The sequence below is a fragment of the Peptostreptococcus sp. genome, from assembly GCF_036639115.1.
In the GTDB taxonomy this organism is placed as follows: domain Bacteria; phylum Bacillota; class Clostridia; order Peptostreptococcales; family Peptostreptococcaceae; genus Peptostreptococcus.
Genome location: NZ_JAVWJH010000006.1, coordinates 30,433 through 88,103 on the forward strand (window position 1 = coordinate 30,433; position 57,671 = coordinate 88,103).

Consider the following 57,671-nt stretch of genomic DNA (forward strand, 5'->3'; position numbering starts at 1 on the left):
ATACTCTATATACTCTATATACTCTATATACTCTATATACTCTATATACTCTATACTTATTATATCATATCATCCAGCAAAAAAGAACACCCGTTCTTATATTTATTTTTATTTTTTTATACTATTTTTCAATAAAAATAATGAGAAATCTCTCTTTTGAGACTCCTCATTATTTATTAAAGAATATTATTTTTTTCAATTAATTAATAAGTTATAACTTACTTGAAAACATTATTAAATTACTTATAGAGTTTGTTTTATATGCGTTATTGTTTTTATATTATACTGCGGACTTACTATTAATTTCTTAAATATCTAATATATTCAATAGTTTTTTATCAGTGATTATCAATTTTTTATTTTTATTAATAATTATATATTTATTTCCCACTAACTTATAAAGTGAGTGTTTTTACTTAATTGCTAGTGCCATATCATAAGCTTCTTTCATAGCAGGCGTATCTTTTATAGCACCTGCATCCAATACACCTGCTCCGTAGATTATACCCATCTCATGAGAGTTTGGTAAGCAATACTCACTAAATCCTCTAAAGGTTTCTATTGCACGTGACATTCTTTCCTTACTTGTATCTTCTGCTGAAAGTATAAAGTAAAATTCTTTATTCTTTAAGTTTTTAAATACAGGATATGTTCTATCTATCAATGTTTTCATTTGTGCACTAACTGAATAGAAGTATACTGGAGTTGCCATCACTATGACATCTGCATTAGACATCTTTCCTAGAATTTCTTCCATATCATCCTTAATTACACACTTATGAGTTTTTAGACATGCTCCACATCCATTACAGTATTCAATCCTTTTATCACGTAAAAATATCTTCTCTACATCATTACCAGAATCTTTCGCTCCCCTAATAAATTCATCTGACAGACTGTCAGAGTTACCATGTCTTCTTGGACTTGCAGACAATACTAAAATCTTTTTTCCCATATCTATCACCCCTCTTGTTTTATTTATAAATCTATTATTGCTCTATTTTTTTTCTTAGTCAAGTAAGCATCAGATTATAATTTAAAGGTTTTTTATTAAACTGTATCATTTAAAGTTACAGTTTGAGCTTGGAAAGTAACTTAATTTTAGATAATAAAAATTCGTGGGCATTTTACTTTTTTTATGAAAAAGTTGTGTTTTTTTGTTTTTATCTTTTAAAATAAATTTGATAGACAATTTGTTTTTTATTTTTTACTTTATGAATTTCTGTATTATATAATATTGTTAAAAATAAAAGAGACTGTTTGACGAGCAAACAATCTCTTTTTTTCATAATATTTTTGTATTTTTTATCTGTTTTAATTTTTGCCTAAACTTGTTGAATTTGTATATCTCTTAGATATTTCTACTGCTGTATTATATCTGTTACTTCCTGCTACTCTTTCCTTATTTTTAGCTCCTAAATTATCTTCTATAGACTTAGAAACTGAATTATATCCTCCACCTATTAGTATATTTTCTATCGTCCAGTCATTTATTGCCTTTGCTGTTGTTGGATGAAGAGTATCTGGTGTAGTTAAAAGTATAGGAGCCTTGAACTTAGCTGCTAATGAACTGATTGTGATTCCGTCTGGGAAGTTTGTTCCATCTACCAAAATCATGTCATTTTTATTATTAGTCTTAGATCTTACTTCATCAGCAACTTTGTAGGCTGTTTCATATCTATCATGCCCACCAATTCTATCAACTGTTTTAACATTTGATTTTACTGAGTTTTCAACATTTTGAGATACTGAAGTTTTTTCTCCACCTATAGTTACATTTTCAATATTCCAATCCTTTAATGTTTTTTCTGTTGTATTATTAAGTGCTTTTGGCTCTGTTAGAAGTATCGGAACTCTCTTTTCATTTGCTAGAGCAGACATTGTAATTACGTCTGGGAAGTTTGTTCCATCTACCAAGACTGCTTCGTTCATATTTTTAGTAGTTAGCCTTACTTCATTACCAATTTTTTTCGCTGTTTCATATCTATTTTGTCCTGCTATTCTTCTTACATCATAGCCTTCTTTTTTAAGTTGATTTACTACATTATCTGATACAGATTCTGGTCCACCAGAAATTATTACTGTATCAGTATCTAACCTTTTCATTTCATTTAAAGTATTGTCTGATACTTTATTTTTTTCTGATAAAAGTATTGGACACTTTTTCTCATTCCCTAGGACAGTTGCTGTCAATACATCAGTATATTTGTCTCCACTAGCCAGTATTACATTATTCTTTGAAGTAGTATCTCCACCTCCACCAGAACCTCCGTTAGAACCATTTTCTTCACCCTCTTCTTTATCAAAGCTTAAATAAAGCGGTTCATTATACTCTCTTTCCTTTAAATTCTTATAAGCTACAGTTTTACCTGAAGAATTATCCATGTTTGAAGTTAAAAGGAAGGGTGTTAGCACAAGCTTTCCATCCTGTAAATATTCAGGTTTAATTTCATCAGGTAATTTTATTTCTGTATGTTTTGTTATTTTTTGTCCTGGTCCTACCTCTTCTTTAATAACTGGATTATCAGTTCCATATTCTAACTCTATATCAGTTTTATCTCCCTCTTTAGGGTAAGAACCTTCTTTCTTACCAAAATCTATACCTGATATCAATCTAGAATTAGGTAAATTTTTACTAGTATTTTCTATTTCGACCTTAAGCTTGATTGTGTCACCAGCCTTGAATTCTCTCATTGGTTCATCCAAAGAAAGTTTTATATCTGATGTTTCATAATAAAGCCAATTTATTGGGTAAGGTACTTCATACCTTTTATTTACGTTTTCATTTTTGAACCAACTTGAAACACCTTGCAATGTAGCGTACTTTTGTTTTGTCTCATTATCTTCAATTTTATAAGTTACTTTAATTGGTCCATCAGTACTTATTCTGTTACTAACAAGATGCTTACCGGGTGTAAAAGGCTTTCCATCATCGTCTAAACTATTAATAAATACAGTATATTGCTTTAATGAGCCTAAATAGCTATCGCTATCTTTTATTGTTTTTAAAACATCTTCTCTATAAATAGTATGTTCTTTCTTTTCATTTGGAGCACTTGTATAATGTCCTACACTAGCACTTTGATCCCTCAAAAATAAAGATAAGTTTAAATCTGTTCCACTATCGATCCATTTATCAGTTTTTTCTTCATATCTTTCTACTTTTACACTAGGTAGAGCCATCTTTTGAAATACTTGTGCATTATTATTGTATGTAAAACTTGGCTTATATTTATCTACTTCCTCATAATTATAGAAAAGTACGCCATAATCGGTACCTATTTTATCCTCTGTATTTTCATAACCAAAGTTATCTATGCTAAAAGTAATTTCATCACCTATTCTAGGCACGAATTTATCTACTGTTACTGTCGTTTCTGTCGGTTCCTTTGGTAATACTTTGTCGTCATTTTTTTCGACTGCATATGATGCCACAGATAGGCACGATACTGTTAATGCTAATGCTGAACCCAAAGATACTACTCTCTTGATTTTTTCTTTCATTTCAAATTCCCCTTTCACAATCCATTAGATATCTAATTGATTTATTATTATATTTTTTTATGTCATTATTTTTTTAATAAATAATAATTTTCTTTCACTATCTCTATTTTATTTTTTATATTTTTATGGAGTTTTTTGAGTTAAAACATTTTAATTTTCAAATTAATTCTAAAGATATTATTAATACACAACTTAAGTATTCTTGTTTAATTCCTATTGTATAGCTTTCCATACTATCCAATCATCTGTATTTTCTAAATATACCTTTTTTAGTAAGTATTTTCGAAGTTTCCTAATAAAATATTGTATTGTTTTATTTTAAAGTTATCTTTAACATTAGAAAGTTTTAACGAATTATTAGTTTTTGTATTAACAATTTAAATTATATTATAGTATAATTCGTATAAATAATCAATATTATTTTATACTTGACCTCTTTAGTTTTATATCACCATTATATAAAACTATTTTTTATATTTCTTTTAAATTGAATTTCACATTATTTGCTTTTAAAAATATCTCTTTATATTGTTTTTACTATATAAAATAAATATATGAATCTTCATAAAATTTTCAAATATTTTATTTTTAAAAAACAACTCCAATGATTCACTGGAGTTGTTTTTTTAATATTAATTTAGTAAGTTTATATTGATTTTTTATTATCCCTAAAGGCTGCTTTAATAAATCCTCCAAATACATCATGGCTATACTTAAATCCTTCATGAATATAAAAATCATAAGCTGCTTGATTCCCATTTGAAATAAATACAGAAATAACTTTGACATCATCCATTTTACTTAACCAATCCATCGACATTTTATATAATTTATCTCCCAGACCCAATCCACGATATTCTTTTTCTATATACAAATTATTTAAACATCCCACGAGTTGTGGTTTATTAAAAAATTTAGGATAAAAATTTTCCATACCTTCAATACGTGGTGCCCAATCTGGTATTGACTGAGAGTTTTCTTCAGTCACCTCATCCACTGTCGTAAATATATATCCTATAGGAATAGCACCATCCTTAACCATTACAAGATGGCTTCTAAGAGCATTTTTATAACTAGCCTTCATTCTGCTGTCAAAATTCATTGAGTTAAAGTTTTCAGGATAAAGTACTGCCTTTGACTTTTGGTATGCCATAAGCTTATTGCATAAATCTTTACATTCAGTAATTCTATCTGCGCCAATAACTTCTATTGAAATATTATTATTCATAAATTACTCCTCTCAAAATATATAGTTAAATAATATTTTTTATATTATAATAATAGTATTACTATTCAGATATTTTAACAAGTAGATACTTAAAAGTAAGTTGACTTACCATTTAGTAAGTATCATCTAATTTCAGTAGGGAGGTAAACATGAAAAAAAAATGTCCAATCGAATACACTTTGTCAATAATTAGTGGAAAATGGAAAATTTTAATTCTAAAGGAACTTTCCTCGGGTCCATTAAGGTATGGAGAGTTGATAAAATCTCTTACAGCCATTAGTTCAAAAGTTTTAGTTGATCAACTTCGCGAGCTAGAAAAAGATGGAATCATTAATAGAGAGATCTTCCCAGAAGTTCCACCTAGAGTAGAATATTCATTAACAGAAAGGGGTTCTAGTATATTTATAATTTTTGTAGAGATGAGAAAGTGGGGACTGGACAACAGTTCTTCTGATGAAGTTGAATGCAACTTTTGTAAAAAATGCATACCTTATATAAACACTCTAAAATAAAGACTAAATACAAAAATTAAAATCAAAGCATTCAATATATATTCTCTATTCAAATGAATTGTTTATTTTGTTTAATCATCTTAAAGTCAACTATTAATTTATTAAAAGCAAAAACACTCATGAAATAAAAACCACTCCAGTGAAACACCGGAGTGGTTTAGTTTAATTAACCGACAAACAACACTATTATCTTTTATAACTAGTGTAGTCTCATTTTCTTACTTTCAACTAATTACTCTTCATTTTTTATTGAATTTCTTTATCCTCTGCTTATTAATAGACTCACCCAATTTATCATTTCTATGCTGCTTTAGATGAGTTTGTATTGTTATATACGGTAATGTTATCACCTAGCCACAATATTAATAAGTCGTTTAATCATTTATACATTAAAAGTTGTTTATTTATATTTTTACTAAAAACACTATCTTTTGTTTTATTTATTTAGTAGTTACTTTCAATTTCTTATTTACCCATAAAAAATTTATAAATAGATATATTATACATTACTAAACTAGTTCAGTATTATTTTTTGTCTGAACTGTTAATCTCTGCTAATTCATCAGAGAAACTTATAGTTGTACTTTATCTATTCTTTAAAACTCTTTCTTTTTGATATCTAGACTATCCTCTAGATATCAAGTTATTTTCTATGTTCCCTTAATTTATTGCCTTTTTGTTGTTTTATGAAGTATTGATATAGTTAAAAATATTTGAGACTTAAAGTTGACAGTCAATGAACTCATTATTATTCTACTTGGCAATTTTTTGTATTTATTTTTACCCGTAGATCTATTATATTTGCAATCATCTTCTATGTCTTTTGATAATATTTACAAAAATATTTCTGTGAATATTATATTGTATTAATCGATACGATTTTACTCTGCTCCAAAAGTTTTTTCACTCTTGCAGTTTTAATCTTAACAATTTAAATTATAATATAATATAAAAAAATAAGCAATCTTATTTCATACTAAACTTATTTGGTTTTATATATTTCATACAGCTTATTTTCTTTTTTTCATTATTTTAATAAATAAATAAGTTCTTTTATTTCTAAAAACATATTTTTATAATTTTTTTCTACGTAAAATACAATTATAATTTTATAAAATATTTTTTATAAAATTATAATTTAAAGAAAATTCATACTCATCTTATTAAAAAGATAACCCCAGCAAGATCACTGGAGTTATCCTTTATATTTTTATATCACTAGTTTAATAAAACTTATATTTTTTATTAGTTTACTAAACTTGTAGTGTCTGTATATCTCTTTGATATTTCTACCGCTGTATTATATCTGTTACTTCCTGCTACTCTTTCCTTATTTTTGACTCTTAAGTTATCTTCTATAGACTTAGATACTGAATTATATCCACCACCTATTAAGATATTTTCTATTGTCCAATCATTTATAGCCTTCGCTGTTGTTGGATGAAGAGTCTTTGGTGTAGTCAATAGTATTGGAGCCTTGAACTTAGCAGATAAAGAACTGATTGTGATTCCATCTGGGAAATTTGTTCCATCTACCAGAATCATATTCTTCTTATTATTAGTATTAGATCTTACTTCATCAGCTACCTTGTAGGCTGTTTCATATCTATCTTGTCCACCGATTCTAACAACTGTTTTAGCAGTTGATTTCACTGAGTTTTCAACATTTTGAGATACTGAAGTTTTCTCTCCACCTATAATTACATTTTCAATATTCCAATCCTTTAATGCTTTTTCTGTTATATTATTAAGTGTTTTTGGCTCTGTTAAAAGTATTGGCACTCTCTTTTGATTTGCTAGAGCAGACATTGTGATTACGTCTGGGAAATTTGTTCCATCTACCAAGATTGCTTCGTCCATATTCTTGGTAGTTAATCTCACTTCACTTCCTATTTTTCTAGCTGTTTCGTATCTATTTTGACCTGCTATTCTTCTTATATCATATCCTTCTTTTTTAAGTTGATTTACTACATTATCTGACACAGATTCTGGTCCACCAGAGATTATCACTGTATCAGGGTCTAATCTTTTTATTTCACTTAGAGTGTTGTCTGATACTTTATTTTTTTCTGACAGAAGTATTGGACTCTTTTTCTCATTTCCTAGAACAGTTGCTGTCAATACATCAGTGTACTTGTCTCCACTGGCTAGTATTACATTATTCTTTGAAGTAGTATCTCCACCTCCACCAGAACCTCCGTTAGAACCATTTTCTTCACCCTCTTCTTTATCAAAGCTTAAATAAAGCGGTTCATTATACTCTCTTTCCTTTAAATTCTTATAAGCTACAGTTTTACCTGAAGAATTATCCATGTTTGAAGTTAAAAGGAAAGGTGTTAGTACAAGCTTGCCATCCTGTAAATATTCAGGCTTAATTTCATCAGGTAATTTTATTTCTGCGTGTTTTGTTATTTTTTGTCCTGGCCCTACTTTTTCTTTAATAACTGTACTATCTGTTCCATAATCAAGTTCTATATCTGTTTTATCTCCTTCTTTTGGATAAGAACCTTCTTTTTTGCCAAAATCTATACCTGATATCAATCTACTGTTAGGTAGGTTTTTGCTTGTGTTTTCTATTTCGACCTTCAGTTTAATTGTGTCACCAGCCTTGAATTCTCTCATTGGTTCATCCAAAGAAAGTTTTATATCTGATGTTTCATAATAAAGCCAATTTATTGGATAGGCTACTTCATACCTTCCATTTACATCTTCATTTTTGAACCAACTTGAAACACCTTGTAGCGTAGCATTGTTTTGTCTTGTTTCCTTATCTTCAATTCTATATGTTACTTTAACTGGTCCATCAGTACTTATTCTGTTATTAATAGGGTGTCTACCAGGTTCAAATGGCTTTCCATTTTCATCCAAACCATTAATAACTATTTTATATTGCTTTAATGACCCTAAATAACTATTGCTATCTTTTATTGTATTTAAAATATCTTCCCTATCAATGATATATTCTTTCTTTTCATCTGGAGCACTTGTATAATGACCTACAGTCGCACTTTTAGACCTCAAAAATAAGGATAACTTCAAATCTGTTCCACTATTAATCCATTTATCAGATTTTTCTTCATACCTTTCTACTTTTACACTAGGTAGGGTCATTTTTTGAAATACTAATGCATCATTATTGTATGTGAAGGTGGGATCAAATTTATCAACTTCCTCATAATTATAAAAAAGTACTCCATAATCACTACCTATTTTGTCTTTTATATTTTCAAATCCAAAATTATCAATACTAAAAGTAATTTCATCACCTATTCTAGGTACGAACTTGTCTACTGTTACCGTTGTTTCTGTAGGTTCCTTTGGTAACACTTTATCTGTACTTGTTTCGATTGCATATGATGATACAGATAGACACGATACTGTTAATGCCAACACTGCACCTAAAGATACTGCTCTCTTAATCTTTTCTTTCATTTCAAACACCCCTTTCATAAATTATTCAACACAAATATATTAGTGTTTTAACATTTTTAACTTATCATACTTTTTAAAAATAACAACTTAATCCTATAGAATTTATTCTTTTATAATTCATCTTTAGTTAAAAATTATTAAATACTTGAGCTTAACAATCAAAAGACCAAAGATTTTCTACCCTTCTTTTTTCTTTTATAACGGCATACCATTAAATTTTTATCACTTATAAATTTTTTCTATACAACTCAAATTATAATATATTTTTTAAAAATAATCAAAATTGCCTCAAAGTAACTTAATTATTTTTTATACTTTTTTCGGTATAAAGTTTCTTTTTTAATATTTAAACTCAAAAATACCATTTTTTACCCGATAAAATAAATCTTTTTCTTTTTTATTTTTTTCAGAATTTTTAGTATTTTCTTATTTGAAAGCTTTTTGTTAATTTTTATGATTTTTATTTATATATATCTATTAAAAAAATAACTCCAGTAAGATCACTGGAGTTATCCTTTATATTTTTATATCGTTAATTTACTAAAACTTATATCTTTTTTATTAATTTACTAAACTTGTAGTGTCTGTATATCTCTTTGATATTTCTACTGCTGTATCATATCTATTCCCTCCAGCCACTCTAGCCTTGTTGCTAACATTTAAATTATCTTCTATAGACTTAGATACTGAATTATATCCACCACCTATTAAGATATTTTCTATTGTCCAATCATTTATAGCCTTCGCTGTTGTTGGATGAAGAGTCTTTGGTGTAGTCAATAGTATTGGAGCCTTGAACTTAGCAGATAAAGAACTGATTGTGATTCCGTCTGGGAAGTCTGTTCCGTCTACCAAAATCATATCCTTCTTATTATTAGTCAAAGTTCTCACTTCATCAGCTACCTTATATGCTGTTTCATATCTATTTTGTCCACCGATTCTGTTAACGCTACTTACTGTAGTCTTAACCTTATCCTCTACATTCTGAGATACTGATAACTTTTGTCCACCGATTGTCACTTTATCAATATTCCAATCATCTAGAGCCTTTTCTGTAGTAGTGTTTAACTTATTTGGCTCTGTTAAAAGTATTGGAGCTCTCTTTTGATTTGCTAGAGAAGAAAGTGTAATTACGTCTGGGAAGTTTGTTCCATCTACTAGGATACTTTCCTTCATATTATTACTAGTAAGTCTAACTTCCTGACCAATCTTTTTCGCTGTTTCATATCTATTTTGACCATATATTCTTCTTACATCATAGCCTTCTTTTTCTAATTGAGTGACTACCTTATTTGATACAGATAAAGGACCTCCAGAGATTATTACTTCATCTACCTTCAATCTCTTTATTTCCTTTAAAGTATTGTCTGATACCTGATCAAGCTCAGATAAAAGAATAGGAGACTTCTTTTCATTAGCCAAAACTGTCGCTGTCAAAACGTCTGTATACTGATGTCCACTAGCTAGTATCACAGAATCTTTATCTGTATCTGTTCCACCATTTCCACCATTTCCATCAAGTTTGAGCTCTATTTCACCAGTTTCATTTGTCTTTTTAACACCTGTAACCTCTAAATACTTTAGGCCTTTTTGACCCTGTTCAACTATCTGATTATATTCATTTACTTCATTTTCTTCATTCTTTATTGCTGATCTTTCCTCAGGACCTCTTATTGGTTCAATTTTGTACTCATTTAATTTAAAATCATACTCATCAGATCCACCATTTGCTATAAGCTTTACACTTTTTTCATTTGTTGACTTTGGTATTAATAGTTCTAGCTTATCACCTTGCTTAATATCTACCTTAGCATCTTTTGAAATATCTACTGCAGGCTGTGGAGTACCATATTTCCACTGGTCTTCTTCATATAGCATAGGCGTAACTATTAGCTTTGCCCCAGCAATGTTTTTGTCCAATGATGCCTTTGCTTCTGCAAACACCCTGTGTTCACCAAGAGTCTTTGCCTTTATATCCCATATTTCTGTATCCTTGTCAAATGGAACTGTCAGCTTGGCATTTACTCTATAGTAATCATTATCCTTTGTCATACTTCCTTCTTGCTTTAGCTTCATTGTTAGATCTTCATCCTTCATTAGCCCTAGATTCTTGATACTAGCTTCTAGATACTCTGCTGTTCTCCACCCATCTTCCTCTCTTAATCTAGATATAGATGGTTTATCGTTTGATTTGTTAAGCAGTGAGTATATATTTATCTGAGTTGATAACATAGAGTCAAGATTTGACATCATGTACGTTGCTGTACCATTTTTACGAACATCATTGTCCTTTAATTCTACATACCCTAATCTTAAAAGATTCTGAATCTGATTTTTAGTTTTTGCATCTAACTGACTAGTTATATCTTCCTTGTTAGTTGCTTTAAACCTATTACTTCCATACATACCATTTTCTGTTAATAAGCCTTCATATCTCCCATATGCGTCATTCAGATACTTCAACGTTGAAGTATAGTAACCATAAACACTCCCCTTTTGATAGAAAATTGGATAGGCTATATTCTTGTCAGTGTTTTCAAACTTATAAGTTACTGCCACATCTCTACCTGGTAGTAAGTTTGAATTTGAGTATTTCATTATGGCATTTGGATCTGTAAAATAATCGTCTAAATAGTGAGCAAAGTCATATATTGCACCACTATTGTGGCTGCCAGTTTCATCCCAACTATAATTAATTTCATCGCTCATTATCGGAAGTGTGGACGATGCCTGAGTTTCTACACCATCAGTCCAAGATTTATATTGTGATCCGTTTTCTGCTGTTTTTATTTCCAAAGGAATTCCCGTTGGAAACGTTTGCTCTGCATTAACTATTCCTGCACTCGAGACAAGCAGTACCCCCGAGAGCAAACCTGCTAGTAATTTTTTCATAATTTCTCCTCCTATAACATAACTAATAATAAATTCTTCCTAAATTATATACAACCGATCTTGTTATGTATAGATATACCCTAACTATAAAAAATAAAACATAAACTTGTTTTTTTTAATTAAAAAAACTTTTTAGTTTATTTACTTATTTTTTTAACGCAAATCATTTAGTATTTAAAATGAATATTTGCATATAAAAAATAAAAAAGAGGCTTAATACCTGTTGATTAAATGAATAATCTTTAGGTTAAACCCCTTTATATTTTTATATTATTTTTATAAATCTACTTGCTATAGTAAAGGCTAAAAATACTAAAACAATAAAATCAGCTATATAATCTTTCTTTTCAAGAATACTTTGCTTCATTTTTGTTCTGTTGTCTCCACCTCTATAGCACCTAGCCTCCATTGCCATTGCTAGCTCGTCAGCACGTCTAAATGCACTTACAAACAAAGGTATTAGTAAAGGTACCATATTCTTTGCCCTACTGATTATATTGCTGCTCTCAAAGTCTGCACCTCTAGACATTTGAGCCTTCATTATCTTATCTGTTTCATCCAAAAGTGTAGGTATAAATCTTAGTGCGATTGTCATCATCATAGCCAACTCATGAGCTGGAAATCCTATCTTCTTTAGAGGAGAACAGGCATTTTCAATACCGTCTGTCAACTCTATTGGAGAAGTTGTAAGGGTAAGTATCGAAGTTCCTAGAACAAGTAAAATCAGTCTAATAGCCATGAAAAATGCCGTTCTAACACCTTGTTCATATATTTTAAGAAATCCTAGCTGCCACAAAATATCTCCACCTCTGATGAAAAATATATTGATTACAAATGTAAATAATATAATCCACCTCAAAGGTCTCACACCTTTTAGCACATAATTCACGGGTATGTTTGATGCCTTAGTTACAAGCAGCATCAAAAGTATTATCACTGCATATGGCCAAAATTGATTGACTACAAATATAGAAATCATAAATATAATTGTTGCAAATAATTTTGTTCTAGCATCCAAAGAATGGACTACTGACTTGGTCGGATAAAACTGTCCCAAAGTAATATCTTTAAGCATCTTCTCCCACCTCGCCTTCTGAACTTTTAACATCATCTAAGAAATCTTTTTCTCTTAGACATCTTTCAATTTCTTCTTTTATTTCATTAATATTTATAACATCTGTCCTGACATTATATCCAGCTTTTTCTCTAAGCTTTAGAGCGAGCTCTAATACCTGAGGAATATCTAGTCCCATGTCTTTAAGCTTGTCTGCATTATCTCTAAAAATCTCTCTAGGAGATCCTATCATTGCCATTTTACTTTGATTCATTACCATAAGAGTATTCACTAGCTTAGCCATGTCGTCCATACTGTGAGATGACAATATCACTGTCATATCGTTATTTTTGTGAAGAGCTTTTATCAAATTGAATATTTCATCTCTACCACCTGGATCCAATCCTGCTGTGGGTTCATCTAGAATTAATACTTCAGGATGCATTGCTATTACACCCGCTATTGCCACTCTTCTTTTTTGTCCACCAGAAAGATCAAATGGAGATTTCTCTGCAAATTCATCATAATCTAGACCGACATCTTTCATTGCAATTTCAACTCTTTCTTGAATCTCTTTTTCATCAAGCCCAAGATTAGATGGACCAAATGCAATATCTTTTGCAACTGTTTCTTCAAATAGTTGGTACTCAGGATACTGAAATACTATCCCCACTCTTTTTCTTATCTCTGTAAGATTTTGATCTTTTCTTGTTATGTCAAAATCATTGATATAAATTTTACCTGAATGAGGTTTCATAATACCATTTAAATGTTGTATGAGAGTTGATTTTCCTGAACCAGTATGACCTATTAATCCAACAAAGTCTCCATCTTTAATTTCAAAGCTAACATCGTCCAATGCCTTTTGTGCAAATGGCAAACCTTCATTGTAAATATATGTTAAGTTCTCTACCTTAATTGACATAATTCACCCACCATTTCATCCACAGTCAAAACATCCTGCTTGATTTTTATTCCATCTTCTGCCAAAAGGTGAGATAGCTCTGTCATGTATGGAACGTCTAAGCCTATTCTCTTTAGTTCCGATACATGTGAAAATACCTCTTTTGGTGTTCCTTCAAGTGCTTTTCTACCTTTTTCCATTACTATCACTCTATCCGCCTCGACTGCCTCTTCCATAAAGTGTGTAATATGAAGCACAGTGATGTTGTGCTCATGATTAAGCCTCTTGATAGTGTTCATAACTTCAGCTCTTCCTGATGGGTCTAGCATAGCTGTAGCCTCATCAAAAATAACGCAGTCTGGTCTCATAGCAATTATTCCTGCTATTGCTACCCTCTGCTTTTGTCCACCTGAAAGTAGGTGTGGCTGTCTGTCTCTCATATCATACATATCCACACTTTTAAGAGCAGCATCTACTCTTTCTCTAATTTCTTTAGGATCTATACCTAAGTTTTCGCATCCAAAAGCTACATCTTCTTCTACAATTGTTGCTACTATCTGGTTATCTGGATTTTGGAAGACCATACCAGCACTTTGTCTGATATTCCAAATATTTTCTTCATCCTTAGTATTCATACCATTGACCACTATATTACCGCTTGTAGGAACCAAAATAGCATTGAGATTTTTAGATAGAGTAGACTTTCCAGAACCGTTATGTCCTATAATCGCCACAAACTCTCCTCTTTTAATCTCCATGCTAAAGTCATCTATTGCACGGTGAGTAGCTTCGTCACTTACGTATTCAAATACCAAATCATCTACTTTAATAATATTTTCCATTGTTTCAAATCATTCCTCCGCTTACTTAGACTTGCCATATACATACAAAATAATTATTTACAAGATAAATCCAGCGTATATAAAAATTAACACAGCTGTGTTAATTTTTAAAACAAATATATACACCTATTCATATATCATCTTAATTCGGATAGGCTATCCTACACATCTAGTAACACTCGTATATTATTGCTTCAAAGTACTATTACAAGTAGTAAAAAACACTAAAGCTACAATCTACACAATATAAATTCGCCTCATATCATCTTAGTCGAGATACAATGGTATTTAGCAATTTCTACATTCTAAATTCGGATAATAAATATATCCTACACATCTATGAAAAGTAATTTTGTATATGGCTATAACTTTCTACAGTCATGACTTTATTATACCACAACTTGCATATATATAATAATAAATTTACGCTTATAACATTTGAAATAATAGGCTTTATCGATACTATTAGCTATTTAATTTAATAATTATTTTCCTATACAAAAATAATATATTTTCACTTTTATTCTTACGTACAAAATCTATATTAATAGAATTTTTAATCCTTTTTCTTTAAAAATTTTAAAACTCCAACATATTTTTTCATATATTACCTAGATCTTCAGGTGTCAAATCATTTCCTTGTTTTAGAATATGCAACTTAGTTATTTTTAAGAATTTTTCATCTTTTTAAGTCAAAAAGTGCCAAGCTAATTAGCTTGACACTTTCAGATTTAAATTATTTTTATATTATATTTAATCTTGTTATTTAAGGTTTATCTTAAACATTTTGTCTATTAGTTCAAATAATAATCTAAAGCCATAGAAATTCTTATTTGTAACCCGACAACTTATATTCTATTACTAAATATATTTTATTGCAAGTAATTTTTATTTTTTTATTTAATAACCTCTTTTTATATCTTTGATGTAATTATTAGGCACCCTCTTTTCTGCATAAGATTTGAAATTCTCATACAAACCATCATATAATCTGTACTTATTATTTTCAGATACCCATGTATTGTGTGAAGTTATAATTACATTTTCTCTATCCCAAAGATAGCTACTCTGATCAAGTGGCTCCTCCTCTACAACATCTAGAGCCACACCCTTAAACTTATCTATGTAATATTTTAAGGCCTGTAAATCTATTAAATTGCCTCTTCCCACATTTATTAAAATAGAGTTTTCTTTCATTATATTCATTTTTTTTGAATTGACTATATGTTCCGTTCCCGAAGTATTTGGCATAGCTCCAACTATTATATCACATTCTTTGAAAAATTCATCACTACTATCCAAAGCAAAGCATCTATCAAATCCTTCTATCTCTCTTCCGTTTGTATTCACGCCCCAAATCTCTACATCAAATCCTTTTAATCTTTTAGTTATTGATTTGGCTATAGTACCTGTTCCAAGTATACCAACTCTCTTGCCAGATAATTCCATCCAAGACATATCCATATTCCAAATTTTATTTTCTTGTTTTTTGAAAGCTTGCTGACTTTTTTTGTAGATCTCTAGTATAAACATAATTACACTTTCAGATATTGGTATATTATATCCTGCCTTATTATTAGATAAAAAAATATTATTATCAACAAGATAATCTTTTGGTACATGGTTTATTCCCGTGCTAGTAAGTGCCATATACTTTAAATTCTTGAATTTTTCTATATCCACATAATCAAATCCTGAATATGTGCACCATACTTCTGCATCATATATATCATCTCTTTTACCCATATCTTCTTCCTTGACATATATTATCTCATATCCCAAGTCCTCTATTTTTTTCATATTATCTTCGCCAAAGCGATAATTAAAAACTGCTTTCATATCAATAATAGAGCACATCCCTATATTACAAGCGCTCTTCCTCCTTTTCTGAATATTCTATACTTATATATATACCCAAAAACTTATAATTATTCAAATAAATTATTTTTAAGATTTAATTGAATTAAAAAAAGCACTGGCTGGCCAGTGCAGATATCAATTACATATTAGTTCTATTTATTTTACTGACTTCATCAATTTCGCTTTCTTCTTGATTTTATTTGCTTCATCAATTTCACTTTCTTCTTGATTTTATTTGCCTATTTTTTAGTCTTTTGTGATATATCTTCTAATCAAAATAATTTAATAATTAATGTAAATATATTTACCTATAAATAGGATTTCATTGATTGTATTTATAGGTAAGTATATTTTAATAATAAAATCAATTTTTACAAAAAATAAAAGTGGTGTTGAAAGGGAAACCCTAACAACACCAGTAAATAACCAATTATATAAGCTCGATTATTGCCATTTCAGCGCAATCGCCTCTTCTTGGTCCCATCTTCATTATTCTTGTGTATCCACCATTTCTTTCAGCATACTTTGGTGCGATGTTTTCAAATAAATCAGTTACAACTGTTTCATCTAAAACGTAAGCAAGAACTTGTCTTCTAGCGTGAAGATCACCCTTCTTAGCAAGAGTTATCATCTTTTCAGCCATTCTTTTAGTTTCTTTAGCTCTAGTAACTGTAGTTTCTATTCTTCCTTCTCTTAGCAAACTAGTCACTAGATTTCTTAGCATTAAGTTTCTGTGAGCAGTTTCACGTCCTAATTTACGGTAAGTTGTCATCTATTTCCCTCCTTTACATGATTTTTCGGTCATATAGTTTCAAATAAATTTGATTCTATTCTTCGTTAGGTCTCAACCTAAGGTCTAGTTCCTCTAATTTCTGGATAACTTCCTCAAGAGATTTCTTACCTAAGTTTCTAACCTTCATCATATCTTCTTCAGACTTATTAGCTAGTTCTTCAACAGTGTTGATTCCTGCTCTCTTCAAGCAGTTATATGATCTAACTGATAAATCTAATTCTTCTATTGTCATTTCAAGAACTTTTTCTTTCTTGTCCTCTTCTTTTTCTACCATTATTTCAACATTGCCTACATGTTCTGTTAAGTCAATGAATAATTTTAAATGTTCTTCAAGAACTTTTGCTGCTAGAGATATTCCTTCTTGAGGATTGATACTTCCGTTTGTCATTACTTCAAGCGTAAGTTTATCAAAATCAGATCTCTGACCAACTCTTGTATTTTCAACATGGTAGCTTACCTTTTCAATCGGTGTATAGATTGAATCTACAGGTAATACTCCTATTGGCATACTGTCATTCTTGTTTTCTTCAGCAGAGATATAACCTCTACCTTTATTCACATATAGTTCCATATTTAACTTTGAATTTTCATCCAATGTTGCAATATGTAGATCCTTGCTTATTATATCCACCTCAGGAGGGCATATAATATCAGATCCCTTTACTTCACAAGGGCCTTCTGCCTGAATCTTTAAAATTTTAGTTTCTTCATCATCTATAGTAGCTGATAATTCCTTTAGAGATAGTATAATCTCAGTAACATCTTCTTTCACTCCCGGAATAGTAGAGAATTCATGAAGAACTCCATCAATTCTTACAGCATATACTGCAACTCCAGGAAGAGAAGATAAAAGTATTCTTCTAAGCGCATTACCTATTGTAATACCGAAGCCTCTCTCTAATGGTTCAACAACAAATTTACCATATCTATAATCTTCGCTTAACTCGACAATATCAACTTTTGGCTTTTCTATTTCTATCATGGATAAACCCTCCTATACAAATATATGGTCCTCTGAGGGTGAAATACCTCAAATACTACACTCTTCTTCTCTTTGGCGGTCTACAACCATTGTGTGGTATTGGAGTGACATCCTTTATCATTGTAACTTCTAGTCCTGTTGCCTGAAGAGCTCTTATTGCTGCCTCTCTACCTGAACCTGGTCCCTTTACGAATACTTCAACAGTCTTAAGACCATGTTCCATAGCTGCCTTTGCTGCAGTTTCAGCTGCCATCTGAGAAGCATATGGAGTAGCCTTTCTAGATCCCTTGAATCCTAATTGACCTGAAGATGCCCATGATAATGCATTACCGTGTACATCTGTTAATGTTACTATTGTATTATTGAAAGTAGACTGTATATGTGCATGTCCACGTTCTATATTCTTACGTTCTCTTCTTCTTACACGTTGAACAACTTTCTTCTTACCTTTTGCCATTTTTATTTCCCTCCTTAACTACTGTATTCTATTACTTACTCTTCTTACGAGATACAGTTTTTCTAGGACCTTTTCTTGTTCTTGCATTAGTCTTAGTTTTCTGTCCTCTTAGAGGTAGTCCCTTACCGTGTCTTATACCTCTATAGCACTTTATATCTCTTAATCTCTTTATGTTAAGAGCGATTTCTCTTCTTAAGTCACCTTCAACAAGATGATCTTCATCTATAATCTTTCTAAGTTCATTTACTTCTTCTTCAGAAAGATCTTTTATTCTAGCATCTGGGCTTATACCAGCCTTAGCTAATATTTCGTTTGAAGTAGCTCTACCTATACCATATATATATGTTAAGCCTATTTCAGCTCTTTTTTCTCTAGGTAAGTCTACACCAGCTATTCTTGCCATATTTTCGCACCTCCTACGTTACATTTCGTGAGTTCTATCTATCTTCAGTATTGCCTAACCCTGTGTTTGCTTATGCTTAGGGTTTTCGCAAATAACCATTACTTTTCCTTTTCTCTTAATAACCTTACACTTTTCGCATATCGGCTTTACAGATGGTCTAACCTTCATTATTAATCCCTCCTCAGACTATAAATAGTCTACTTCTTACGCCAAGTAATTCTTCCTCTCGTAAGATCATAAGGGGAAAGCTCTATATTCACCTTATCGCCTTCGAGAATCCTTATGAAGTTCATTCTTAGCTTTCCTGATATATGGCATAAAACTTCATGTCCATTATCTAGTTTTACTTTAAACATTGCATTTGGTAAAGTTTCAGAAACGATACCTTCTAATTCTATTACATCTTTTTTGGCCATTAACTAACCAAACCTCCATTTCGCAAGTTAAGACTTACTTTAACTTATCTATCTTAGCTCTTATGAAAGAATCTGTTATATTTTCTCCGTTTAGCAACAATTCTTTTACTTCTTCGATCACAAAGTTATGTATATTTAAATGTTTTATTTTCTTCAACTTTGGTTTGTCCAGCTTCCTGCTCTTTCCATCAACGATCATTACATAATCTTCGTCTACAATTGAGACAATGACAAACAACTTTCCCTGATCTCTTCCACAGGAAGCTTTGACTAATTGACCAACACTTAAATTTTCTGATAGCATACAACGCCCCTCCTCTATGTGGTTAGTGAAGCTATCTTTTTAATTGCTCTTTCTAAACATCTTTTGCTATAAAAGCTTTCAAAGTTACTTTCATAGCAACCCTTATCGACTTCAAACAGGGCCAACCTGCGTTTCCCATGTCCTTTTGCGACGGGTGTTCATCAGTTCAACAATCTAAGAGCTCATTGGTTTTAACTAAGCTAATGCAGCTTTAATATCTTCAAAAACCTTATTAATATCTTGATTACCATTTATGTTAGCTATTACATCTTTTTTAGTGTAGTAGTCAACAAGTGGTTTTGTTTCAGATAAATAAACTTGTATTCTCTGAGAAACTGTTTCTTCATTGTCATCTGGTCTCTGTGTAAGAGTTGATTGACAAACATCACAGATTCCATCTTTCTTACTTGGATTGAATTTGATATGGTAAGTTGCACCACAGTTCTTACAAATTCTTCTTCCGCAAGCTCTTTCAATTAATAACGCAGAATCAACTTCTATGTTAATAACCTTGTCAAGAGTTACGTTATTTTCAGTTAGATACTTATTTAAGTATTCTGCCTGAAAAATATTTCTTGGGAATCCGTCTAGCATGAAACCATCTTTACAGTCATCTTCAGATAATCTTGACGCTACAAGTCCGCATGTCAATTCATCTGGAACAAGCTTGCCCTGATTGATATATTCCTGAGCCTTCTTGCCAAGCTCAGTGCCTTCCTTGATATTCTTTCTAAATATGTCCCCTGTTGAGATGTGTGGCACTCCATAAGTCTCTACTATATTAGCAGCTTGAGTACCTTTCCCTGCACCAGGAGGTCCAAGTAATATTATTTTCATATTTATCATCTCCAAAATTATTTTAGGAAACCTTGATAATTTTTCATTACAAGATTTGATTCCAATTGTCTCTTAAGTTCTAATGCAACACCGACTACGATAAGAAGTGATGTACCACCAAAGTTCACCGGTATGTGCATATAGTGTGTGATTAGCGCTGGTATTAATGCCATAATACCTAAAAACGCTGCACCTACTATAGTTAACTTAGATAGTATTCCATTTAAATACTTTTCAGTTGGATTTCCTGGTCTAATACCTGGTATAAATCCTCCACTGTTTTTCATATTCTTAGTTATATCTTCAGTATTAAAAGAAATTGTGTTATAGAAGTAAGAGAATAATACGATCAATACTATTTCTACAATTCTGTAAGTCCAAAATCCCTTATCTGTAGCTAAATTAAAAAATGAATTTACTGCTGCTTGAACTTTTGGTCCTCCAAGCAGAGCTATCGTCTGTGGAAGTGCCAATATTGAACTGGCAAAGATGATTGGCATTACACCAGATTGGTTAACCTTCATAGGTATATGAGAGCTCTCTCCACCGTACATCTTTCTTCCTACAACACGTTTTGCATATTGCACTGGTATTTTTCTAGTAGATTCATTAATAAATGTAACTCCTGTTATAGTTATTAAAACAACTACTATTACAGTTACTATAGCTGGCCATTTCAAAGCTCCAATTGAAGCTTTTTCCTGTATTGCTATAATATCTACCGGCAATCTAGATATGATACCGACAAAGATCAACATTGAACTTCCGTTACCAATTCCTTTTTCAGTAATTCTATCACCTAACCACATTACCATCATACTGCCTGCAACCAATGTTATGATAACAGTGAATATGAAAAATGAGCTATTTACTTTCAGGGCACTTCTTACTATACCAAGTGTAATTCCTACAGCCTGTATAATAGCAAGTGCTAAAGCAGTAAGTCTAGTATATTTACTAATCTTTTTCTTGCCTTCTTCTCCTGATTTCTGAAGCTCTTTCAAACTTTCAAATCCTGCAGTTAACAACTGAATTATAATAGAAGCAGTGATGTATGGTCCTATTCCTAGAGCAAATATAGTAAAGTTACTAAATGCTCCTCCTGAGAACATATTGTATAGTCCAAGTAAAGAGTTACTTTCAACCATATTTTTTATAATTGAAGTGTCTATACCTGGTACTGGAATTGTTGTTCCCATTCTGAATACTACTACCATTAAAAATGTAAATATCAGTTTCTTTCTAATTTCTTTTACTTGAAAAGCTTGCTTTAACTTATTTATCAATATTATCACCCCTTCAAAATATTAGGGATTATACTTCCTCTACTTGTCCGCCAGCGTTTACAATCTTATCCTTTGCAGATCCTGTAAACTTAGCTGCCTTTACTGTTAAAGCCTTATCTAAGCTACCATTACCTAAAATCTTAAGTCCGTCCTTTTCGATTTTAGAGATAACCTTAGTGTTCTTTAATAGTTCAGCATCAATTACTGTTCCAGCTTCAAACTTATTAAGAGTTTCTACATTCACTGTTGAATATTCTTTCTTGAATATGTTAGTGAATCCTCTCTTAGGTAGTCTTCTAGCAAGTGGCATCTGACCACCTTCGAAACCTATTCTAACTCCGCCGCCAGATCTTGACCACTGACCCTTCTGACCACGACCAGATGTCTTACCCTGGCCAGTAGCTGTACCTCTACCTAGTCTTCTCTTTGCTTTTACAGCACCCTTGGCAGGTTTTAACTCATGTAACTTCATTATGTCGCACCTCCTTCTTACTTAAATCTATTATTCAGCTATTTCTGTTACTTCAACAAGGTGGCTTACCTTATTAATCATTCCTCTTATTTGAGCGTTATCTTCTTTTACTACTACTGATTCTCTCTTCTTAAGACCAAGAGCTTCGACATTCTTTCTCTGCTTAGGAGTAGTCCCTATAACGCTTCTAACTAACTTTATCTGTATTTTAGACATTTTGAACCTCCTATTTATTATCCTAGTAGATCTTCTACTTTTTTACCTCTTAATCTAGCAATAGATTCTGCTGTCTTAAGATCGTTTAGGCCAGCTATTGTAGCATTAACCATATTTCTTGGATTATTTGAACCAGTTGACTTAGCTCTAACGTCCATTACTCCAGCTAATTCTAGTACGGCTCTGACTGGTCCACCAGCAAGAACTCCTGTACCCTTCTTAGCAGGCATTATTAGTATGTTACCAGCACCAAAGTGTCCAACTACCTTATGAGGTACAGTTGTTCCAACTCTTGGTACTTCTATTAAATTCTTCTTAGCATCTTCTACTGCCTTCTTTATAGAGTCTGGAACTTCCATTGCCTTACCAGATCCTATACCAACGTGTCCGTTGCCATCTCCAACAACTACTAGTGCAGCAAATCTAAAGTTTCTACCGCCCTTTACAACCTTAGCAACACGTCTAATTTCAATAACTCTCTCTTCTAATTCGAATTGAGATGCATCTATAGGCTTTCTATGTAGCATATTTTTCCTCCTTCTTTGACTAGAACTTAAGGCCAGCTTCTCTTGCGCCTTCAGCTAGTTCTAATATTCTTCCATGGTAAATATATCCGCCTCTATCAAATACAACTTCTGTTATACCCTTTTCAGCGGCTTTCTTTGCTACTAATTCTCCAACTTTTCTAGCAGCGTCTTTGTTTCCTGTGCTTGATGCAGAACCCTTTATAGCATCTTCAAGTGATGAAGCAGCTACAATAGTTACTCTGTTTACATCGTCTATAATCTGAGCGTATATATTATTAGAACTTCTGAAAACACTTAGTCTTGGTCTTTCAGCTGTTCCTGTAACTTTTCTTCTAACTCTCTTATGTCTAGCAATTCTGTTTGCATTCTTATCTATCTTCTTGAACATAAGTATTCACTCCTTTCGTCAATTTTTACTTCTTACCAGTCTTACCTTCCTTACGTACAATGTGTTCTCCACTGTACTTGATTCCCTTGCCCTTATATGGCTCAGGCTTTCTCCAAGCTCTTATCTTAGCGGCATAGTTACCAACGGCCTGCTTATCAGCACCCTTTATAACTATTTCTAACTGGTTTGGAACTTCAGTAGTGATACCTTCTGGATCTTCCATAACAACTTCATGAGAGAATCCTAAGTGCATAACTAGTTTATTACCCTGCTTAGCGCACTTATAACCAACACCCTTAACTTCAAGCTTCTTTTCAAATCCTTCAGATACACCTACTACCATATTGTCGATAAGTGTTCTTGTAAGACCGTGAAGACTCTTGTGCTTCTTGTTATCTGTAGGTCTTTCAACTACTATAATATTATCTTCTTTCTTTATTATCATTTCATTGCTTAATTCTTCTATTAATGTTCCCTTAGGTCCCTTTACTGTTACTACGTTATCTTCAGATATAGCAACTTCAACACCTGCTGGAACTTCAATTGGCTTTAAACCTATTCTTGACATTATTACACCTCCTTGCGTATAAGAAATTTTACCAAACGTAGCAGATTACTTCTCCACCAACATTTTTTTGTCTTGCTTGCTTATCAGTTAAGATACCGTGTGATGTAGATATTACTGCAATACCTAGTCCGTTTAACACTTTTGGTAATTCTTCTGAGTTTGCATATATTCTCATTCCTGGCTTAGAAATTCTCTTTAATCCTGAGATAACTCTTTCGCCCTCTTGTCCGTACTTAAGCTGTATTCTTATTATTCCTTGCTTTCCGTCTTCTATTACGTCATAACCTCTTACGAATCCTTCTTCAAGAAGTATTCTAGCTAGTTCTTTCTTTATACTAGAAGCAGGTACATCAACAGTGTCATGCTTAACAGAGTTAGCATTTCTTATTCTTGTAAGCATATCTGCGATTGGATCTGTCATTGTCATAATAAAATCCTCCTTCCGACTTATATCTGTCTATATTTTACCAACTTGATTTTCTAACGCCAGGTATCTGACCCTTGTATGCTAATTCTCTAAAGCATATACGGCAAATACCGAAATCTTTTAATACTGAATGTGGTCTTCCACATATTGAACATCTTGTATATTCTCTAGTCTTATACTTCTGTGCTCTTTGCTGCTTTACTTTCATTGCTTTTCTAGCCACGTGAATCCCTCCTTTACCTACTTAGAAAATGGCATGCCTAATAATTTTATTAGTTCACGAGCTTCTTCATCTGTCTTTGCAGTTGTTACGAAGATTATGTCCATTCCTCTTACCTTGTCAATCTTATCATATTCTATTTCTGGGAATATAAGTTGTTCCTTTATTCCTAGTGCATAGTTACCTCTTCCGTCAAATGAATTAGGGTTTACACCTCTAAAGTCTCTAACTCTTGGTAGAGAAACTGAAACTAGCTTATCCATGAAATAGTACATCTTGTCACTTCTTAAAGTAACCTTAGTTCCTATTGGCATATCTTCTCTTAACTTGAAGTTCGCTACTGACTTTCTAGCTCTAGTAGTGATAGGTCTCTGTCCTGAAATTATTTCTAATTCTTCTACAGCCTTTTCTAAAGACTTTGAGTTTTCCTTAGCTTCACCAACACCGATGTTGATCACTATCTTTTCAAGCTTTGGTATTTCCATAATATTTTTATATCCGAATTTCTCCATTAAAGCTGGAGCAACTTCTTTATTATATTTTTCTTGTAATCTTGAAGTCATTATACTACCTCCTTTCGATTGTTATTTATAATTCTTTTCCGCTCTTAGCTGATACTCTTACCTTTTTTCCATCTTTAACTTCGTATCTAACTCTTACACCCTTAGATGTTTCTGGGTCAAATGGCATTACATTTGATATATGTATAGGAGCTTCTTTAGTTGTTATACCACCCTGTGGGTTAGTAGCAGATGGCTTGTTATGCTTAGTTACTACGTTTATTCCTTCAACTAATACTCTTTCCTTCTTAGTGTCTACGTTTTGTACTAAGCCCTTCTTTCCCTTATCCTTACCTGCTATAACTACTACAGTGTCGCCTTTCTTTACGCGCATCATCGATCTATTGCACCTCCTCTATCAATCAATTATAGTACTTCTGGAGCAAGAGATACTATCTTCATATAGTCATTGTCTCTTAACTCTCTCGCAACAGGTCCAAATATACGAGTACCTACTGGTGTCTTATCATCCTTTATTATAACTGCAGCATTTTCATCAAATGAAATATAGCTACCATCATCACGTCTCATTCCCTGCTTTGTTCTAACTACAACAGCTTTTACTATCTTACCTTTTTTTACAACTCCGCCTGGTGTTGCACTCTTTACTGTCGCAACTATTACGTCACCTATGTTGGCGTACTTTCTTCTAGTACCACCAAGAACACGTATGCATAAAAGTTCTCTAGCACCTGAATTATCAGCTACTTTTAAACGTGTTTCCTGCTGTATCATAGCAATTCCTCCTTTTTGTAAAAACTATTTTACCTTCTCTATTATTTCAACGACTCTGAATCTCTTGTCCTTAGACAAAGGTCTAGTTTCCATTATTTTTACTCTATCACCTGTATTACACATATTCATTTCATCATGTGCCTTATACTTCTTTGTTCTCTTAACACGCTTGTTGTAAAGTGGATGTTTTACGAAATTTTCGCAAGCAACAACAACAGTCTTATCCATCTTATCACTTACAACACGGCCTATTCTAACTTTTCTACTATTTCTTTCCATGCCTATAAAGCCTCCTTCTTCCAATATTAAGCTCTAGCTTCGTTTAACTTTCTCTCTGTAAGAACAGTCTTAACTTTCGCTATGTCCTTCTTAACAGTTTTTATTCTAGCTGTATTCTGTAACTGACCAGTAGCTAATTGGAATCTTAAGCTAAATAATTCACTCTTAAATTCGTCTAGTTTTGATAAAAGTTCTTCTGTTGATAGATTTCTTAACTCTTTAGCTTTCATCCTATTCACCTACCTTCTCTAAATCTTCTTTCTTAACAAACTTACACTTGATTGGTAGTTTGTGTGCAGCAAGTCTCATTGCTTCTCTTGCTCTACTTTCTGGTACACCAGCTAGCTCAAACATTACTCTACCTGGCTTAACTATTGCTACCCAATATTCTGGAGCACCCTTACCAGCACCCATACGAGTTTCTGCAGGCTTTCTAGTTATTGGCTTGTGTGGGAAGATTTTGATCCAAACCTGACCACCTCTTTTTATATATCTTGTCATCGCGATTCTGGCAGCTTCTATCTGATTTGCAGTGATCCAAGTTGGTTCTAATGCAACCAATCCGTATTCACCATAAGTAACCTTATTACCCTTATTTGCTTTACCAGTTAATCTACCTCTGTGAACTCTACGATGTTTTACTCTCTTTGGCATTAACATGAGTTGTTTCCTCCTTCCGAACTAAATTGATCCTACTTATCGTCTCTTCTTGAGTTGTTTTTAGGACCTCTATTATTATTTCTTCTATCGTTGTTTCTTCTATTATCGTTATTTCTTCCTCTTCTATCGTTTCCTCTGCCCTTTTTGTTATCTCTTCTTCTATCGGCCTTATTTTCTTCTCTTTCAATAGAAACATTTCTACCTGGAAGAACTTCACCGTTGCAGATCCAAACCTTTATACCAACCTTACCATAAGTAGTGTTAGCTTCAGCAAAACCGTAGTCTATATCAGATCTTAAAGTCTGTAGAGGTACATTACCTTCACTATATCCTTCAGTTCTAGCCATTTCTGCTCCACCTAATCTACCAGCTGCTAATACCTTAATACCCTTAGCTCCTGACTTCATAGTTCTACCAACTGACTGCTTCATAGCTCTTCTAAATGCAATTCTTCTTTCTATTGCCTGTGCTATGTTTTCAGCTACTAACTGAGCGTCCTTGTCTATATTTCTAACTTCTATTATGTTTAATATAACCTTTTTACCAGTCATCTTTTCTAACTTAGTCTTAAGAGCCTCTATCTGAGCTCCTCCCTTACCTATTACAACACCTGGCTTTGCAACATGTAGGTCCATCTTTATCTTATTAGCAGATCTTTCTATTTCGATCTTTGCTAATCCTGATGAGTATAATTCTTTCTTTAAGTAAGTTCTCAAAACATAATCTTCTTTTAGGAACTCGCCGAACTCTTTTCTATCATTAGCGAACCATCTTGAGTCCCAATCTTTAATTACACCGACTCTAAAGCCGTGTGGATTTACCTTCTGACCCATTTGTGTCCCTCCTTTTTATTAGTTTTCTCTCTCTTTAACAACAACCTCTATATGAGATGTTCTTTTTCTGATTGCAGTTGCTCTTCCCTGTGCTCTTGGCATGAATCTCTTCATTGTAGGGCCCTGATTAGCAACTATAGATGCGATATATAGCTTGTCTGCATCCATTTCGTGGTTATTTTCAGCATTTGCAGCAGCTGACTTCACTACCTTTGCAACTATTTCAGATGCATATCTTGGTGTGAACTTTAGTATAGCCAGTGCTTCATTTATATCTTTTCCTCTAACTAAGTCGCATATCTGTCCAGCTTTTCTAGATGATACACGCACAAATTTAGCTGTAGCTTTTGCTTCCATTGATAATCCTCCTTTCACCTTCAATTAGTTATTTTCTCTTTGAAGATTTTTCATCGTCCTTGTGACCTCTAAAAGTTCTTGTAGGAACGAATTCTCCCAATTTATGTCCAACCATATCTTCTGTGATATATACTGGTATATGTCTTCTTCCATCATGAATTGCTATTGTATGTTCAACGAACTGTGGGTATATTGTAGAAGTTCTAGACCAAGTCTTTATAACTTCTTTATTTCCACTAGCATTCATAGCTTCAACCTTTCTTAATAGTCCTGCATGGACGAAAGGTCCCTTCTTTGTTGATCTTGACATTAATATTCCTCCTTCCTGAGTAAATTAAATCTATTACTTAGTTCTTCTAGATACTATTTGCTTATTAGAAGCCTTATTTTTCTTTCTAGTCTTGTATCCAAGAGCTGGTTTACCCCATGGAGTAACTGGTGATGGCATACCTATTGGAGTTCTACCTTCACCACCACCGTGTGGATGGTCGTTAGGATTCATTACAGAACCTCTTACTGTAGGTCTAACACCCATATGTCTTTTTCTACCAGCCTTACCAATTACTACGTTACCGTATTCTATGTTACCAACCTGACCTATTGTAGCTCTACAGTTGATACTTACATATCTCTTTTCACCTGATGGTAATCTAAGAAGTGCCTTATTGCCTTCCTTAGCCATTAACTGAGCATCAGCACCAGCAGTTCTAACTAACTGACCACCTTTACCAGCCTTAAGCTCTATATTATGTACAGATGTACCTAGTGGAATATCCTTTAATTCTAAACAGTTACCTGGCTTGATATCTGCTCCTAATCCTGAAAGAACAGTATCTCCAACCTTCATTCCAACTGGAGCTAGTATATATCTCTTTTCACCATCTGCATAGTGTAAAAGTGCTATATTAGCTGTTCTGTTTGGATCATATTCTATTGTAGCAACCTTAGCAGGTATACCATCTTTATTTCTCTTAAAATCTATTATTCTATATTTTCTCTTATTTCCGCCACCTTTATGACGAACAGTTATCTTTCCGTGAACATTTCTACCAGCATTCTTCTTAACACTTACAAGAAGTGACTTTTCTGGCTTGTTACATGTTATTTCATCAGACTTTAATACTGTCATTTGTCTTAGGGCAGGAGAAGTAGGTTTAAACTTTTTAATAGCCATTATAATATCCTCCTTTTTTCTATTCTAATTACATTTCTGTGAAGAATTCGATGTCCTTACTTTCTTCAGTAAGCTTAACAACTGCCTTCTTGAAACTTGAAGTTTTTCCAGCTGTCTTTCCCATTCTCTTCATCTTTCCGTCATAGTTTAGAGTGTTTACTCCTGCTACTTTAACGTCAAAAATCTTTTCTACTGCTTTTTTAACTTCTGTCTTATTTGCATTCTTAGCAACAACAAAAGTGTATTTCTTATTTCCCATTTCAGTCATTGACTGTTCAGTAACGACTGGCTTTATGATTATATCGTGTGGATTTGTCATTACGCGTACACCTCCTCCACTTTCTTAACTGCATCCTTAGTCATTATGAATGAGTCACAGTTTAGTATGTCATAAACATTTAGTGTGCTTACATGACAAACATTAGCACCTTCTATGTTTCTTATAGACTTAACAAGATTTATGTCATTGTCAGCAGTAACTACTAGAGTCTTCTTTGCTGAATTAACATTCTTTAATACATTTACCATTTCTTTTGTCTTTGGAGCTTCGAAACTTATTTCGTCAACTACAATTATTTCATTATCCTGTACCTTTGAAGATAAAGCTGACTTTAAAGCAAGTCTTCTAACCTTCTTTGGTAATGAGTAGCTATAATCTCTTGGCTTTGGTGCGAATGCAACTCCACCACCTACCCATATGATAGATCTTGTAGAACCATGTCTAGCTCTACCAGTACCCTTCTGTCTCCATGGCTTTCTTCCGCCACCTCTAACTTCTGCTCTAGTCTTAGTAGACTGAGTACCTTGTCTTCTGTTAGCCAACTGGCACTTTACTGCTTCGTAAAGAACATGTTCGTTAACTTCTATATTAAATATTGAATCGTTTAATTCAATTTCACCAACATTTTGGCCTGATACGTTTAATACATTAATTTTTGGCATTGTTAATCCTCCTTTCCTTTAGTGATTAGTTAGAGCCAAGTGCTGATTTAACAGTCACTGTTGAACCCTTAGCACCAGGAATAGCGCCTTTTATTAATAAAAGATTCTTTTCAGCATCTACCTTAACTACTTCAAGATTCTTTACTGTTACTTTTACACTTCCCATGTGTCCTGCAAGCTTCTTGTTCTTAAATACTCTACCTGGATAAGCACAAGCTGCCATTGCACCTGGTCTTCTATGGTATCTAGAACCATGAGTTTCTGGACCTCTACTCTGTCCATGTCTCTTTATTGGTCCCTGGAATCCCTTACCTTTTGATATACCAGATACATCTATCATGTCACCTTCAGCAAATACGTCAGCCTTTAATTCCTGACCTATTTCATAACCTTCAAGTGCGTCTACTCTAAATTCCTTTAGGCTTCTCTTAAGTACTCCAGCTTTTGCAAGATGTCCCTTCTTAGGCTTGTTAAGTGCCTTTTCCTTTACATCATCAAAACCTATCTGTACTGCCTGGTAACCATCATTTTCGTTTGTCTTAATCTGAGTGATTACTACTGGGCCAGCTTCTACAACTGTTACCGGTACTACTACGCCTTCTGCAGTAAATACCTGAGTCATGCCTATCTTCTTTCCTAAAATTCCCTTCATGCCTTACCTCCTATTTTCTTACAGCGGATTACCCTTTCTGGATAATCATTCTAAGATATCACTATCTTAGGCGGTTTTTATAATTTGATTTCTATGTCCACACCAGCTGGCAAGTCAAGCTTCATTAAAGAGTCAACTGTCTTTGGTGTTGGGTTAGCTATATCAATAAGTCTCTTATGAGTTCTTATTTCAAACTGTTCTCTAGAGTCTTTGTACTTATGTACGGCTCTTAGTATAGTAACAACCTTCTTCTCTGTTGGAAGAGGAATTGGACCTGATACCTGAGAACCAGCTTTTTTAGCTGTTTCAACTATCTTAGTAGCTGAATAATCTAATAACTTATGATCATATGATTTTAATCTTATTCTTATCTTTTCATTCTTAGCCATTTCTTTCCCTCCTTTTGATTTATTTACCTTACCAGATAAATCAAACACCGATACACAGTTCCGGGTGTGTCGTAATTTCTTAATCGATTTTTGAATTTATCCACCCAAAACTTATCGCCTTCTCAAGCGTACTAGATAATTTTAACAAATAAACATAGATATTGCAAGCTTTTTTGTCATATTTTTTTCCTTTTTTCAAAGTTTTTTCGTCTATTAAATTTATTTGCTCATTTTCTGAATTTTTGTTCAAGAAACAACTATTTACAAGCATTTTCAATCATTATAGAATCTTAGAGGGAAACTCTTATACTCTTTGGTCAAGCTTCTGTTAAAATAAATCCCTTATCTACTGTCTAACCTATTATTTTTAACTACATCTATATATTCATATTTTTTAAATTAAATACTTTTATTTTACGTCTACCTGTATATACTACCCAATTATCCTACTTTTATCTAGATAATTATTATTTTTTATGTATATTTTTCTATCTTCCATCAAATCTACACTTTTCCTTCAATCATATGCTCATGATCAGATATTTCATGCAATCTAATTGATTCTATTTTTTAGCCCTACATATATTAAAATAGAAGGCATGCATATTTTTACACACCTTCTATTTATATATTCTTCTATTTATATATACAGTAATCTATTTACTCCCAGATTTTTCCTATATTTTCTTTTACTGCCTTTTCATATATTTTATTTGCAACTATCAAATCCTGAGTTGCTACACCTACAGTTTCAAATACTATTATTTCGTCATCGTTTTCTCTACCAATAGTATTACCCATTATTACATCTCCAATTTCACCAGTGAAATCTTTTTCTGTTATTATGCCTTTTTCCAAAGGTATTAGTATATCTCCTGATTCAGATAGTACTGCCTCTTTTGAGTCAAAGTATATCTTTGATGCTCTTGTAAGTAATACAGGATCCATCTCCTGCATGTGATGTTGATAGGCTCCAACACAACTCACCGTAGCACCTTTTTTTATCTTATTTCCATCAAATACTGGCTTGCTAGATGGAGTTACTGTTATTAATAAATCTGCATTGTCCACTGCCTCATCAGATGTTTTTACTGCGATTATTTTAGTGTCAAATTCACTTAGTTCTTTTTTCATTTTTTCAACAAAGTCAACAGTTCTTTCATAGTTTAAATCAAACACTCTAACTTCATCAAGATTTCTCACATTCACCATAGCTTCAAGCTGTGTCTCTGCCTGTCCACCTGTACCTATCAAAGCTCCAATCTTACAATCATTTTTGGCTAGTATATCAAATGCCACTCCGGAAGCAGCTCCTGTTCTAAGTTTAGTTACATAAGTTCCATCAAGAATAGAGATCACCTCACCTGTACGACCATCTATCAAAAGAACCTGTGCAGGTGCTGTTGGCTTTCCCTTATCTATATTACGAGGGAATATATTGACTATTTTAAGTGAAGCAATATCCATATCTTCTACATATGCTGGCATAAACAAGAAGCTACCATCATATTTTGGAGCCTGTATGTTTGTTCTAAGAGGCATCTGCGCTTTACCCTCTACTACGAGTTTAAATGCTAATTTATCTGCTTCTATAGCCTCTTTCATTGTAAAAATTTTCTTTATATCTTTTTCTGATAATAATAACATATATTCTACCTTCCTTTATCTACTACTGTATTTTCCGTCTAGATCCCACGGTTGCATAGCGCCACCTTCTTCTGCTGGTCTACACATCTTGGCATATATATTTAGACAACCCTTGCCTTCTTTTAGTTTTGGTCTCACCCAGTTTTTTCTTCTATTTTCTAGTTCTTCATCTGAAACAAGCATTGAAACTTCTCCATTTGGAATATCTATTACTATCTCATCTCCATTTTCGACCAAGGCTATATTACCTCCATCAAAAGCTTCTGGTGATACATGTCCAATAATTGCCCCAAAATTAAATCCAGAAAATCTTGCATCAGAAATGAGTCCTACACTCTTATGAAGTCCCTTTCCAATAAGAGCATCTATGCTTAACATAAGCTCTTTCATTCCCGGAGCTCCTTTACAGCCTTCATATCTTATCACTATAATATCTCCAGCTACTATTTTTCCAGCTTGTATAGCCTCAAATGCCTCTCTATCACCTTCATAGACCTTTGCCTTACCTTTCATATACATAACTTCTTCGTATACTGCAGTTGGCCTTACTATCGCTCCATTTGGAGAGAGGTTTCCCCTAAGTATCTTTAGACCTGGTTCGTCAAATAGAGGATTTTCCAAAGAACGTATTACCTCGTTTTCTTCTGGAGTTATAGTATCAAGTATATCCCTCCAAGTCCTGTCTTTATACATACTTGGAAGATCTGTGAATAATTTTTTTTCAAGCATTTTCATAACATTTAACACTCCGCCTGCATAATGAAAGTCCACCACAGTATATGGTCCACTTGGAACCACTGCATTTATACACTTTATTTCCTTGGCGTATCTCTCAAAATCCTCTAGAGTAATCTCAATTCCCAGTTCATAAGCATATGAAAGAATGTGTAACACTGCATTTGTAGATCCAGCAACCGCCATATCAAACATTATTGAATTCATAATTACTTCTTTTGTAATTATTTCTGATGGCTTAATATTTTTCTTTGACATTTCAACTGCGTACATTCCAGCTTCTCGTGCTTTTCTTAGCTTGGCATTATCAGTTGCTGGTATTGTAGATGTACCCGGAATTACTAGATTTAAAACTTCTCCAAGCATTTGCATAGTGTTGGCAGTACCCATAGATGGGCAAGCTCCAAACGATGGACATACATTATCTTCCATTTCCATAAGATCTTCTTCACTCGCTCCAGAAAATCTAGCAGCATCTAGATCAGCTTCCACAATTGTTTCACCACAGTGCTGTCCTGGTTGCATAGATCCACCTGTTACAACCATAGATGGAATATCTAGTCTCATAGCTGCAAGATAGCAACCAGCAATAATATTGTCACAAGAAGCTATCATAGCAAGCCCATCAAAGTTATGAACCTTTGTTACAAATTCTACTGACATGGCAACAATATCACGTCCAACTTGTTCATACTTTAACTCTTCAGCTCCATTTGCAATATTTCCACATGTTGCAGGTATCCCAAATTCAACAGGCACCCCTCCTGCTGACCAGATTCCTTCTTTTACAGCTTCTGCAATTTGCCTAAGATGTGCAGATCCTGGTGATCCAGCCATATAGGAATTTGGTAAACCTATATGTGGCTTTCTCCTAATATCTATATCTGAATAACCTGCTGCCTTCATCATAACCCTTCTGTGTGCAGCTTGAGCACCGTTCCAATAATCAACTCCCATTGAAATACCTCCTTTAAATTATACTATTTGCATTATCATATTTATTAATAGTATAATATTACATATATTGAGCCAATCAAATAAAGTCTTTTTAATGGCTACATTAAGTTTTCCTAATAGAGTTCTTTTCTAGCTATTTATCGGGCTCATATTAGTTATTTTAATATTAATTATTAGTTACTTTAATATCAATTATATTTTGGGAGGGAATTCTATGAGTAAATATGAAATTATTTTGGCAGTTTATGAGACGAAAAGTATTTCAAACGCAGCTTTAAAGCTCAACTATACTCAATCTGCAATCAGCCAATCTATCAAAAACTTTGAAAAGGAAATAGGCATACAACTGTTCAAAAGATCTAATAATGGCATGGATCCTATGCCCTATACCAAGGACATAATTGACTGTATAGAAAATGTTTGTAAATTTGAAGATAAAATATTTGAAATTTCCTCAAGTTTAAATAAGCTTGATAAGGGTTATATACGTATAGGTTCTGTTCAGAGCATTTCATACAATTGGCTGCCCGATATACTAGCAATGTTTTCAAACGCATACCCCAATATCAAGTTTCAATTAACTGTAGATGGTTTTGATGAACTAAGTAAAAAAATAGATAATAATGAGCTAGACTGTATACTTGCCTCTGAATATTCCGTCCCCAACCTAAATTTCACTGCTATTGGAAAGGATGAACTTGTTCTTGTTATGCCTTTGGATCATCCTTTATGCAATAAACTCTCTGTCTCTATCTCAGATATAGACAAAAATAATTTCATACTTTCTGCCGATGGCCTTAATTATGAAACAGGAAAAATATTTAAAGAAAATAAAATAGAACCAAAAATAAAGTATAAAATAAATGAAGATTTTACGGTCTTAAAAATGGTTGAAAAGGGCTTTGGAATTACTATCCTTCCAAGACTACTTTTGAAAGATATACCGTTTAATGTGTGCATTCGTCAATTCAACGAACACTATAACAGAGTTCTAGGAATCGCATATTCTAAGGATGTCAAACCTTCCCCAGCAACATTAAAATTTATGGATTATGTTAAAAAATGGGGAAAATTATAATTTTCATAAAATACATACAAAGAATTAGCTAGTTGAATATATATAAAAAGGACTATAAAATTTTTTATAGTCCTTTTTATTTCAAGATAAACAATAAAAAAGAGGGTAAACCCTCTTTTTATTTTTTATTATATATTAAGCTCTTCTTTTAGCTTTTTCTTCTTGAGAATGTTCCCATAGTTCATTAGCCTTATCTTTCCATTCATTGGCATATGGCATACACTTAGAAGTTAAACTATCTACTTTTTCAGGAGATATCAAGTCTGTTGAATGTGCTCCTGTTCTTTTCACCATTTCATTTAGCAATTCAGGATTTTCAAGCATTGGACATGGTCTTAAATGATTGTCATTAAATGGCTGTCCATCCTTGTAAGCCATAAATATAGGTGACTTCAAGCATTCTAGTAGAGTATTTTCTCTTATATTAGCATTAGAATAATGAATAAATACACAAGGTTCAACATCACCTGCTGAATTAATGTGCAAGTAGTTTCTTCCACCTGCTATACATCCTCCAACATACTCACCATCATTTTGGAAATCAAGCAACATAATTGGCTTTCCACCTTCAAATGCTCTTATTTCTCTTACTCTATGATAGATATATTCTCTTTGCTCTACTGTTGGAATTAATTCTGGAACAGCTCCATTTCCAACTGGCATATAGTTAAAGTACCAACTGTACATTGCACCTTTTTCTATAATCAAATCCAAGAATTTATCAGATAATACTGTCTCTATATTTTTGCTTGTATAACATATAGATGTACCAAATATTAAGCCATGTTCTCTTAATATATCCATTGCATGCATTACATTGTGGAATGATCCTTCTCCACGTCTTCCATCATTTTCTTCTTCAAAGCCTTCAACGCTCAATGTCACAGAGAAATTTCCTACTCTGACCATTTCTTTTGCAAAATCATCATCTATAAGTGTACCATTAGTAAATGCAACAAAGTAACAATCTCTATGCTTTTCACATAGTTTAATTAGATCTTTCTTTCTCATAAGAGGCTCTCCACCTGTATACATGTAGAAATATATACCTAGTTTTTTACCTTGTTGAATAACATTATCCAATTCTTCAAAAGTTAAACTTTGGTTATGACCATACTCTGCTGCCCAACATCCCTTACATTTCATGTTACACGCACTAGTTGGATCCATAAGTATAAGCCAAGGAACATTACATCCATGTTCTGCTCTCTTTTCGTTTATAATCTTTTTTCCATAGTAGGCTCCAGTAAATCCAAGATTTAGGGCAGTCATCTTGATTACATTAGTATCTAAGTTATCCATCATCTCATATACATAATTAATCCATTTACCATCTCTGTCCTTTATCATCTCTCTTACTGTATCGTAAGTAGGTTCTCCAAACATGTCTCCTGCGTGTTTTTGATAGATATCTACAAGACTAAGCATAGCTTTCTCTCTACCTTCTATATCCTTCTCTTTCATAGATTCGATAACCTTCTCTATACCTTTAGCGGCTATCTTTCTCTCTACATTATGTGCAATTCCCATATTTAAGACTCTCCTTTCACACCGTTTCGCGATTTAATAAATTTTAAAATCGCATTTTTAATTCAACTTTTAATTCTTTTAATCGCTTCAACTTATTATATGATTTCTAACAGCATATATAGATAGTAGACCTTTTTTTTAAAATAGTCAAGTAATTAGCAGATAATATTTTATTATATATCGTTAAATAGGCTTTATTTTATTATATTTTTATTATAAATAAATTAATTGTATTGAATAAATATTCAAATTATTAATTTTATTTATATCTTAAAAAGTTTACATATTTATAATAATATCGTTTATTCCAATTAATAGAGCGCTTAACCTTATAGAATTCAAACTATTGATTCCAGTATGTCTTTAGATTAAAAAGAGTTTATTTTTAAAGAATATTTTTATATATCTTAAATCAAGATTTTTTTACTTTATTTTCAACTTTTTTATATTTATATTTTTTATATATAAATATATATTATTTTTCGAATATTTTTTTGCCTTACTTACTATTATAGTACGTTTTTAAATTTAATTCAAATTGACAAAATTTGGGAAATAAAAAAAAGACCGCAAATGCGGTCTTTTATATATATATTTAATGTTATTATTCTACTATAGAAGCAACAACACCAGAAGCTACAGTTCTTCCACCTTCTCTGATGGCGAATCTTAAACCTTCTTCAACACATATAGAGTTTATAAGGTCAACTTCTATTGTTACGTTATCTCCAGGCATAACCATTTCGATACCGTCTGGAAGCTTACACTCACCAGTTACATCAGTTGTTCTGAAATAGAACTGAGGTCTATAACCATCGAAGAATGGAGTATGTCTACCACCTTCTTCTTTCTTAAGAACGTAGATTTCAGCTATAAACTTAGTATGAGCATGAACTGATCCAGGAGCAGCAAGAACCTGTCCTCTTTCAATTTCTTCTCTCTGAATACCTCTAAGAAGTGCACCTATGTTATCTCCAGCTTCTGCCTGATCTAGTAACTTTCTGAACATTTCTACTCCAGTTACTATAACCTTTCTTGGCTTTTCTGAAAGACCAACTAGTTCAACTTCATCAGAAACCTTAAGGATACCTCTTTCAACTCTACCAGTTGCAACAGTACCTCTACCAGTGATTGAGAATATATCTTCTACTGGCATAAGGAATGGCTTGTCAACATCTCTTTCTGGAGCTGGGATGTATTCGTCTATCTGATCAAAGAAATCAACTATTATGTCTCCCCACTTAGAGTTTGGATCTTCTAGTGCCATTAAAGCTGATCCTCTAACTATTGGAGTATCATCTCCTGGGAAATCATATTCGCTTAATAATTCTCTAACTTCCATTTCAACTAATTCAAGAAGTTCTTCATCATCTACCATATCACACTTGTTTAGGAAAACAACTATGTAAGGTACACCAACCTGTCTAGAAAGTAGTATATGCTCTCTAGTCTGAGGCATTGGACCATCTGTAGCTGCAACAACTAGTATTGCACCATCCATCTGAGCCGCACCTGTGATCATGTTCTTAACGTAGTCAGCATGTCCTGGGCAGTCAACATGAGCATAATGTCTGTTAGGAGTTTCATACTCAACGTGAGAAGTAGATATAGTGATACCTCTTTCTCTTTCTTCTGGAGCCTTATCTATGTTGTCAAATGCAACTTCTTCTCCTAAATGATACTTATTAAATAAAGTCTTAGTTATAGCTGCTGTTAATGTAGTCTTACCATGGTCAACGTGACCTATTGTACCGATATTAACATGTGGCTTATTTCTTTCAAATTTAGCTTTTGCCATTTCAAATTTCCTCCCTGTAATAAAATAATATTTTATTTATCTGAGGGTGATTTCTCACCCCCGTTTTTTACAATAAACTGTAAATTCCCTATAAGCATATCACTTTTTTGCTTGTTTTTCAATGTTTCCATAAAAAACAATGCGCTTTTAATTAAAGTTTTTCAGTGATATTATACACTAATTACTTACCTTCAGATATTTCCTTAGCAATAGATGCTGGAACCTGTGAATAGTGGTTAAATATCATTGTATAAGTAGCTCTACCCTGAGTTGCAGATCTTAGATCAGTTGCATATCCAAACATCTGAGATAGTGGAACGTGAGCTCTAATTACCTGTGCTCCGCTTCTAGCTTCCATACCCTGAATCATACCTCTTCTTGAGTTTAAGTCACCCATAACATCACCCATGTAATCTTCTGGAGTAACAACTTCTACAGCGAATACTGGTTCAAGTAATACTGAATTACCCTTCTTCATAGCATCCTTGAATGCCATAGAACCAGCCATCTTAAAGGCCATTTCTGATGAATCGACTTCATGGTAAGAACCATCATATAGTTCAACACCAACGTCAACTACTGGATAACCAGCAACTATACCAGACTGCATTGCTCCCTGGATACCCTGATCAACTGGACCAACATATTCCTTAGGAATTGAACCACCAACAGTCTTGTTTTCAAACTTGTATCCTTCGCCTGATTCAAGTGGATTAACTCTGATCTTAACGTGACCGTACTGACCTCTACCACCTGACTGCTTAGAGTACTTGTATTCAACATCTACTGGCTGAGTAATAGTTTCTCTGTATGCAACCTGAGGAGCACCAACCTGTGCTTCTACCTTAAATTCTCTTAGAAGTCTATCAACGATGATTTCTAGATGAAGTTCACCCATACCACCTATGATAGTCTGACCTGTTTCATGATCAGTTCTAACTGTGAATGTAGGATCTTCTTCTGAAAGCTTCTGAAGAGCTACACCCATTTTTTCCTGAGCAGCCTTTGAAGCTGGCTCTATAGCAACGAAGATAACTGGTTCAGGGAATTCCATTGATTCAAGTATGATCGGATTGTCTGGATCACAAAGTGAATCTCCTGTAGTAGTATCCTTAAGACCTACTGCAGCTGCTATATCCCCTGCGTATACTTCTGTTAATTCTTCTCTTGTATTGGCATGCATCTGTAGGATACGTCCGATTCTTTCTCTCTTATTCTTAGTAGCATTAAGTACGTAAGAACCTGAGTTTAAAGTACCTGAGTAAACTCTAAAGAATGCAAGCTTACCAACAAATGGGTCAGTCATGATCTTGAATGCAAGAGCTGAGAATGGTTCTTCATCTGATGCATGTCTTTCACTTTCTTCTCCATCTGGTAATAATCCCTTGATAGATTCTATATCTGTAGGAGCTGGTAGATAATCAATAACACCATCTAGTAATAACTGAACACCCTTGTTCTTATAAGCTGTACCACAGAATACTGGGTTCATTTCACAAGCTATTGTAGCTTTTCTTATAGCAACTTTTAATTCAGGTATAGTTATTTCTTCACCTTCAAGATACTTCATCATTAAGTCTTCATCAGTTTCAGAAACTGATTCAACCATCTTATCTCTGAATTCCTGAGCCTTCTCAAGTAATTCAGCTGGGATTTCTTGTTCTTCTATTTCAGTACCTACATCATTTTTGTATATTTCAGCCTTCATAGTTAAAAGGTCTATTATACCAACAAAGTGATCTTCAGTTCCTATTGGTAACTGAACAGGTACTGCATTAGCTTTTAGTCTGTCCTTCATCATTTCAACAACGTTGTAGAAGTCTGCACCCTGTCTGTCCATCTTGTTGACAAATGCAATTCTTGGTACACCGTAAGTTTCAGCCTGTCTCCAAACATTTTCTGACTGAGGCTCAACTCCACTCTTTGCGCAGAATACTGCAACAGAACCGTCAAGTACTCTTAGAGATCTTTCAACTTCAACTGTGAAGTCAACATGTCCAGGAGTATCTATGATATTAACTCTGTGGCCCTTCCACTGACAAGTAGTAGCAGCAGAAGTGATAGTTATACCTCTCTCCTTCTCCTGATCCATCCAGTCCATCTGAGATGCACCATCATGAGTTTCACCTATTTTATGAGTACGTCCAGCATAGTACAAGATTCTTTCAGTTGTTGTAGTTTTTCCTGCATCTATGTGGGCCATTATTCCTATATTTCTAGTTTTTTCCAATGGAAATTGTCTAGCCATCTCTTTCCTCCTTATATTACTTTAATACGCAAAGAATATTACCATCTGTAATGAGCAAAAGCCTTATTAGCTTCAGCCATTCTGTGTGTATCTTCCTTCTTCTTAACAGATGCACCTGTATTGTTTGCTGCATCCATTATTTCCTTAGCTAGCTTTTCAACCATACCCTTTTCGCCTCTTGCTCTAGTGTATGTTACTAACCATCTTAAGCCTAATGTTTCTCTTCTTTCAGCTCTAACTTCGATAGGGACCTGATAGTTTGCACCACCAACTCTTCTAGCCTTTACTTCTAGTACTGGCATTATGTTTTCCATAGCCTTGTTGAATACTTCCAGTGATTCTTCACCAGTTTTTTCTGCTATGATTTCAAACGCATCATATACTATTTTCTGAGACTTTCCTTTTTTCCCGTCATACATTAGGTTATTTATTAATTTCGTTACTACCTTACTTCCATATAATGGATCTGGTAAAATTTCTCTCTTTGGAACATTACCTTTTCTTGGCATTACGCTTCCCTCCTTAATTATAAAAGTTAAATCATAGGTACTCGACAAACATTACACTCGCCGTGATGCCATAAATAAATATATATATATATTTAAAGCATCGAACTATAATCAATTGCTGTAATCAGCTCTTTTTATTTCTTCGTGTATTAACACGTCACTTGTTTTTAGGCCCAAGCTACCCCCTCAGACTATAAACTGAGGCTTATTTAAAAGTTTTAAGATATTACTACTTAGAAGCCTTTGGTCTCTTAGTACCGTACTTAGATCTAGACTGTCTTCTGTTTTCTACACCAGCTGTATCTAATGTACCTCTTAGTATATGGTATCTAACACCTGGAAGGTCCTTTATTCTACCACCTCTTATAAGAACAACACTATGTTCCTGTAAGTTATGTCCTTCACCTGGAATATAAGCAGATACTTCTATACCATTTGTAAGTCTAACTCTAGCAACCTTTCTAAGGGCTGAGTTTGGCTTCTTAGGAGTTACAGTCTTTACAGAAGTACAAACACCTCTCTTCTGTGGAGCACTTATATTAGTACTTCTCTTAGTTAGAGAGTTGTAACCCTTTTGTAGTGCTGGAGCAGTAGAAGTCTTTTCTACAGCTTTTCTACTCTTACGAATTAATTGGTTGATTGTTGGCATCAACTACACCTCCTTTTTTAAAAATTTTTCGGTCCTATAATAATAGATAACCGCTAACCACATCAGTGTGCACTGTTTTGCATACTGACTAATTGATTTTGATGCTTTTAGTATTCTACTAAAAAAAGTAACCTTAGTTATATCAAGATTACATACCTTTATATTTTAGCACTTGAAAACAGTACTGTCAACAACTTTTATAAAAAATATATTGACAGAAAAAATAATATGTTTTCATAAGACTTAGATCTTTTCACTATAATAAATTTTTGATATTCAAGCTGTCATTTATAGCTTTTTAAAAAACTAATTTTATAATTTTTTTCCAGCATATTCACTAAATCTTATCCTTTACTTACAACTTTACTGCTTTAATTTTATTATTTAGCTATTTTCTTTTACTATATCTAGTCTTTTATAAAGCTATTAAAAGCATTCATTATTAATTATAGTAAATACCTACTATTATATAGCCCTATTTTCTAGCTTCTAAACATTTTTTATTATTACAATTATATTTTTTATAATTCATATATTTTATATTGATCAATCCAATTAAAAAGGTATAAAAGCTTCTCTTTAATAGTGCCCAATCTATCCCAATTTGATTTTAAAAATTCGATTTTTCATTTTTCAATAAAAATTTTATAAAAATATTTTAAATTATAAGTAATCTATGGAAATATTTTCCTACTTTATATATAATTGTTATTAGATTTGTTTTTAAATTATTTTAAAGTGACTATTTCATTTATTTTGCGCTGCTTATTATCCGCTTTACATCTTTTGTAGAAATTTTTAGATTTATTGCTCAAAATAGCAAAAATAGTCCTTATTAACCAAACCATTGGAGGACAATATGAATTTTAAAAATGACAAACACATAATTTTCACCACTATTTTTATCACCTTATCACTTTTTATTGTTTTCACGTTTTTTTTCATGTCTGAAATAAAAAATGTAAATGCCAGCCAAAAAACTGCTGTTAAAGAAGAAGTTAAAAAAGTCAGCTTTGTAGGTGTCGGAGATAACCTTATCCACGACTCTATATATAATTCTGCTGATATGAGAGATGGCGTATTTGGCGATGGTAAGTATAATTTTGATCACCTATACTCAAATATTAAAGAGGATATTCAAAAGTATGATCTTAGATATATTAATCAAGAATCTATAATCGCAGGAGACCAGTTTGGGGCAAGTAGCTACCCTCAGTTTAATACACCTGAATCGATGATCAACTCACTTGTGGATTCAGGCTTTAATGTAGTCAATATGGCAAACAACCACTCTCTTGATATGGGCTCAAATGGAATAGAAAAATCAATAGATATTTGGAATAATACGGATAATGTGTATTTTACGGGACTGTTTAAAAGTCAGGAGGATAGGGATAATCCTTTGATTATAGAAAAAAACGGAATTAAAATAGCCTTACTTTCATATACTTATGGGACAAACGGAATACTTCCAGATAAAGACTATAAGGTATCTTATCTAGAAGAGGAGGCTGTCAAAAAAGACGTAGCCAAAGTATCTTCAAAGTCTGACTTTATCTTGGTATCTGCCCACTGGGGAGAAGAAGGTATAGAAGAAATAGACGCTAGCCAAAAGAAATTTGCAAAGCTTTTCAATGAACTGGGGGTAGATGCAGTAATTGGAACTCATGCCCATAGGATTCAAAAGGCTGAATGGTTAAAAAATTCAAACGGAAAAGATACTCTTATATACTATGGAACAGGCAACTTTGTACACAACATGTTGGGTGCCCATACCTACCTTGAAGGAATGCCTTCTTGGACCTTTGTAAAAAATGGCGATAAAAAATATATAGAAAATGCAAAATTCACACCGCTAGTCTTTCATCTAGAAAGAAATCAGTACGGTTTGGATGGCAGTGTCTATAGACTTGACAAGTACCCCCTTGAACTTGCCAACAAGCATATAGAAATGAGGGGTGCTGGGAGTTACCACATAGAAAACTATAAATCTAGCGTTAAGAAACTGATACCGAAAGATATGATAGATATGGACTTATAAAAGAAGTCAAGTTCTACATACAACAATTTATATATTATATTATACAAAAAGAAAGTTAGAGCTTAAAAAGGCCTATACTTTCTTTTTTTTTTAACAAATCTATGAATATTTAAGTAACTTTTTAGGCATCTTTATGATATTATAGTCTTAGTGAAAAATAATAATTAGGAGGTAAAGTTATGGATTTAAACAAAAGAATCGATAAATTTGCAGAGCTTGCAATAAAGACAGGAATAAATGTCCAAAATGGCGAGACTCTACTGATAAGAACTGATGTTGAATCTAAAGATTTTGCGAGAAGATGTGTTAAAGAAGCCTATAAAGCTGGCGCAAAGCATGTATATGTTGAGTACTCTGATGAAGTAATTACTAGAGAAACTTATTTATCTGCTCCAGAGGAGTCATTTGATGAATATCCAGAATGGCAATCTTATAAATATACTCAAATAGCAAAAGAAGGAGGATCTTTTCTTTCAATATTATCCTCTGATCCAGATCTTATGAAGGGTGTAGATTCTAATAGGATTGGAAGATTCCAAAAGATAGCAGGAAAGTATTTAAAGGAATGGAGATCTTTTACTCTCACAGACAAGGTTAAGTGGTCTATAGTTGCTACTCCATCTACTGCATGGGCAAGTAGAGTTCACCCAGAGCTATCAGAAGAAGATGCCATAAAGAAGCTATGGTTAGAAATATTAGATTGCTCTAGAGTGACCGATAATCCCGTTGAAGAATGGAAAAATCACGTATCAAATCTTAGCAAAAAAATGGATTTGCTAAATAAAATGAATTTTAAGAAGTTGCATTATAAGTCTTTAAAAACAGACCTTGTAATAGAACTTCCAGAAAATCATATCTGGCAAAGCGGATCTGCTAGAGATCCACAAAACATTGAATTTTGTCCAAATATACCTACAGAAGAAGTTTATTCGATGCCACATAAATATGGTGTAAACGGAATAGTTCATAGTACTAAACCTTTAATTTATGCTGGAAGTTTGATTGATGAATTTTGGATAAGATTTGAAGATGGTAAAATTGTGGATTTTGATGCAAAATCAGGGAAAGAAAATCTAAAAGATCTCATAGATACTGATGAAGGATCTTGTAGATTGGGTGAAGTGGCACTGGTTCCATACGACTCACCTATATCAAATACAGAAACAGTTTTTTATAATACCTTATTTGATGAAAATGCATCTTGTCATCTAGCAATAGGAGCAGCTTATAGCTCAAATATTGAAAATGGCGAGAATATGAATGAAGATGAAATGGATAAAGCGGGAATGAACTCAAGTCTTACACACGTAGACTTTATGATTGGAGACAAGGATTTAAATATAATCGGAGTCACAAGTAACGAGGAAAGCTTCCAGATTTTTAAAGACGGGAATTGGTCTTTTTAGGAAGGAGACATTTATATGTCATTTGAAAAAAAATTAATAGCGTTGGCATTATTTATATGTAATAGTATGGGGGCAATTGAAATTACAATTGTTACCACTGCAATACCCTCAATAGTGAAGGATCTTTCAGGATTTAATCTATCGAGCTATGTATTTTCTATATTTTTGCTGACATCTGCTATAGCGACTACAGTGTTTGGCAAACTTTCAGATATTTATGGTAAAAAGAAATTACTACAAATTGCCATCATAATCTTTTTAATAGGTTCTCTACTTTGTGGATTGTCACAAAGCATGATATTTTTAATAATCTCAAGAGCTATACAGGGACTTGGATCAGGTGCACTTACTACCCTTACCATGGCTGTTATAGGAGATGTATTTGCAGTTGAAGAAAGAGCTATGATATCTGGATACAATTCAACAGTATGGAGTGTTGCCAGTTTGATAGCACCTATGCTTGGAGGATTAATCCTTCTTAGATTTACTTGGCATTGGGTATTTTATATTAATATACCAGTTGGAATTTTAAGTTTGATACTTATACAAAAGGCCTACAAATTTGAAGACACTACTAGTTCTGAGGAGCTGGATGTCAAGGGGCTTACAGTTATGACATTATTTGTCGTTTGTCTTTTACAGGCGATGTCAGCACTTGAAAGTCATTCATTTTTAAGCTTAAATGTTATAGGACTTTTTGCTGCTGCTATGGCTTTTTTACTGATATTTATCAGAGTAGAAAAAGGTGTAAAATCTCCAGTACTTCCTTATCAACTATTTTCTAAGGAAATACTGATAATAATGATTATTACATTCTTAAATTCTATAGTTCTTATTGCAATGGACGTGTATAATCCATCCTTTATGCAAAGTGTTCAGGGACACTCTCCACTTATGTCTACTGTTCCTATAGTTCCACTATCTGTTGCTTGGGTATTATCTTCATTCTTACTTTCAAGAATCATAAGCAAGTACTCAACAAAATCTATCTTAATGGCAAGTCTAACAGTATTGGCTGCAGGTATTTTGGGACTTGTAAGCTTAAAGCCTGAATCTAGCCCGATACATATGGGAATAGCATCTGCTATTATAGGTCTTGGTTTCGGTGGAAGCTTTAATATGTTGTTATTTATAGTTCAAGAAACCCTTTCAAAAGAGGATATGGGTATGGCATCTGGTTCTGTAATGTTTGTTAGAACTTTGGGTCAGACTATAGGAATCAGCATATTTGGTCTAATCTTAAATAACTCTGTTATTAGGTATTTTGCAAAATCGGGAACAAGTATAGATACAAGTACTTTGCTTAGCAATAAATCAATAAGTCACCTAGACCTTGTATCGTCACAATTTAATGGCTATAATAATATCTATCTAGGATGTTTCATTTTGGCTGTAGTATGTGTGTTTATAGCACTTTTACTACCTGGCAAGAAGAAGCTAAGCAACTACAATTAAATAAATAACTACAATTATTGCAAATAGAGTTGAGTTTCTTACTCGATAATTGTTATAATATATTGTGGAAATTCAATAATATAGGGGGTACGGTCGGTATTCCCTATATTATTATTTATGTAAGTAAATAAAGATATTTTAAAGGAGGAGTTTATGAGAACCAACACCTTAAAACAACTTATAGTTTCTATTTTGGTAGGATTAGTATTTGGCTTAGCCCTAAATATAGGTCGTATATCAAGATATGGATTTGTAGCTAGTTTGGGACAATTTTTGTATTTCTTCATACTTCTAGGAGGAACTTTCTTCCTTACTGGACTAATGTTCAACAAAAGAGGTAGAGAAACCACTAACATGAGAATCTTTGCAACTAAAATGCAAAAAGAAGGAATTCTTATAATGGATGAGGTTGCAGATTTACCAGTTTCAGGAGAAAAAAATGTAAAAGGCTGGCTTTATCTTACTGATTCATTAGTAATCTTTGCAGATAGCCCTGACCCAGATTTAATAGAAAAAAAGGCTATGAGAATACCACTATCTAAAGTTACAAAAGTGGAGAATTTCAAACCTACATTTCTAACAAAGGACGGGATCAGAATTACTCTACAAAATGGTCAACAACACGATCTTTTGGTTGGTAGAACTGACAAATGGACTGAAGCTATAATAGAACAGGCTGAAAAACGTCAAAACAGAAAAATAGCTAGATAGAAAAAGAGACTTATCCATCGGGGTAGGTCTTTTTATTTTTAGAAATATATTTATAAGTTCTAGAGGCATCTATTGTCTAACGATTGGTTTTATAAACTCCCTATGATATACTTTTATATATATATTAACTAGGAGGAAAAAAATATGATTGATGCTATTATTGTAGCTGCAGGTTCGGGTAAAAGAATGAATTCCAAAGAAAATAAACAGTTTATAAAAATAGAAAATAAGCCCATAATAATTTGGACCCTAGAAAAATTTTATAATAACAACAATATCGACAACATTACAGTTGCCATAAGAAGAGAAGATGAAAAAGAAATGCTCTCTCTTTTAGATAAATATAAAATGGAAAATATTCAACTTGTATATGGAGGCAAAGAAAGACAGGATTCAATAAAAAACTGCCTCGATGGTATTATCCACACAGACTATGTTTTAATACATGATGGTGCAAGACCTTTTGTAAGTGATGAAATCATCGATAAATGTGTACATAGCTGCTTTTACAAGTCATGTTGTACGGGAGTTTTATCAAAAGATACTATAAAAATTGTGGATAAAGATAAAATAATAAGCTCTACACCAGATAGAAATTCCATATGGTGTGCACAGACTCCACAGGCTTTCCACATTGATGTAATAAAAGAAGCCTACCAATATGCAAAAGAAACAGGTTTTATAGCTACAGATGATGCATCCTTGGTTGAAAATCTTGGCTATGAGGTAGAAATGATCGAGGGAAGTTATAATAATATTAAAATTACAACAGAGGAAGATTTGGCAATAGCAAAATACATTGCTGAGTCTATCAAATAGGAGGTTTCAATGAGAGTAGGAATCGGGTATGACGTACATAAGCTTGTAGACAACAGAGATTTAATCATCGGTGGGGTCAAAATAGATTATAATAAGGGCCTTTTGGGACATTCAGATGCAGATGTATTGACTCATGCAGTTATTGACTCAATCTTTGGTGCTCTTGCACTTGGAGATTTGGGTAGACATTTTCCAGACACTGACCCAAAATTTAAGGGAGCTGATAGCCTAAAGTTGATGGAGTATGCATATGAATTAATGAAAGAAAATAAATATGAAATCGGTAATATTGACTGTGTTATTATAGCACAGGCTCCAAAGATGGCTCCTCATCTAGATCATATGAGATCAAACTTTGCAAATATATTACATACTAGGATTGAAAACATAAATATTAAGGCAACAACAGAAGAAGGTCTTGGATTTACAGGTCAAAAAGAGGGAATAGCATCTCAATCAATTTGTCTATTGAATAAACTTTAAAATTTATAGAAAAATAGCTCTCATCACTTGGATGAGAGCTATTTTCTTTTATTATATTAAATTATATTTTATTGTCTAAGTTAAGTCTTACTCTGTTGCTCCACCACAGCTAGAACCTGCTCCTGCTGTACATGCATAGCAATGCTTACCTGTTTTGATAGTTCTAATATCTAAAGAATTATCTCTCAGGTCAAATATATCATTTATACCTTCCATCTTCATATCTACCGCCTGGTTAAAGTCACAATCATATAGTGAGCCATCCCAAGATACAGATACTTGATCTCTACACATCATATTTTCAACTGTAGCAGCATTGAAACTATAATATAGTGTAGCTAAGTAGTCTTCCAAATTCCCACTTTCTTCTAGGAAATCTGCAAATCTACCTATTGGATTATTTGTTATAGTATACAGATTATCAAATACTATCTGATAGTCTGAGTATAATCTTTCCTTGTAAAGCTTTGTCATAGAATCCTGATCTGGAGGAAGGTATGCACCTGCTGGATTAAACACTAAGTCTAAAGCTAAGCCTGAACCCTTTCCATATCCAAGATTATTTAGCATTTGCAAAGCCTCAATTGACTTGTCAAATACTCCATCTCCTCTTTGTATATCCGCATTTTTCTTTGTATAAAAAGGTAATGAACAGACAACATCTACTTTATTATTTTTATAAAATTCTGCTATATGAGCATACTTTTGAGTGGTTAGTATTACAAGATTAGTTCTTACAATCACCTTATCAGCTATCTTTGAACTTTCTTCTACAAACCATTCAAAATCAGGGTTCATCTCTGGAGCCCCACCTGTTATATCCATTGTTTTAAAGTTGTATTTTTTAAATACATCCAAACATGCCTGTAAAATTTCTTTTGACATTTCCTCTTTTCTATCTGGACCTGCCTCTACATGACAATGCTTACATTTTAGATTACATATCTTACCTACATTTACCTGAAGTGTAGATGGATTTGCCAAAGTCTTCAAAAAAGCTTTTTCCTCTACCGAATCTTCAAACATAGGTACGCTTACCTTACTATTTATTTCTTCTATATTCATTTCTACTCCTCAAAATCTATATTATATATAGATTGCCTTATTTCATGCTTTTCTTTTCTATTATATTCTTACTCTGTACACCAAATGCTAGTGTTGCACCAGACTTAATTACTGAAGTTACATGAGCTACTTCAACTATCTGATCCTGATCGCATCCTCTTTCAAGACATGCGTTTGTATAGGCATCTATACAATACGGACACTGTTCAGCAAGCGCTACCCCCAATGCTACAAGAGTCTTTTCTCTAGTAGTAAGAGCACCTTCTTCAAATACAGAACCATAATATTCCATAAACTTATCCCACATCTGTTCTGCGTTTTCACGAAGAACTCCTTGGCCAAATTTTGCTAAATCTTCTTTTTCAAAATAATAATCCATTATAGACCTCCAATTTTTATATTATATTTCTATATTATCATAAATTAATTGAGAGTCTAGTTAATTTTTATAATTTTTTATCTATAGTTACTTGATTTTCTATAGATAAAAACAATATACTATTTTCTCTACTTAAAATCAAGGTCATTTTATAATTTTTCTACTACTTCTATAACATCTTTTACCAGTCTAGGACAAACTGTCATCAATAGATTTTTTTCTTCTATTATCTTTGCTTCACTTGGAATAGTCAGATTGTACCCTAATATATCTGAACATTTATTATCTTCTTTTATTTTTGCAAATTCTTCTTTATATTGGAAGATTTTAGAAATCATTTGACCCTTGGCTACTTCGTCTCCAGCTTTGCAGTGACCATACTTTAGCCCTAGTGCTATCAATCCTCCTACATATGCTCCACAAAGATCTGCTTCAAACATTCCAGCACCGAATGCTGCCGAACTTTTTAGAGCAATCTCTGTATCCATATTTAAATCTTTTGCTATTGCATACGATATTACTTGAGCACAATCAAATCCCTGTGCAAACATATCAGCTATCTTTTTTTCATCCATTCTTTCTCACCTTCCTTATATTTCATATAACAACACTTATATTATGATAGCATATATAAATATATTGTAAATCTTAATTTATAAAAAAGAGGTAATTTAATTGCAATTAAATTACCTCTTTTCTCTATTATTTCTTTATTATTTTATATTTTAATATGCCTTAGCAAATATTACCATATTATCTGCCTTTTCTCCGCTATAGAAACAAGTATCTCCTAGATTTTCTTGTATAAATGGTATAACTCTTATTGTTGCACCAGTTAATTCCTTGATCTTAGCTTCGTTTTCGTCATTATTCTTCCACATAACTTTGGCAAATCCATGCTTGTTTTCTATTATATCCTTGAACTCATCCATATTATTAGCTACAAAAGTGTTATCATCTCTATGCTTTTTAGCCTTATTAAATAGGTTGATCTGTATATCTTCAAGTAATTTTTCTACTGTATCAGCTATGTTATCTAGTGATATAGCATCCTTTGTAAGTTCGTCTCTTCTAAATGCAAGAGCCTGATTCTTTTCAATGTCTCTTGGTCCTATTTCTAGTCTTACTGGGATACCCTTCATTTCAGCATCATTGAACTTGTATCCTGGACTATAGTTTTCTCTGTCATCTACATTTACAGTGATTCCCTTAGACTTTAAGTCTTTTGCTATTTCATCTACTACATCGATTACTCCACCCTTATTAGCAGCTATTGGAACTATTACTACCTGTATTGGAGCCATCTTTGGAGGAAGTACAAGACCTCTATTGTCTGAATGTACCATTATAAGTCCACCGATTAATCTTGTAGATATTCCCCAAGAAGTATGATATGGATTTGCTAGATTTCCTTCTCTGTCTGAGTAAGTAATATCAAATGCCTTAGTAAAGTGCTGTCCCAAAAAATGAGAAGTACCTGACTGAAGAGCCTTACCATCATGCATCATAGCCTCTATTGTGTATGTTGAATCCGCTCCTGCGAACTTTTCACTTTCAGATTTTCTACCATCTATTACTGGTATAGCCATCAAATCTTCAGCTACTGACTTGTATGTTGCCAACTGCTGAAGTGTCTCATCTATTGCTTCCTGACGTGTTTCGTGAAGAGTATGTCCTTCTTGCCATAAGAATTCTGAAGTTCTTAGGAAAGGTCTAGTACTCTTTTCCCATCTAACAACTGAGTTCCACTGATTGTATAAAAATGGAAGCTGTCTATATGAATTAAGCCACTTAGAATACATTGTACATATGATTGTTTCTGATGTAGGTCTAATAGCTAATCTTTCTTCTAATACTTTGTTTCCACCCTGAGTTACCCAAGCAACTTCTGGAGCAAATCCCTCAACGTGTTCTGCTTCCTTATTTAGTAGGCTCTCTGGTATCAACATTGGGAAGTAAACATTCTGATGTCCAGTTTCTTTAAACATTCCATCTGCATAATCTCTGATCTTTTCCCATAGAGCAAATCCATAAGGTCTTATAACCATGAATCCCTTAATTGGTGCATAATCTACCAACTCAGTCTTAGTGATAACATCTGTATACCACTGTGAGAAGTCTTCTTCCATTGGTGTTATTTCTTCAACAAATTGTTTTTCATTCTTTCCCATTTTAATATCCTCCTAAAGCATTCTGTGTGATTTTCTCCGCCTATCCAGACTTCCTTTCGATTAGCTTTACTATACCGAATATTCAGTCATGATAGCTTTGAACTTAAATATATTAAACAGCCTTAAAAGACAATAAAAAAAGCCCTTCGTCTCCAAAAGAGACGAAAGGCTGTAAATTCCGCGGTACCACTCTTATTAGCTAAAAAGCTCACTCGATAGAATATAACGGTTCTAAGCCGTGAGAGTTTTAAACCCCTCATGCTAAAAGGCTGGTTCACTAGCTTCAATCTGGAATCTCTCACCAACGATTCCTCTCTGTATGATTTAATCAAGTTACTTTTCCTTCATCATTGCTTATATTTAAGTATATTGACATCATATAATATTTAATTTAAAATGTCAAGACCAAGTTGTTAAATAAATATATGCAGTTTAAGATGAATAAATACTGAGCTGATGCAGTTTATACCCGTCTTTTCCAGTATCTGAATATAAATAAAAATAATTGCCAATAAAAAATACCACCAAATATCATACACTTTTGTGTATTTTATAACTAAATTCCTATGCATCGAAACTGATTAAATTTTTATTTTATTTAATTTTTGCAAATATCATTCTTCCAGCTGGAGTTTGAAGAATAGATGTTACTACTACTGCTCTAGTTTCTCCAATATGGTGTCTACCGTTTTCTACAACTATCATAGTTCCGTCATCTAGATAAGCAACTCCCTGTTGATTTTCCTTACCTTCCTTGACTATGGTTACCACTATTTCTTCACCTGGTATAGCTATTGGCTTCACAGCGTTTGCAAGTTCATTTATATTTAAAACTTCTACTCCTCTTACCTGTGCAACCTTATTCAAATTATAGTCATTTGTAACTACCTTACCATTTAAAACAGATGCTAATTTTAAAAGTTTAATATCAACTTCTGCTATATTTGAAAAGTCTTGATTTGTGACTTCAACTTCTACATTTCCTTCTTCCTGAATGGCGCTTAATACATCTAATCCTCTTCTACCTCTAACCCTTTTGAGGTCGTCTGCAGAGTCAGCTATGTGTCTCAATTCATCTAATACAAACTGTGGTACAACCAATTTTCCTTCCAAAAATCCAGTCTTACAGATATCTGCTATTCTTCCATCAATTATTACAGATGTATCCAAAACCTTTGGCGGGATATTTCTCTTTGCTGCCTTTGTCTTGTCTGAATCTTTTTCTTTCTTTTCGCCTATATTCCTATTTTTTAGGAATCCTACTATTTCATCTTTACTTCGTATACCTATTCTCACACCTATCAAACCAAATATGATATATGCTATTATAGACAATACTTGCCCAACTATATATATTTTCTCAAGCAAGCTACTTAGTAAAAATGCAATTATAAATCCTATTAGAAGTCCTATCGAACCCAAAATTATATCTACCTGAGAATATCTAGACATTTCGCTATCAAATTTCATTCCTATATTTTTCATTTTTCTGCTGATACTTGGTTCTGCTATAAATAATATTAGGCCTACTATTGCTCCTAATGATACTCCTATTATATATCCATATGTTTTATTACCAAATTGAAGTAATTCAAACGGCTTCATAAATGATATATATAGGGTTGTTACTATTGCAAATCCAAGTAAGGCAAAAATAAATCTTTTAATCTTACTTAGCATATTTTCCTGCCTTTCCATTAAATCAATCTATCTAAAACTGCTAATTTCTTCATCTTAATAAGCCCATTTCTAATATAAGTTGCTCTTATTTCACCGATCCCCTCTACTTCATCTAACTGTTCTATAGAGGCATTTAGTATAGCTTGGAAGCTACCAAAAGATTCAATAAGGTTGACTATAATTCCCTGTGGCAATTTATGTATCTTACTAAGCAATCTATATCCTCTTGGATATGTTGGCTTATCTAGATTTTCATTGTATCCAGAGAATCCCATTATCTTGGCTATTTTTGTCAAATCGACTAGCTCTTCATTTGAAAGACTGCTCAACTTTTTCTTAAATAATGTTTTATTCATTTCATCCAGAACATAATCATTGATTATAAAGTCCTGTTCATCCTTTGTCCTACCTATCAACTGCTCGTATTGATTTCTTATTAGAAATCCTTCTTCACCAAGTGCCAAAAGGTACATCTCCATAGTATTGGTTACTCTTAGAACCATCTCTACCTTTGACATCGCAAACACTACATCGTATATAGTGACCATATCCGCGAACTCAAGTGCATTTAGATTTAACACAGCCTCTTCTTGAGATAGCTTTGCTTTTTCCAAAGTTTGAAATGCTTGATTCGCCTTTGAAAATAGAGTGGTTGTATTTTCCACTACATATTTCTTATTATTTTTGTATATAGTAATTATAGACCTTCTTTGCGATATGGCTATTACTATACAACCTGTTTGTTTGGCTACTCTCTCAGCAGTTCTATGTCTTGTTCCTGTTTCTGTAGTTGAAATATCTTTTCTTGGCATCAGCTGTGTATTTGCAAATCTTACTCTTTCTATATTTTCATCTAAAACGATTGCTCCATCCATCTTTGATAACTCATATAGGGAAGAAGGTGTATATTCTGCATTCAGCTCAAACCCACCATCAACCAAAGATAATATTTCTTCATCATCTCCTATTACTATCAGACCACCTGTGCCTGCCATTAACACATTGTCCAAACCCTTTCTAAGTGAAGATCCAGGTGCTGTTAGTTTCAGGATATCATTCCATTCCTTATCCTCAAATATATTTAGAATGCTCACCTAGTTACCTCCCAATACTTCATATATTGCTTGCCTTAAATTCTTAACTGGTACTATTTCTATAGTGTACTCATCTTTAAATTCATCAATATAATTACCCGCTGGGATGATCATTTTTTTAAATCCTAGTTTTTGACATTCTATAATTCTTTTTTCTATAAAGCTAACTGTTCTTACTTCGCCTGTAAGACCAATCTCACCAGTAACTGCAACATTTGCATCTACTGGTATATTCCTAAAGCTAGAAGCAACAGCTAGTGCTATTCCAAGGTCCATAGAAGGTTCATTTGTCTTTAATCCACCTACTATATTTACAAAAACATCTTGATTTTGTATCTGCATTCCTATTACTTTTTCCAAAACTGCTAGAATCAAAGCCACTCGATTGCTATCCACTCCAGTTGTAGTTCTTCTTGGATAGCCAAAATTTGTCGGAGCAACTAAAGCCTGTAGTTCCAACAACATCGATCTTGTACCTTCAAGAGTAGATACTATAACAGAGCCTGAAACATTTTCAGGCTTCTCTGAAATTAGAACTTTTGATGGATTTTCAAGTTCTATCAAACCATCACTTTTCATTTCAAATACACCCAATTCATTGGTTGATCCAAACCTGTTTTTTACTGCTCTAAGAATTCTATAAGTATTATATCTTTCACCTTCAAAGTATAATACCGTATCCACCATATGTTCAAGAACCCTTGGTCCTGCAAGAGACCCTTCCTTTGTAACATGCCCAACTATAAAAGTGGCAATCATATTACTCTTTGAAATCTTCATCAACATAGATGTAGATTCTTTGATTTGGCTCACAGTTCCAGGAGCAGAACTTATATCAGGAGCTATCATAGTCTGGATAGAGTCCACTATTATTGCATCTGGCTTCATATCTCTAATTACAAGTTCTATTGCTGCTAGGCTATTTTCTGTATAAATGTACAAATTTTCTGAATTAGCATTGAGCCTCTTCGCTCTCATCTTGAGTTGACTTTCATTTTCTTCTCCAGATATATACAAAACTTTCTTACCTTGCTTTGCTATATTGTTAGATACCTGAAGAAGAAGAGTTGACTTTCCTATTCCAGGATCACCACCGACTAATATCATTGAACCTGGTATCACTCCACTACCCAACACTCTGTCTAACTCTGCTATACTCGTTGAAAATCGTTCTTCTTTTTCTGTTGTCACTGAATTTATACTTACTGCCTTGGAATTTAGCTTTGTTGAGGATACAGTTTGTATCTTAGAGCTTTTCTTTTCTTCTACTTCTTCTACAAAAGTATTCCATTGCAGACACTCTGGACATTTACCTAGCCATTTTGGGTTTACATATCCACAGTTTTGACACACATATCTTGTTCTCACCTTTGCCATAAATTTTAACAACGCCCCCTTAAATTAACCTTAATGCTTTTTAAACTCTACTTCGCCATTAGAGAAATATGCAAGGACTTTATCGCCTGGCGCTATAGTTTTCTTAAGTACAGCCTCACTTACCTTATTGGTTAGCTTATGTTGTATAAGTCTGTTTACAGGCCTTGCTCCTTGGTTCGCCTTTGCCGCCAACTCTGCTATATGTTTATATATTGAGTCACTAATCTCTAGATCTATACCTATATCTTTCGTTCTTTCTATAAGAGTTTTCGATAATATAACTACTATCTTCTCAAAGTCAGACTTTCTCAAACTTCTAAATACTATAATGTCATCAATTCTGTTGAGTAGCTCTGGTGTAAAATAAGAAGCTACATCATTTAGAGTTCTTTCTCTTGCCTTTTTATCTAATAGATCTATCTCATCTTCTGAGTATGCTGCTTTACTAGCAGAAAATCCCATATTTACTTCATTTGAAGATTTATACCCTATATTAGATGTCATAATTATAATTGTATTTTTAAAATCTACTGTTCTTCCCTTTGAATCCGTTAGTATACCATCATCCAACATTTGAAGCAATATATTTAACACATCTATATGAGCCTTTTCTATTTCATCAAATAGTATAACAGAGTATGGATTAAACCTTACCTTCTCTGTAAGATAGCCTCCTTCTTCATGTCCTACATATCCTGGAGGAGAACCTATAATCTTTGATACAGAATGTTTTT

At 33.0% G+C, this 57,671-nt stretch carries 62 protein-coding genes and 1 other annotated feature (1 of these 63 running past the window's edge); of the genes, 8 read left to right on the forward strand and 54 right to left on the reverse strand.

Annotation, left to right across the window (positions count from 1 at the left end):
• Positions 1–412: 412 nt before the first annotated feature.
• The 3 genes from RR561_RS08050 to RR561_RS08060 all read right to left on the reverse strand — a co-directional run bounded on the left by RR561_RS08050 (position 413) and on the right by RR561_RS08060 (position 4,732).
• The gene (locus RR561_RS08050) at positions 413–955 is read right to left on the reverse strand and encodes a flavodoxin family protein (protein ID WP_332507232.1); all 543 of its coding nucleotides are present in this window, start codon (positions 953–955) and stop codon (positions 413–415) included.
• Between the two features lie 359 nt (positions 956–1,314).
• Positions 1,315–3,504, reverse strand: a complete 2,190-nt coding sequence (locus tag RR561_RS08055; protein ID WP_332507234.1) for a cell wall-binding repeat-containing protein — start codon at positions 3,502–3,504, stop codon at positions 1,315–1,317.
• A 646-nt stretch (positions 3,505–4,150) separates the two neighbouring features.
• Positions 4,151–4,732, reverse strand: a complete 582-nt coding sequence (locus RR561_RS08060) for a GNAT family N-acetyltransferase (protein WP_332507237.1) — start codon at positions 4,730–4,732, stop codon at positions 4,151–4,153.
• Between the two features lie 149 nt (positions 4,733–4,881).
• Between RR561_RS08060 and RR561_RS08065 the strand changes: the two genes are divergently transcribed.
• Positions 4,882–5,244, forward strand: coding sequence for a winged helix-turn-helix transcriptional regulator (locus RR561_RS08065; protein WP_332507239.1), 363 nt, complete (start codon positions 4,882–4,884; stop codon positions 5,242–5,244).
• 1,245 nt (positions 5,245–6,489) lie between these two features.
• On the opposite strand, the gene RR561_RS08070 is transcribed toward RR561_RS08065, so the two are convergent.
• From RR561_RS08070 to ilvD, 38 genes are all read right to left on the reverse strand, one after another.
• The gene (locus RR561_RS08070) at positions 6,490–8,676 is read right to left on the reverse strand and encodes a cell wall-binding repeat-containing protein (protein ID WP_332507241.1); all 2,187 of its coding nucleotides are present in this window, start codon (positions 8,674–8,676) and stop codon (positions 6,490–6,492) included.
• 561 nt (positions 8,677–9,237) lie between these two features.
• Complete coding sequence (locus RR561_RS08075; RefSeq protein WP_332507243.1) at positions 9,238–11,568, reverse strand: cell wall-binding repeat-containing protein; 2,331 nt, start codon at positions 11,566–11,568, stop codon at positions 9,238–9,240.
• A 265-nt stretch (positions 11,569–11,833) separates the two neighbouring features.
• A complete protein-coding gene (locus tag RR561_RS08080; protein WP_332507244.1) occupies positions 11,834–12,643 on the reverse strand; it encodes an energy-coupling factor transporter transmembrane component T family protein in 810 nt (269 codons plus the stop codon).
• Entirely contained in the window at positions 12,636–13,547 is a 912-nt protein-coding gene (locus tag RR561_RS08085; protein WP_332507246.1) for an energy-coupling factor transporter ATPase, read from the reverse strand. Before RR561_RS08085 ends, RR561_RS08080 begins: the two co-directional genes overlap by 8 nt.
• Positions 13,532–14,368: an energy-coupling factor transporter ATPase gene (locus RR561_RS08090; RefSeq protein WP_332507247.1), complete on the reverse strand. Its 837-nt coding sequence runs from the start codon at positions 14,366–14,368 to the stop codon at positions 13,532–13,534. The genes RR561_RS08085 and RR561_RS08090 overlap by 16 nt, the downstream gene beginning before the upstream one ends.
• A 900-nt stretch (positions 14,369–15,268) precedes the next feature.
• The gene (locus tag RR561_RS08095; protein ID WP_332507249.1) at positions 15,269–16,168 is read right to left on the reverse strand and encodes an NAD(P)-dependent oxidoreductase; all 900 of its coding nucleotides are present in this window, start codon (positions 16,166–16,168) and stop codon (positions 15,269–15,271) included.
• A gap of 490 nt (positions 16,169–16,658) precedes the next feature.
• Positions 16,659–17,000, reverse strand: coding sequence for a 50S ribosomal protein L17 (rplQ, locus tag RR561_RS08100; RefSeq protein ID WP_332507251.1), 342 nt, complete (start codon positions 16,998–17,000; stop codon positions 16,659–16,661).
• Positions 17,001–17,055: 55 nt separating this feature from the next.
• Complete coding sequence (locus RR561_RS08105; protein WP_332507253.1) at positions 17,056–18,003, reverse strand: DNA-directed RNA polymerase subunit alpha; 948 nt, start codon at positions 18,001–18,003, stop codon at positions 17,056–17,058.
• A 55-nt stretch (positions 18,004–18,058) separates the two neighbouring features.
• Positions 18,059–18,460 carry a 30S ribosomal protein S11 gene (rpsK, locus tag RR561_RS08110; protein WP_091975833.1) on the reverse strand — a complete coding sequence of 134 codons (402 nt, stop codon included), beginning with the start codon at positions 18,458–18,460 and terminating at the stop codon, positions 18,059–18,061.
• Between the two features lie 31 nt (positions 18,461–18,491).
• Complete coding sequence (gene rpsM / locus RR561_RS08115; RefSeq protein WP_106776985.1) at positions 18,492–18,863, reverse strand: 30S ribosomal protein S13; 372 nt, start codon at positions 18,861–18,863, stop codon at positions 18,492–18,494.
• Positions 18,864–18,917: 54 nt separating this feature from the next.
• Complete coding sequence (gene rpmJ, locus RR561_RS08120) at positions 18,918–19,031, reverse strand: 50S ribosomal protein L36 (RefSeq protein ID WP_106776986.1); 114 nt, start codon at positions 19,029–19,031, stop codon at positions 18,918–18,920.
• Positions 19,032–19,060: 29 nt separating this feature from the next.
• A complete protein-coding gene (infA, locus tag RR561_RS08125) occupies positions 19,061–19,279 on the reverse strand; it encodes a translation initiation factor IF-1 (RefSeq protein ID WP_332507262.1) in 219 nt (72 codons plus the stop codon).
• A gap of 34 nt (positions 19,280–19,313) precedes the next feature.
• The gene (locus RR561_RS08130; RefSeq protein ID WP_332507264.1) at positions 19,314–19,583 is read right to left on the reverse strand and encodes a KOW domain-containing RNA-binding protein; all 270 of its coding nucleotides are present in this window, start codon (positions 19,581–19,583) and stop codon (positions 19,314–19,316) included.
• A gap of 195 nt (positions 19,584–19,778) precedes the next feature.
• On the reverse strand, positions 19,779–20,420 hold the full coding sequence (locus RR561_RS08135; RefSeq protein WP_332507266.1) for an adenylate kinase: 642 nt from the start codon (positions 20,418–20,420) through the stop codon (positions 19,779–19,781).
• Between the two features lie 17 nt (positions 20,421–20,437).
• Entirely contained in the window at positions 20,438–21,706 is a 1,269-nt protein-coding gene (secY, locus tag RR561_RS08140) for a preprotein translocase subunit SecY (protein WP_332507268.1), read from the reverse strand.
• A 28-nt stretch (positions 21,707–21,734) separates the two neighbouring features.
• Positions 21,735–22,178, reverse strand: coding sequence for a 50S ribosomal protein L15 (rplO, locus tag RR561_RS08145; RefSeq protein WP_332507270.1), 444 nt, complete (start codon positions 22,176–22,178; stop codon positions 21,735–21,737).
• Positions 22,179–22,208: 30 nt separating this feature from the next.
• Positions 22,209–22,394 (reverse strand): 50S ribosomal protein L30, encoded by a 186-nt coding sequence (gene rpmD / locus RR561_RS08150; protein ID WP_106776991.1) that lies wholly within the window; start codon positions 22,392–22,394, stop codon positions 22,209–22,211.
• 17 nt (positions 22,395–22,411) lie between these two features.
• On the reverse strand, positions 22,412–22,921 hold the full coding sequence (gene rpsE / locus RR561_RS08155; protein WP_332507272.1) for a 30S ribosomal protein S5: 510 nt from the start codon (positions 22,919–22,921) through the stop codon (positions 22,412–22,414).
• A gap of 19 nt (positions 22,922–22,940) precedes the next feature.
• Positions 22,941–23,309, reverse strand: a complete 369-nt coding sequence (rplR, locus tag RR561_RS08160; RefSeq protein ID WP_332507274.1) for a 50S ribosomal protein L18 — start codon at positions 23,307–23,309, stop codon at positions 22,941–22,943.
• A 25-nt stretch (positions 23,310–23,334) separates the two neighbouring features.
• Positions 23,335–23,877 (reverse strand): 50S ribosomal protein L6, encoded by a 543-nt coding sequence (rplF, locus tag RR561_RS08165; protein WP_332507276.1) that lies wholly within the window; start codon positions 23,875–23,877, stop codon positions 23,335–23,337.
• Between the two features lie 28 nt (positions 23,878–23,905).
• Positions 23,906–24,304 (reverse strand): 30S ribosomal protein S8, encoded by a 399-nt coding sequence (gene rpsH, locus RR561_RS08170; protein ID WP_332507278.1) that lies wholly within the window; start codon positions 24,302–24,304, stop codon positions 23,906–23,908.
• Positions 24,305–24,341: 37 nt separating this feature from the next.
• Complete coding sequence (locus RR561_RS08175; RefSeq protein ID WP_332507280.1) at positions 24,342–24,527, reverse strand: type Z 30S ribosomal protein S14; 186 nt, start codon at positions 24,525–24,527, stop codon at positions 24,342–24,344.
• 17 nt (positions 24,528–24,544) lie between these two features.
• On the reverse strand, positions 24,545–25,087 hold the full coding sequence (rplE, locus tag RR561_RS08180; protein ID WP_332507282.1) for a 50S ribosomal protein L5: 543 nt from the start codon (positions 25,085–25,087) through the stop codon (positions 24,545–24,547).
• Between the two features lie 25 nt (positions 25,088–25,112).
• Positions 25,113–25,418: a 50S ribosomal protein L24 gene (gene rplX / locus RR561_RS08185; protein WP_332507338.1), complete on the reverse strand. Its 306-nt coding sequence runs from the start codon at positions 25,416–25,418 to the stop codon at positions 25,113–25,115.
• Between the two features lie 32 nt (positions 25,419–25,450).
• Positions 25,451–25,819 (reverse strand): 50S ribosomal protein L14, encoded by a 369-nt coding sequence (gene rplN / locus RR561_RS08190; protein WP_106776998.1) that lies wholly within the window; start codon positions 25,817–25,819, stop codon positions 25,451–25,453.
• A gap of 24 nt (positions 25,820–25,843) precedes the next feature.
• A complete protein-coding gene (gene rpsQ / locus RR561_RS08195) occupies positions 25,844–26,098 on the reverse strand; it encodes a 30S ribosomal protein S17 (RefSeq protein ID WP_106776999.1) in 255 nt (84 codons plus the stop codon).
• A 26-nt stretch (positions 26,099–26,124) separates the two neighbouring features.
• Positions 26,125–26,328: a 50S ribosomal protein L29 gene (rpmC, locus tag RR561_RS08200; protein WP_106777000.1), complete on the reverse strand. Its 204-nt coding sequence runs from the start codon at positions 26,326–26,328 to the stop codon at positions 26,125–26,127.
• A 1-nt stretch (position 26,329) separates the two neighbouring features.
• Positions 26,330–26,758 (reverse strand): 50S ribosomal protein L16, encoded by a 429-nt coding sequence (rplP, locus tag RR561_RS08205; protein WP_106777001.1) that lies wholly within the window; start codon positions 26,756–26,758, stop codon positions 26,330–26,332.
• Between the two features lie 32 nt (positions 26,759–26,790).
• Positions 26,791–27,591, reverse strand: coding sequence for a 30S ribosomal protein S3 (rpsC, locus tag RR561_RS08210; RefSeq protein ID WP_334309608.1), 801 nt, complete (start codon positions 27,589–27,591; stop codon positions 26,791–26,793).
• A gap of 18 nt (positions 27,592–27,609) precedes the next feature.
• Positions 27,610–27,948 (reverse strand): 50S ribosomal protein L22, encoded by a 339-nt coding sequence (gene rplV, locus RR561_RS08215; protein WP_106777003.1) that lies wholly within the window; start codon positions 27,946–27,948, stop codon positions 27,610–27,612.
• A 28-nt stretch (positions 27,949–27,976) separates the two neighbouring features.
• Positions 27,977–28,258, reverse strand: a complete 282-nt coding sequence (rpsS, locus tag RR561_RS08220; RefSeq protein ID WP_106777004.1) for a 30S ribosomal protein S19 — start codon at positions 28,256–28,258, stop codon at positions 27,977–27,979.
• A gap of 33 nt (positions 28,259–28,291) precedes the next feature.
• Positions 28,292–29,122, reverse strand: a complete 831-nt coding sequence (gene rplB / locus RR561_RS08225; protein WP_332507289.1) for a 50S ribosomal protein L2 — start codon at positions 29,120–29,122, stop codon at positions 28,292–28,294.
• A gap of 28 nt (positions 29,123–29,150) precedes the next feature.
• On the reverse strand, positions 29,151–29,441 hold the full coding sequence (gene rplW, locus RR561_RS08230) for a 50S ribosomal protein L23 (RefSeq protein ID WP_332507290.1): 291 nt from the start codon (positions 29,439–29,441) through the stop codon (positions 29,151–29,153).
• Complete coding sequence (rplD, locus tag RR561_RS08235; protein WP_332507291.1) at positions 29,441–30,064, reverse strand: 50S ribosomal protein L4; 624 nt, start codon at positions 30,062–30,064, stop codon at positions 29,441–29,443. The genes rplW and rplD overlap by 1 nt, the downstream gene beginning before the upstream one ends.
• Positions 30,065–30,089: 25 nt before the next feature.
• Entirely contained in the window at positions 30,090–30,716 is a 627-nt protein-coding gene (rplC, locus tag RR561_RS08240) for a 50S ribosomal protein L3 (RefSeq protein ID WP_332507293.1), read from the reverse strand.
• 77 nt (positions 30,717–30,793) lie between these two features.
• Entirely contained in the window at positions 30,794–31,105 is a 312-nt protein-coding gene (gene rpsJ, locus RR561_RS08245; RefSeq protein WP_332507295.1) for a 30S ribosomal protein S10, read from the reverse strand.
• Between the two features lie 660 nt (positions 31,106–31,765).
• A complete protein-coding gene (locus RR561_RS08250; protein ID WP_332507297.1) occupies positions 31,766–32,752 on the reverse strand; it encodes an ornithine cyclodeaminase family protein in 987 nt (328 codons plus the stop codon).
• 15 nt (positions 32,753–32,767) lie between these two features.
• Positions 32,768–34,444, reverse strand: coding sequence for a dihydroxy-acid dehydratase (gene ilvD / locus RR561_RS08255; RefSeq protein WP_332507298.1), 1,677 nt, complete (start codon positions 34,442–34,444; stop codon positions 32,768–32,770).
• A gap of 214 nt (positions 34,445–34,658) precedes the next feature.
• Between ilvD and RR561_RS08260 the strand changes: the two genes are divergently transcribed.
• Entirely contained in the window at positions 34,659–35,522 is an 864-nt protein-coding gene (locus tag RR561_RS08260; protein ID WP_332507300.1) for a LysR family transcriptional regulator, read from the forward strand.
• 135 nt (positions 35,523–35,657) lie between these two features.
• On the opposite strand, the gene RR561_RS08265 is transcribed toward RR561_RS08260, so the two are convergent.
• The 5 genes from RR561_RS08265 to rpsL all read right to left on the reverse strand — a co-directional run bounded on the left by RR561_RS08265 (position 35,658) and on the right by rpsL (position 42,256).
• Positions 35,658–37,052 (reverse strand): radical SAM protein, encoded by a 1,395-nt coding sequence (locus tag RR561_RS08265; protein ID WP_332507302.1) that lies wholly within the window; start codon positions 37,050–37,052, stop codon positions 35,658–35,660.
• Between the two features lie 604 nt (positions 37,053–37,656).
• Positions 37,657–38,850: an elongation factor Tu gene (tuf, locus tag RR561_RS08270; protein ID WP_332507304.1), complete on the reverse strand. Its 1,194-nt coding sequence runs from the start codon at positions 38,848–38,850 to the stop codon at positions 37,657–37,659.
• A 181-nt stretch (positions 38,851–39,031) separates the two neighbouring features.
• The gene (fusA, locus tag RR561_RS08275) at positions 39,032–41,098 is read right to left on the reverse strand and encodes an elongation factor G (RefSeq protein ID WP_332507306.1); all 2,067 of its coding nucleotides are present in this window, start codon (positions 41,096–41,098) and stop codon (positions 39,032–39,034) included.
• 38 nt (positions 41,099–41,136) lie between these two features.
• Positions 41,137–41,607, reverse strand: a complete 471-nt coding sequence (gene rpsG, locus RR561_RS08280; RefSeq protein ID WP_332507308.1) for a 30S ribosomal protein S7 — start codon at positions 41,605–41,607, stop codon at positions 41,137–41,139.
• A 229-nt stretch (positions 41,608–41,836) separates the two neighbouring features.
• Positions 41,837–42,256 carry a 30S ribosomal protein S12 gene (rpsL, locus tag RR561_RS08285; protein ID WP_106777017.1) on the reverse strand — a complete coding sequence of 140 codons (420 nt, stop codon included), beginning with the start codon at positions 42,254–42,256 and terminating at the stop codon, positions 41,837–41,839.
• Positions 42,257–43,115: 859 nt separating this feature from the next.
• Here rpsL and RR561_RS08290 point away from each other — a divergent pair.
• From RR561_RS08290 to ispF, 6 genes are all read left to right on the forward strand, one after another.
• Positions 43,116–44,297 carry a CapA family protein gene (locus RR561_RS08290; protein ID WP_332507310.1) on the forward strand — a complete coding sequence of 394 codons (1,182 nt, stop codon included), beginning with the start codon at positions 43,116–43,118 and terminating at the stop codon, positions 44,295–44,297.
• Between the two features lie 179 nt (positions 44,298–44,476).
• Positions 44,477–45,703 (forward strand): aminopeptidase, encoded by a 1,227-nt coding sequence (locus tag RR561_RS08295; protein WP_332507312.1) that lies wholly within the window; start codon positions 44,477–44,479, stop codon positions 45,701–45,703.
• A gap of 15 nt (positions 45,704–45,718) precedes the next feature.
• Complete coding sequence (locus RR561_RS08300; protein WP_332507314.1) at positions 45,719–47,158, forward strand: MFS transporter; 1,440 nt, start codon at positions 45,719–45,721, stop codon at positions 47,156–47,158.
• 153 nt (positions 47,159–47,311) lie between these two features.
• Positions 47,312–47,869: a hypothetical protein gene (locus RR561_RS08305; RefSeq protein WP_332507315.1), complete on the forward strand. Its 558-nt coding sequence runs from the start codon at positions 47,312–47,314 to the stop codon at positions 47,867–47,869.
• A gap of 144 nt (positions 47,870–48,013) precedes the next feature.
• A complete protein-coding gene (gene ispD / locus RR561_RS08310) occupies positions 48,014–48,688 on the forward strand; it encodes a 2-C-methyl-D-erythritol 4-phosphate cytidylyltransferase (protein ID WP_332507316.1) in 675 nt (224 codons plus the stop codon).
• A gap of 9 nt (positions 48,689–48,697) precedes the next feature.
• A complete protein-coding gene (ispF, locus tag RR561_RS08315) occupies positions 48,698–49,171 on the forward strand; it encodes a 2-C-methyl-D-erythritol 2,4-cyclodiphosphate synthase (RefSeq protein ID WP_332507317.1) in 474 nt (157 codons plus the stop codon).
• Positions 49,172–49,258: 87 nt separating this feature from the next.
• On the opposite strand, the gene arsS is transcribed toward ispF, so the two are convergent.
• The 8 genes from arsS to RR561_RS08355 all read right to left on the reverse strand — a co-directional run.
• Complete coding sequence (gene arsS / locus RR561_RS08320; RefSeq protein WP_332507319.1) at positions 49,259–50,236, reverse strand: arsenosugar biosynthesis radical SAM (seleno)protein ArsS; 978 nt, start codon at positions 50,234–50,236, stop codon at positions 49,259–49,261.
• Between the two features lie 37 nt (positions 50,237–50,273).
• Positions 50,274–50,615: an arsenosugar biosynthesis-associated peroxidase-like protein gene (locus RR561_RS08325; RefSeq protein WP_332507320.1), complete on the reverse strand. Its 342-nt coding sequence runs from the start codon at positions 50,613–50,615 to the stop codon at positions 50,274–50,276.
• 149 nt (positions 50,616–50,764) lie between these two features.
• On the reverse strand, positions 50,765–51,190 hold the full coding sequence (locus RR561_RS08330) for a C-GCAxxG-C-C family protein (protein WP_332507322.1): 426 nt from the start codon (positions 51,188–51,190) through the stop codon (positions 50,765–50,767).
• A 150-nt stretch (positions 51,191–51,340) separates the two neighbouring features.
• Entirely contained in the window at positions 51,341–52,786 is a 1,446-nt protein-coding gene (gene proS, locus RR561_RS08335; RefSeq protein ID WP_332507324.1) for a proline--tRNA ligase, read from the reverse strand.
• A 154-nt stretch (positions 52,787–52,940) separates the two neighbouring features.
• Positions 52,941–53,146, reverse strand: a binding site (T-box leader).
• 234 nt (positions 53,147–53,380) lie between these two features.
• A complete protein-coding gene (locus RR561_RS08340; protein WP_332507326.1) occupies positions 53,381–54,466 on the reverse strand; it encodes a PIN/TRAM domain-containing protein in 1,086 nt (361 codons plus the stop codon).
• A gap of 17 nt (positions 54,467–54,483) precedes the next feature.
• On the reverse strand, positions 54,484–55,560 hold the full coding sequence (gene disA / locus RR561_RS08345) for a DNA integrity scanning diadenylate cyclase DisA (RefSeq protein ID WP_332507328.1): 1,077 nt from the start codon (positions 55,558–55,560) through the stop codon (positions 54,484–54,486).
• The gene (radA, locus tag RR561_RS08350) at positions 55,561–56,937 is read right to left on the reverse strand and encodes a DNA repair protein RadA (protein ID WP_332507330.1); all 1,377 of its coding nucleotides are present in this window, start codon (positions 56,935–56,937) and stop codon (positions 55,561–55,563) included.
• A gap of 30 nt (positions 56,938–56,967) precedes the next feature.
• A protein-coding gene (locus RR561_RS08355) for an ATP-dependent Clp protease ATP-binding subunit (RefSeq protein ID WP_332507332.1) crosses the window boundary here: on the reverse strand, positions 56,968–57,671 show its final stretch. It continues 1,780 nt past the right edge of the window; 704 of the gene's 2,484 nt are visible here — the last part of the coding sequence; the start codon falls outside the window, past its right edge — the gene reads right to left on this strand; its stop codon occupies positions 56,968–56,970.

Excerpts from the sequence above, each read along its gene's own strand:
- RR561_RS08050 (WP_332507232.1), bottom strand. The coding sequence starts at position 955 with ATGGGAAAAAAGATTTTAGTATTGTCTGCAAGTCCAAGAAGACATGGT.
- RR561_RS08055 (WP_332507234.1), bottom strand. The coding sequence starts at position 3,504 with ATGAAAGAAAAAATCAAGAGAGTAGTATCTTTGGGTTCAGCATTAGCA.
- RR561_RS08060 (WP_332507237.1), bottom strand. The coding sequence starts at position 4,732 with ATGAATAATAATATTTCAATAGAAGTTATTGGCGCAGATAGAATTACT.
- RR561_RS08065 (WP_332507239.1), top strand. The coding sequence starts at position 4,882 with ATGAAAAAAAAATGTCCAATCGAATACACTTTGTCAATAATTAGTGGA.
- RR561_RS08070 (WP_332507241.1), bottom strand. The coding sequence starts at position 8,676 with ATGAAAGAAAAGATTAAGAGAGCAGTATCTTTAGGTGCAGTGTTGGCA.
- RR561_RS08075 (WP_332507243.1), bottom strand. The coding sequence starts at position 11,568 with ATGAAAAAATTACTAGCAGGTTTGCTCTCGGGGGTACTGCTTGTCTCG.
- RR561_RS08080 (WP_332507244.1), bottom strand. The coding sequence starts at position 12,643 with ATGCTTAAAGATATTACTTTGGGACAGTTTTATCCGACCAAGTCAGTA.
- RR561_RS08085 (WP_332507246.1), bottom strand. The coding sequence starts at position 13,547 with ATGTCAATTAAGGTAGAGAACTTAACATATATTTACAATGAAGGTTTG.
- RR561_RS08090 (WP_332507247.1), bottom strand. The coding sequence starts at position 14,368 with ATGGAAAATATTATTAAAGTAGATGATTTGGTATTTGAATACGTAAGT.
- RR561_RS08095 (WP_332507249.1), bottom strand. The coding sequence starts at position 16,168 with ATGAAAAAAATAGAGGACTTGGGATATGAGATAATATATGTCAAGGAA.
- rplQ (WP_332507251.1), bottom strand. The coding sequence starts at position 17,000 with ATGACAACTTACCGTAAATTAGGACGTGAAACTGCTCACAGAAACTTA.
- RR561_RS08105 (WP_332507253.1), bottom strand. The coding sequence starts at position 18,003 with ATGATAGAAATAGAAAAGCCAAAAGTTGATATTGTCGAGTTAAGCGAA.
- rpsK (WP_091975833.1), bottom strand. The coding sequence starts at position 18,460 with ATGGCAAAAGGTAAGAAGAAAGTTGTTCAACGTGTAAGAAGAAGAGAA.
- rpsM (WP_106776985.1), bottom strand. The coding sequence starts at position 18,863 with ATGGCAAGAATAGCTGGTGTAGACTTACCTAGAGAAAAAAGAGCTGAA.
- rpmJ (WP_106776986.1), bottom strand. The coding sequence starts at position 19,031 with ATGAAGGTTAGACCATCTGTAAAGCCGATATGCGAAAAGTGTAAGGTT.
- infA (WP_332507262.1), bottom strand. The coding sequence starts at position 19,279 with ATGGCCAAAAAAGATGTAATAGAATTAGAAGGTATCGTTTCTGAAACT.
- RR561_RS08130 (WP_332507264.1), bottom strand. The coding sequence starts at position 19,583 with ATGCTATCAGAAAATTTAAGTGTTGGTCAATTAGTCAAAGCTTCCTGT.
- RR561_RS08135 (WP_332507266.1), bottom strand. The coding sequence starts at position 20,420 with ATGAAAATAATATTACTTGGACCTCCTGGTGCAGGGAAAGGTACTCAA.
- rplO (WP_332507270.1), bottom strand. The coding sequence starts at position 22,178 with ATGAAGTTACATGAGTTAAAACCTGCCAAGGGTGCTGTAAAAGCAAAG.
- rpmD (WP_106776991.1), bottom strand. The coding sequence starts at position 22,394 with ATGTCTAAAATACAGATAAAGTTAGTTAGAAGCGTTATAGGGACTACT.
- rpsE (WP_332507272.1), bottom strand. The coding sequence starts at position 22,921 with ATGCTACATAGAAAGCCTATAGATGCATCTCAATTCGAATTAGAAGAG.
- rplR (WP_332507274.1), bottom strand. The coding sequence starts at position 23,309 with ATGTTCAAGAAGATAGATAAGAATGCAAACAGAATTGCTAGACATAAG.
- rplF (WP_332507276.1), bottom strand. The coding sequence starts at position 23,877 with ATGTCAAGAATAGGTTTAAAGCCAATTGAAGTTCCAGCAGGTGTTGAA.
- rpsH (WP_332507278.1), bottom strand. The coding sequence starts at position 24,304 with ATGACAATGACAGATCCAATCGCAGATATGCTTACAAGAATAAGAAAT.
- rplE (WP_332507282.1), bottom strand. The coding sequence starts at position 25,087 with ATGACTTCAAGATTACAAGAAAAATATAATAAAGAAGTTGCTCCAGCT.
- rplX (WP_332507338.1), bottom strand. The coding sequence starts at position 25,418 with ATGCGCGTAAAGAAAGGCGACACTGTAGTAGTTATAGCAGGTAAGGAT.
- rplN (WP_106776998.1), bottom strand. The coding sequence starts at position 25,819 with ATGATACAGCAGGAAACACGTTTAAAAGTAGCTGATAATTCAGGTGCT.
- rpsQ (WP_106776999.1), bottom strand. The coding sequence starts at position 26,098 with ATGGAAAGAAATAGTAGAAAAGTTAGAATAGGCCGTGTTGTAAGTGAT.
- rpmC (WP_106777000.1), bottom strand. The coding sequence starts at position 26,328 with ATGAAAGCTAAAGAGTTAAGAAATCTATCAACAGAAGAACTTTTATCA.
- rplP (WP_106777001.1), bottom strand. The coding sequence starts at position 26,758 with ATGTTAATGCCAAAGAGAGTAAAACATCGTAGAGTTCACAGAGGTAGA.
- rpsC (WP_334309608.1), bottom strand. The coding sequence starts at position 27,591 with ATGGGTCAGAAGGTAAATCCACACGGCTTTAGAGTCGGTGTAATTAAA.
- rplV (WP_106777003.1), bottom strand. The coding sequence starts at position 27,948 with ATGGAAGCAAAAGCTACAGCTAAATTTGTGCGTGTATCATCTAGAAAA.
- rpsS (WP_106777004.1), bottom strand. The coding sequence starts at position 28,258 with ATGTCAAGATCAACAAAGAAGGGACCTTTCGTCCATGCAGGACTATTA.
- rplB (WP_332507289.1), bottom strand. The coding sequence starts at position 29,122 with ATGGCTATTAAAAAGTTTAAACCTACTTCTCCTGCCCTAAGACAAATG.
- rplW (WP_332507290.1), bottom strand. The coding sequence starts at position 29,441 with ATGACAAATCCACACGATATAATCATAAAGCCAGTCGTTACTGAACAG.
- rplD (WP_332507291.1), bottom strand. The coding sequence starts at position 30,064 with ATGCCAAAAATTAATGTATTAAACGTATCAGGCCAAAATGTTGGTGAA.
- rplC (WP_332507293.1), bottom strand. The coding sequence starts at position 30,716 with ATGAAGGGAATTTTAGGAAAGAAGATAGGCATGACTCAGGTATTTACT.
- rpsJ (WP_332507295.1), bottom strand. The coding sequence starts at position 31,105 with ATGGCTAAGAATGAAAAGATAAGAATAAGATTAAAATCATATGATCAT.
- RR561_RS08250 (WP_332507297.1), bottom strand. The coding sequence starts at position 32,752 with ATGTTATTATTATCAGAAAAAGATATAAAGAAAATTTTTACAATGAAA.
- ilvD (WP_332507298.1), bottom strand. The coding sequence starts at position 34,444 with ATGGGAGTTGATTATTGGAACGGTGCTCAAGCTGCACACAGAAGGGTT.
- RR561_RS08260 (WP_332507300.1), top strand. The coding sequence starts at position 34,659 with ATGAGTAAATATGAAATTATTTTGGCAGTTTATGAGACGAAAAGTATT.
- RR561_RS08265 (WP_332507302.1), bottom strand. The coding sequence starts at position 37,052 with ATGGGAATTGCACATAATGTAGAGAGAAAGATAGCCGCTAAAGGTATA.
- tuf (WP_332507304.1), bottom strand. The coding sequence starts at position 38,850 with ATGGCAAAAGCTAAATTTGAAAGAAATAAGCCACATGTTAATATCGGT.
- fusA (WP_332507306.1), bottom strand. The coding sequence starts at position 41,098 with ATGGCTAGACAATTTCCATTGGAAAAAACTAGAAATATAGGAATAATG.
- rpsG (WP_332507308.1), bottom strand. The coding sequence starts at position 41,607 with ATGCCAAGAAAAGGTAATGTTCCAAAGAGAGAAATTTTACCAGATCCA.
- rpsL (WP_106777017.1), bottom strand. The coding sequence starts at position 42,256 with ATGCCAACAATCAACCAATTAATTCGTAAGAGTAGAAAAGCTGTAGAA.
- RR561_RS08290 (WP_332507310.1), top strand. The coding sequence starts at position 43,116 with ATGAATTTTAAAAATGACAAACACATAATTTTCACCACTATTTTTATC.
- RR561_RS08295 (WP_332507312.1), top strand. The coding sequence starts at position 44,477 with ATGGATTTAAACAAAAGAATCGATAAATTTGCAGAGCTTGCAATAAAG.
- RR561_RS08300 (WP_332507314.1), top strand. The coding sequence starts at position 45,719 with ATGTCATTTGAAAAAAAATTAATAGCGTTGGCATTATTTATATGTAAT.
- RR561_RS08305 (WP_332507315.1), top strand. The coding sequence starts at position 47,312 with ATGAGAACCAACACCTTAAAACAACTTATAGTTTCTATTTTGGTAGGA.
- ispD (WP_332507316.1), top strand. The coding sequence starts at position 48,014 with ATGATTGATGCTATTATTGTAGCTGCAGGTTCGGGTAAAAGAATGAAT.
- ispF (WP_332507317.1), top strand. The coding sequence starts at position 48,698 with ATGAGAGTAGGAATCGGGTATGACGTACATAAGCTTGTAGACAACAGA.
- arsS (WP_332507319.1), bottom strand. The coding sequence starts at position 50,236 with ATGAATATAGAAGAAATAAATAGTAAGGTAAGCGTACCTATGTTTGAA.
- RR561_RS08325 (WP_332507320.1), bottom strand. The coding sequence starts at position 50,615 with ATGGATTATTATTTTGAAAAAGAAGATTTAGCAAAATTTGGCCAAGGA.
- RR561_RS08330 (WP_332507322.1), bottom strand. The coding sequence starts at position 51,190 with ATGGATGAAAAAAAGATAGCTGATATGTTTGCACAGGGATTTGATTGT.
- proS (WP_332507324.1), bottom strand. The coding sequence starts at position 52,786 with ATGGGAAAGAATGAAAAACAATTTGTTGAAGAAATAACACCAATGGAA.
- RR561_RS08340 (WP_332507326.1), bottom strand. The coding sequence starts at position 54,466 with ATGCTAAGTAAGATTAAAAGATTTATTTTTGCCTTACTTGGATTTGCA.
- radA (WP_332507330.1), bottom strand. The coding sequence starts at position 56,937 with ATGGCAAAGGTGAGAACAAGATATGTGTGTCAAAACTGTGGATATGTA.